54 protein-coding genes and 3 tRNA genes (2 of these 57 only partly in view) are annotated in these 56,284 nt (G+C 68.3%); 29 read left to right on the plus strand and 28 right to left on the minus strand.

All coding sequences use genetic code 11. The features are described from left to right. Positions 1–433, minus strand: partial view of a pyridoxal phosphate-dependent aminotransferase gene (locus tag AB0K11_RS23835; RefSeq protein ID WP_364982811.1) — the beginning only. Its footprint begins 623 nt before the window's first position; only the first 433 of its 1,056 coding nucleotides appear in the window; it begins with the start codon at positions 431–433; its stop codon lies beyond the left edge, outside the window. A 96-nt stretch (positions 434–529) separates the two neighbouring features. On the opposite strand from AB0K11_RS23835, the gene AB0K11_RS23840 reads away from it, so the two are divergent. The 6 genes from AB0K11_RS23840 (at position 530) to zwf (ending at position 3,649) form a co-directional block, all read left to right on the plus strand. After that, a tRNA-Ser gene (locus AB0K11_RS23840) sits at positions 530–618 on the plus strand. A 42-nt stretch (positions 619–660) separates the two neighbouring features. Then, positions 661–733 (plus strand) — tRNA-Arg (locus tag AB0K11_RS23845). Positions 734–786: 53 nt separating this feature from the next. Next, complete coding sequence (locus tag AB0K11_RS23850; RefSeq protein WP_364982814.1) at positions 787–1,170, plus strand: nuclear transport factor 2 family protein; 384 nt, start codon at positions 787–789, stop codon at positions 1,168–1,170. Continuing rightward, a complete protein-coding gene (locus tag AB0K11_RS23855; protein WP_364982817.1) occupies positions 1,167–1,673 on the plus strand; it encodes a metallophosphoesterase in 507 nt (168 codons plus the stop codon). The genes AB0K11_RS23850 and AB0K11_RS23855 overlap by 4 nt, the downstream gene beginning before the upstream one ends. Beyond that, the gene (locus AB0K11_RS23860) at positions 1,666–2,079 is read left to right on the plus strand and encodes a hypothetical protein (RefSeq protein ID WP_364982820.1); all 414 of its coding nucleotides are present in this window, start codon (positions 1,666–1,668) and stop codon (positions 2,077–2,079) included. The genes AB0K11_RS23855 and AB0K11_RS23860 overlap by 8 nt, the downstream gene beginning before the upstream one ends. 46 nt (positions 2,080–2,125) lie before the next feature. Beyond that, on the plus strand, positions 2,126–3,649 hold the full coding sequence (zwf, locus tag AB0K11_RS23865) for a glucose-6-phosphate dehydrogenase (protein ID WP_364982823.1): 1,524 nt from the start codon (positions 2,126–2,128) through the stop codon (positions 3,647–3,649). Here the strand turns inward: zwf and AB0K11_RS23870 are convergent. Then, positions 3,646–3,984 carry a helix-turn-helix domain-containing protein gene (locus AB0K11_RS23870; RefSeq protein WP_364982826.1) on the minus strand — a complete coding sequence of 113 codons (339 nt, stop codon included), beginning with the start codon at positions 3,982–3,984 and terminating at the stop codon, positions 3,646–3,648. The genes zwf and AB0K11_RS23870 overlap by 4 nt on opposite strands. 125 nt (positions 3,985–4,109) lie before the next feature. Here AB0K11_RS23870 and AB0K11_RS23875 point away from each other — a divergent pair, with 125 nt between their 5' ends. Genes AB0K11_RS23875 through AB0K11_RS23885 form a run of 3 tightly spaced genes read left to right on the plus strand, consistent with a single transcriptional unit; the run spans position 4,110 to position 7,713 of the window. After that, positions 4,110–4,940, plus strand: coding sequence for an NAD(P)-binding domain-containing protein (locus AB0K11_RS23875; protein WP_364983164.1), 831 nt, complete (start codon positions 4,110–4,112; stop codon positions 4,938–4,940). Further along, entirely contained in the window at positions 4,937–5,794 is an 858-nt protein-coding gene (locus AB0K11_RS23880) for an NAD(P)-binding domain-containing protein (protein ID WP_364982829.1), read from the plus strand. The genes AB0K11_RS23875 and AB0K11_RS23880 overlap by 4 nt, the downstream gene beginning before the upstream one ends. A gap of 41 nt (positions 5,795–5,835) precedes the next feature. Continuing rightward, complete coding sequence (locus tag AB0K11_RS23885) at positions 5,836–7,713, plus strand: alkyl sulfatase dimerization domain-containing protein (protein ID WP_364982832.1); 1,878 nt, start codon at positions 5,836–5,838, stop codon at positions 7,711–7,713. Here the strand turns inward: AB0K11_RS23885 and AB0K11_RS23890 are convergent, their stop codons facing one another. Then, on the minus strand, positions 7,714–8,484 hold the full coding sequence (locus tag AB0K11_RS23890; RefSeq protein ID WP_364982835.1) for a glucose 1-dehydrogenase: 771 nt from the start codon (positions 8,482–8,484) through the stop codon (positions 7,714–7,716). It lies immediately after the preceding gene. Positions 8,485–8,503: 19 nt separating this feature from the next. Between AB0K11_RS23890 and AB0K11_RS23895 the strand changes: the two genes are divergently transcribed. Together AB0K11_RS23895 and AB0K11_RS23900 are read left to right on the plus strand one after the other, a co-directional pair. After that, positions 8,504–9,103: a histidine phosphatase family protein gene (locus tag AB0K11_RS23895; protein WP_364982838.1), complete on the plus strand. Its 600-nt coding sequence runs from the start codon at positions 8,504–8,506 to the stop codon at positions 9,101–9,103. A gap of 9 nt (positions 9,104–9,112) precedes the next feature. After that, positions 9,113–10,165 carry a phosphotransferase family protein gene (locus tag AB0K11_RS23900; RefSeq protein ID WP_364982841.1) on the plus strand — a complete coding sequence of 351 codons (1,053 nt, stop codon included), beginning with the start codon at positions 9,113–9,115 and terminating at the stop codon, positions 10,163–10,165. Here AB0K11_RS23900 and AB0K11_RS23905 read toward each other — a convergent pair whose 3' ends face one another. Further along, positions 10,166–10,561 carry a lipopolysaccharide assembly protein LapA domain-containing protein gene (locus AB0K11_RS23905; protein WP_364982844.1) on the minus strand — a complete coding sequence of 132 codons (396 nt, stop codon included), beginning with the start codon at positions 10,559–10,561 and terminating at the stop codon, positions 10,166–10,168. Positions 10,562–10,760: 199 nt separating this feature from the next. Here AB0K11_RS23905 and AB0K11_RS23910 point away from each other — a divergent pair, with 199 nt between their 5' ends. The 5 genes from AB0K11_RS23910 to AB0K11_RS23930 are packed head-to-tail and all read left to right on the plus strand — an operon-like array spanning position 10,761 to position 14,875. Then, positions 10,761–11,714, plus strand: coding sequence for an ABC transporter substrate-binding protein (locus AB0K11_RS23910; RefSeq protein ID WP_364982846.1), 954 nt, complete (start codon positions 10,761–10,763; stop codon positions 11,712–11,714). A 4-nt stretch (positions 11,715–11,718) separates the two neighbouring features. Next, on the plus strand, positions 11,719–12,828 hold the full coding sequence (locus AB0K11_RS23915) for an ATP-binding cassette domain-containing protein (RefSeq protein WP_364982849.1): 1,110 nt from the start codon (positions 11,719–11,721) through the stop codon (positions 12,826–12,828). A 3-nt stretch (positions 12,829–12,831) separates the two neighbouring features. Next, positions 12,832–13,509, plus strand: coding sequence for an ABC transporter permease (locus AB0K11_RS23920; protein WP_364982851.1), 678 nt, complete (start codon positions 12,832–12,834; stop codon positions 13,507–13,509). Beyond that, positions 13,506–14,276, plus strand: a complete 771-nt coding sequence (locus AB0K11_RS23925) for an ABC transporter permease (RefSeq protein ID WP_364982855.1) — start codon at positions 13,506–13,508, stop codon at positions 14,274–14,276. The genes AB0K11_RS23920 and AB0K11_RS23925 overlap by 4 nt, the downstream gene beginning before the upstream one ends. Next, positions 14,273–14,875 carry a putative glycolipid-binding domain-containing protein gene (locus AB0K11_RS23930; RefSeq protein ID WP_364982858.1) on the plus strand — a complete coding sequence of 201 codons (603 nt, stop codon included), beginning with the start codon at positions 14,273–14,275 and terminating at the stop codon, positions 14,873–14,875. Before AB0K11_RS23925 ends, AB0K11_RS23930 begins: the two co-directional genes overlap by 4 nt. Here the strand turns inward: AB0K11_RS23930 and AB0K11_RS23935 are convergent. Continuing rightward, positions 14,838–15,782, minus strand: coding sequence for a prephenate dehydrogenase (locus tag AB0K11_RS23935; RefSeq protein WP_364983167.1), 945 nt, complete (start codon positions 15,780–15,782; stop codon positions 14,838–14,840). The genes AB0K11_RS23930 and AB0K11_RS23935 overlap by 38 nt on opposite strands. 110 nt (positions 15,783–15,892) lie before the next feature. Here AB0K11_RS23935 and AB0K11_RS23940 point away from each other — a divergent pair, with 110 nt between their 5' ends. The 3 genes from AB0K11_RS23940 (at position 15,893) to AB0K11_RS23950 (ending at position 16,996) form a co-directional block, all read left to right on the plus strand. Beyond that, entirely contained in the window at positions 15,893–16,414 is a 522-nt protein-coding gene (locus AB0K11_RS23940) for a tRNA adenosine deaminase-associated protein (RefSeq protein WP_364982861.1), read from the plus strand. Then, positions 16,411–16,863 carry a nucleoside deaminase gene (locus AB0K11_RS23945; RefSeq protein ID WP_364982864.1) on the plus strand — a complete coding sequence of 151 codons (453 nt, stop codon included), beginning with the start codon at positions 16,411–16,413 and terminating at the stop codon, positions 16,861–16,863. Before AB0K11_RS23940 ends, AB0K11_RS23945 begins: the two co-directional genes overlap by 4 nt. Before the next feature lie 42 nt (positions 16,864–16,905). Continuing rightward, positions 16,906–16,996 (plus strand) — tRNA-Ser (locus AB0K11_RS23950). 358 nt (positions 16,997–17,354) lie between these two features. Here AB0K11_RS23950 and AB0K11_RS23955 read toward each other — a convergent pair. From AB0K11_RS23955 to AB0K11_RS23990, 8 genes are all read right to left on the minus strand, one after another. After that, entirely contained in the window at positions 17,355–17,867 is a 513-nt protein-coding gene (locus tag AB0K11_RS23955; RefSeq protein WP_302913425.1) for a hypothetical protein, read from the minus strand. Positions 17,868–17,914: 47 nt separating this feature from the next. Further along, positions 17,915–19,495, minus strand: coding sequence for an MlaD family protein (locus tag AB0K11_RS23960; protein WP_364982868.1), 1,581 nt, complete (start codon positions 19,493–19,495; stop codon positions 17,915–17,917). Then, positions 19,495–20,745, minus strand: a complete 1,251-nt coding sequence (locus AB0K11_RS23965) for an MCE family protein (RefSeq protein ID WP_364982871.1) — start codon at positions 20,743–20,745, stop codon at positions 19,495–19,497. The genes AB0K11_RS23960 and AB0K11_RS23965 overlap by 1 nt, the downstream gene beginning before the upstream one ends. Beyond that, positions 20,742–22,103 (minus strand): MCE family protein, encoded by a 1,362-nt coding sequence (locus AB0K11_RS23970; RefSeq protein WP_364982874.1) that lies wholly within the window; start codon positions 22,101–22,103, stop codon positions 20,742–20,744. Before AB0K11_RS23970 ends, AB0K11_RS23965 begins: the two co-directional genes overlap by 4 nt. Then, positions 22,100–23,194 carry an MCE family protein gene (locus AB0K11_RS23975; protein ID WP_364982877.1) on the minus strand — a complete coding sequence of 365 codons (1,095 nt, stop codon included), beginning with the start codon at positions 23,192–23,194 and terminating at the stop codon, positions 22,100–22,102. The genes AB0K11_RS23970 and AB0K11_RS23975 overlap by 4 nt, the downstream gene beginning before the upstream one ends. Further along, positions 23,194–24,219 (minus strand): MCE family protein, encoded by a 1,026-nt coding sequence (locus AB0K11_RS23980; RefSeq protein ID WP_364982880.1) that lies wholly within the window; start codon positions 24,217–24,219, stop codon positions 23,194–23,196. The genes AB0K11_RS23975 and AB0K11_RS23980 overlap by 1 nt, the downstream gene beginning before the upstream one ends. Further along, complete coding sequence (locus AB0K11_RS23985; RefSeq protein WP_364982883.1) at positions 24,216–25,376, minus strand: MCE family protein; 1,161 nt, start codon at positions 25,374–25,376, stop codon at positions 24,216–24,218. The genes AB0K11_RS23980 and AB0K11_RS23985 overlap by 4 nt, the downstream gene beginning before the upstream one ends. A 343-nt stretch (positions 25,377–25,719) precedes the next feature. Then, positions 25,720–26,271 carry a helix-turn-helix domain-containing protein gene (locus AB0K11_RS23990; protein WP_264011579.1) on the minus strand — a complete coding sequence of 184 codons (552 nt, stop codon included), beginning with the start codon at positions 26,269–26,271 and terminating at the stop codon, positions 25,720–25,722. A 533-nt stretch (positions 26,272–26,804) separates the two neighbouring features. On the opposite strand from AB0K11_RS23990, the gene AB0K11_RS23995 reads away from it, so the two are divergent. From AB0K11_RS23995 to AB0K11_RS24005, 3 genes are all read left to right on the plus strand, one after another. Then, positions 26,805–28,103: a cytochrome P450 gene (locus AB0K11_RS23995; protein WP_302913431.1), complete on the plus strand. Its 1,299-nt coding sequence runs from the start codon at positions 26,805–26,807 to the stop codon at positions 28,101–28,103. Positions 28,104–28,190: 87 nt separating this feature from the next. Beyond that, a complete protein-coding gene (locus AB0K11_RS24000) occupies positions 28,191–29,114 on the plus strand; it encodes an SDR family NAD(P)-dependent oxidoreductase (RefSeq protein ID WP_364982888.1) in 924 nt (307 codons plus the stop codon). Positions 29,115–29,161: 47 nt separating this feature from the next. After that, entirely contained in the window at positions 29,162–30,010 is an 849-nt protein-coding gene (locus tag AB0K11_RS24005; RefSeq protein WP_364982891.1) for an alpha/beta hydrolase, read from the plus strand. Between the two features lie 315 nt (positions 30,011–30,325). Here AB0K11_RS24005 and AB0K11_RS24010 read toward each other — a convergent pair whose 3' ends face one another. The 5 genes from AB0K11_RS24010 to AB0K11_RS24030 form a co-directional block, all read right to left on the minus strand. Beyond that, positions 30,326–32,692: an MMPL family transporter gene (locus AB0K11_RS24010; protein ID WP_364982894.1), complete on the minus strand. Its 2,367-nt coding sequence runs from the start codon at positions 32,690–32,692 to the stop codon at positions 30,326–30,328. Next, positions 32,686–33,390 carry a thioesterase domain-containing protein gene (locus AB0K11_RS24015; RefSeq protein WP_364982896.1) on the minus strand — a complete coding sequence of 235 codons (705 nt, stop codon included), beginning with the start codon at positions 33,388–33,390 and terminating at the stop codon, positions 32,686–32,688. Before AB0K11_RS24015 ends, AB0K11_RS24010 begins: the two co-directional genes overlap by 7 nt. Then, positions 33,387–37,553, minus strand: coding sequence for an aminotransferase class I/II-fold pyridoxal phosphate-dependent enzyme (locus AB0K11_RS24020; protein WP_364982899.1), 4,167 nt, complete (start codon positions 37,551–37,553; stop codon positions 33,387–33,389). Before AB0K11_RS24020 ends, AB0K11_RS24015 begins: the two co-directional genes overlap by 4 nt. Beyond that, on the minus strand, positions 37,550–39,268 hold the full coding sequence (locus AB0K11_RS24025) for a fatty acyl-AMP ligase (protein WP_364982902.1): 1,719 nt from the start codon (positions 39,266–39,268) through the stop codon (positions 37,550–37,552). Before AB0K11_RS24025 ends, AB0K11_RS24020 begins: the two co-directional genes overlap by 4 nt. Positions 39,269–39,441: 173 nt before the next feature. Next, entirely contained in the window at positions 39,442–39,708 is a 267-nt protein-coding gene (locus AB0K11_RS24030) for an acyl carrier protein (protein WP_364982905.1), read from the minus strand. A 217-nt stretch (positions 39,709–39,925) separates the two neighbouring features. On the opposite strand from AB0K11_RS24030, the gene AB0K11_RS24035 reads away from it, so the two are divergent. Continuing rightward, positions 39,926–41,215, plus strand: a complete 1,290-nt coding sequence (locus tag AB0K11_RS24035) for a DUF5933 domain-containing protein (RefSeq protein WP_364983170.1) — start codon at positions 39,926–39,928, stop codon at positions 41,213–41,215. A 19-nt stretch (positions 41,216–41,234) separates the two neighbouring features. Here AB0K11_RS24035 and AB0K11_RS24040 read toward each other — a convergent pair whose 3' ends face one another. The 5 genes from AB0K11_RS24040 to AB0K11_RS24060 all read right to left on the minus strand — a co-directional run bounded on the left by AB0K11_RS24040 (position 41,235) and on the right by AB0K11_RS24060 (position 46,378). Beyond that, on the minus strand, positions 41,235–41,501 hold the full coding sequence (locus tag AB0K11_RS24040) for a hypothetical protein (RefSeq protein ID WP_364982908.1): 267 nt from the start codon (positions 41,499–41,501) through the stop codon (positions 41,235–41,237). A 113-nt stretch (positions 41,502–41,614) separates the two neighbouring features. Then, positions 41,615–42,790, minus strand: coding sequence for a cytochrome P450 (locus tag AB0K11_RS24045; protein WP_364982911.1), 1,176 nt, complete (start codon positions 42,788–42,790; stop codon positions 41,615–41,617). Beyond that, positions 42,787–44,307 carry a bifunctional 3-(3-hydroxy-phenyl)propionate/3-hydroxycinnamic acid hydroxylase gene (locus tag AB0K11_RS24050; RefSeq protein WP_364982914.1) on the minus strand — a complete coding sequence of 507 codons (1,521 nt, stop codon included), beginning with the start codon at positions 44,305–44,307 and terminating at the stop codon, positions 42,787–42,789. The genes AB0K11_RS24045 and AB0K11_RS24050 overlap by 4 nt, the downstream gene beginning before the upstream one ends. Next, entirely contained in the window at positions 44,304–45,239 is a 936-nt protein-coding gene (locus AB0K11_RS24055) for a fumarylacetoacetate hydrolase family protein (RefSeq protein ID WP_364982917.1), read from the minus strand. The genes AB0K11_RS24050 and AB0K11_RS24055 overlap by 4 nt, the downstream gene beginning before the upstream one ends. Beyond that, complete coding sequence (locus AB0K11_RS24060; protein ID WP_364982920.1) at positions 45,236–46,378, minus strand: VOC family protein; 1,143 nt, start codon at positions 46,376–46,378, stop codon at positions 45,236–45,238. Before AB0K11_RS24060 ends, AB0K11_RS24055 begins: the two co-directional genes overlap by 4 nt. Positions 46,379–46,504: 126 nt before the next feature. Here AB0K11_RS24060 and AB0K11_RS24065 point away from each other — a divergent pair, with 126 nt between their 5' ends. Continuing rightward, positions 46,505–47,167: a TetR/AcrR family transcriptional regulator gene (locus AB0K11_RS24065; protein WP_364982923.1), complete on the plus strand. Its 663-nt coding sequence runs from the start codon at positions 46,505–46,507 to the stop codon at positions 47,165–47,167. Between the two features lies 1 nt (position 47,168). On the opposite strand, the gene AB0K11_RS24070 is transcribed toward AB0K11_RS24065, so the two are convergent. Together AB0K11_RS24070 and AB0K11_RS24075 are read right to left on the minus strand one after the other, a co-directional pair. Then, positions 47,169–47,534: a hypothetical protein gene (locus tag AB0K11_RS24070; protein ID WP_364982926.1), complete on the minus strand. Its 366-nt coding sequence runs from the start codon at positions 47,532–47,534 to the stop codon at positions 47,169–47,171. Between the two features lie 112 nt (positions 47,535–47,646). Next, positions 47,647–48,111 carry a lipoprotein LpqH gene (locus AB0K11_RS24075; protein WP_364982929.1) on the minus strand — a complete coding sequence of 155 codons (465 nt, stop codon included), beginning with the start codon at positions 48,109–48,111 and terminating at the stop codon, positions 47,647–47,649. A gap of 131 nt (positions 48,112–48,242) precedes the next feature. Here AB0K11_RS24075 and AB0K11_RS24080 point away from each other — a divergent pair, with 131 nt between their 5' ends. Next, positions 48,243–49,151 (plus strand): haloalkane dehalogenase, encoded by a 909-nt coding sequence (locus tag AB0K11_RS24080; protein ID WP_364982932.1) that lies wholly within the window; start codon positions 48,243–48,245, stop codon positions 49,149–49,151. Here AB0K11_RS24080 and AB0K11_RS24085 read toward each other — a convergent pair. Continuing rightward, on the minus strand, positions 49,148–49,564 hold the full coding sequence (locus tag AB0K11_RS24085; RefSeq protein WP_364982935.1) for a lipoprotein LpqH: 417 nt from the start codon (positions 49,562–49,564) through the stop codon (positions 49,148–49,150). The two genes, AB0K11_RS24080 and AB0K11_RS24085, sit on opposite strands and share 4 nt — an antisense overlap. Before the next feature lie 72 nt (positions 49,565–49,636). Here AB0K11_RS24085 and tgt point away from each other — a divergent pair, with 72 nt between their 5' ends. From tgt to hpnE, 4 genes are all read left to right on the plus strand, one after another. Continuing rightward, positions 49,637–50,872 (plus strand): tRNA guanosine(34) transglycosylase Tgt, encoded by a 1,236-nt coding sequence (gene tgt, locus AB0K11_RS24090; protein ID WP_364982938.1) that lies wholly within the window; start codon positions 49,637–49,639, stop codon positions 50,870–50,872. A 107-nt stretch (positions 50,873–50,979) separates the two neighbouring features. Beyond that, on the plus strand, positions 50,980–52,197 hold the full coding sequence (locus AB0K11_RS24095) for a saccharopine dehydrogenase C-terminal domain-containing protein (protein WP_364982941.1): 1,218 nt from the start codon (positions 50,980–50,982) through the stop codon (positions 52,195–52,197). 9 nt (positions 52,198–52,206) lie between these two features. Continuing rightward, the gene (locus AB0K11_RS24100) at positions 52,207–53,511 is read left to right on the plus strand and encodes an acetyl-CoA hydrolase/transferase C-terminal domain-containing protein (protein WP_364982944.1); all 1,305 of its coding nucleotides are present in this window, start codon (positions 52,207–52,209) and stop codon (positions 53,509–53,511) included. Then, on the plus strand, positions 53,504–54,862 hold the full coding sequence (hpnE, locus tag AB0K11_RS24105; protein WP_364982947.1) for a hydroxysqualene dehydroxylase HpnE: 1,359 nt from the start codon (positions 53,504–53,506) through the stop codon (positions 54,860–54,862). Before AB0K11_RS24100 ends, hpnE begins: the two co-directional genes overlap by 8 nt. On the opposite strand, the gene AB0K11_RS24110 is transcribed toward hpnE, so the two are convergent. Continuing rightward, positions 54,849–55,616 carry an amino acid ABC transporter ATP-binding protein gene (locus tag AB0K11_RS24110; RefSeq protein ID WP_364982950.1) on the minus strand — a complete coding sequence of 256 codons (768 nt, stop codon included), beginning with the start codon at positions 55,614–55,616 and terminating at the stop codon, positions 54,849–54,851. The genes hpnE and AB0K11_RS24110 overlap by 14 nt on opposite strands. Continuing rightward, positions 55,613–56,284 carry the end of an ABC transporter permease subunit gene (locus AB0K11_RS24115; protein ID WP_364982953.1) on the minus strand. It continues 783 nt past the right edge of the window, so only the last 672 of its 1,455 coding nucleotides appear in the window; its start codon lies off the right edge, out of view; it ends in the stop codon at positions 55,613–55,615. The genes AB0K11_RS24110 and AB0K11_RS24115 overlap by 4 nt, the downstream gene beginning before the upstream one ends.

Below are 56,284 nucleotides of genomic sequence, written 5' to 3' on the forward strand. Positions count from 1 at the left end.
TGCGGTCGGTGATCGCGGCCAGCATCGCGTCGAGGTCGTGGGTGTGGTCGCGCAGCGGCACCTGCACGGGGGTGGCGCCTGCCGTGCGGACCTGCAGCGGGTAGATCTCGAAGCTGCGCCAGCCGAACATCACCTCGTCACCGACCGAGGAGGTGATCTGCACCAGCTGCTGGCACAGGCTGACCGAGCCGCAGCCCACCGAGATGTTCTCGGGCGCGAAGCCGGTGTATTTGGCGAGGTGTTCACGGAGCTCGACGTTGCCGTTGTCGGGGTAGCGGTTGACGTGGCCGGCGGCCTGCTCGATCGCGGCGCGCACGCTGGGCAGCGGCCCGTGCACGGTCTCGTTGCTGGCGATCTTGATGGCTCCGGGCACCGTCTTGCCCGCTGTGTAGGCCGGGATGTCGGCCAGCACGGGACGGAGGCGGGCGGTCACCTGACCAGCATAGGGGCGGCGGGTTTCGGCCCGGGAAGTGACTTTGCTTCGACCGGTGGGCGGTGTGTACTCTGTGCCCTCGGCGGTTATTCGTCGGGAGGCGTGCCAGAGCGGCCGAATGGGACTCACTGCTAATGAGTTGTCCCCCTTAAAGGGGACCGGAGGTTCAAATCCTCTCGCCTCCGCCGCGGTTGACCACCCGTCAGCCACACATAACTGAACAGCAGGCGCCCGTAGCTCAACGGATAGAGCATCTGACTACGGATCAGAAGGTTGGGGGTTCGAATCCCTTCGGGCGCACACATCTCCCCGCACGGCGCTCGACGCCTGAAGGCCCGCGCTAACCTCGCTGCATGACACCCCCGGTGATCCAGCGCTGGATCGACACCGTCGAAGGCGACGGCGACGCCAGGATCGACGATCTGCTCGCCGACGACGCCGTGTTCTACTCGCCCGCCGTGTTCACCGCGCAGGAGGGCCGCGACAAGACCGCCATGTATCTGCGGGCTGCGGCGAAGTTGTTCGGCGGTAAGGACTTCCGCTACGTCGGCCAGTGGTTCGGCGAAAGCTCCGCGGTGCTGGAGTTCGTCGCCGACATCGACGGCACCCACGTCAACGGCATCGACATGATCACCTGGAACGACGCCGGGCTGATCACCGAGTTCAAGGTCATGCTGCGGCCGTTCAAAGCGCTGCAGGCGGTGATCCCGAAGATGGCCGAATTGCTCGGCCAGTGACCAGGCTGCTGCTGATCGCTGACACGCACGTCCCGAAGCGGGCGCGCGACCTGCCGCAGCAGGTGTGGGACGAGGTCGAGCGCGCCGACGTGGTGATCCACGCAGGGGACTGGGTGCAGGTGGCACTGCTCGACGCACTGGAGGAGCGCTCGAAACGGCTCGTCGCCTGCTGGGGCAACAACGACGGCGACGACCTGCGGGCCCGGCTGCCCGAACGCGCGGACGTCACGCTCGGCGGCGTCAGGTTCACCGTCGTGCACGAGACGGGCGCGTCGGGCGGCCGCGACGCGCGAATGGCGCGCGAGTACCCCGACACCGACGTGCTGGTGTTCGGCCACAGTCACATTCCGTGGGACACGACGGCCGAAACCGGACTGCGACTGCTCAATCCGGGCTCGCCGACCGACCGCCGCCGCCAGCCGCACTGCACGTACATGACCGCGACCGTCGCCGACGGAACGCTGTCCGATGTCACGCTGCACCGTCTCGAGCGCCGTGCGTGACCGCCCGGCCCGGGTGAGCGACGTCCACGACATCGCCTCGGGCATGCCGCACACCACGAGGGTCGACGGGCCGAAGGGCAACGCCGTCTACCAGGTGGGCGGAAAGTCCTTCGTGTTCTTCCGTACGCCGCAGCCGGACGCCGCCGACCCGGACACCGGTCAGCGCTACCCCGACGTCATCATGATCTGGGTGGAGTCGGAGATGGACAAGTTGTCGCTGATCCAGGATCCCGACTCGCCGTTCTTCACCACCGAGCGCTTCGACGGCCACCTCTCGGTGCTGGTGCGCGGCAGCGAGATCGGCCGGATCGGGCGGGCCGAACTGACCGAGCTCATCCAGGACGCCTGGCTGTCGCGGGCCTCCAAACGCCGTGGTGAACGCTGGTTGGCCGAACGGGGCGACTGACGCAACGCCCTGCGTCGACGCCCGCAGGGTGACATCATCGGCAGGCGTGGCCACCGAGACGACGAATCCGCAGTCCAAGCCCCAGTCGATCGCTTACCCGGCGCCCGGCTCGCGCCCGCACCGTCGTGACGGCGAGAAGATCGATCCGCACGTCATCGTGCTGTTCGGCGCCACCGGCGACCTCGCGAAGCGCAAGCTGCTGCCCGGCATGGCCTACCTGGTGCTGTCGAAGCTCGCGCCGAAGATCCGGGTGGTCGGCACCTCGCTCGAGGACCTGTCCGAGGACGAGTTCCGTCAGCTGACCAGGGAGGCCGTCGACGACTTCGGCGACCACGCGATGACCGACGAGCAGTGGGAGGGCTTCGCGAGCCGCATCACCTACGTGCCCCAGGGCGCGGGTCCGGACGCGTTGGCGGCCGCGGTCGGCGAGGCCGAGGCCGAACTGGGCGAGGACACCCGTCGGCTGCACTACCTTTCGGTGCCGCCCAAGGCCGCCAAGGCCGTCATCACCATGCTCAAGGACGCCGACCTCGTCGAGCGGTCCCGGGTGGTGATGGAGAAGCCGTTCGGCACCGACCTGGAAAGCGCGATCGAGCTCAACGACTTCGTCCACCAGACGTTCGCCGAGATGCAGATCTTTCGCATCGACCACTTCCTCGGCAAGGAGGCGGCGCAGAACATCCTGGCCTTCCGGTTCGCCAACGGGCTGTTCGAGCCGATCTGGAACCGCAACTTCATCGACCACATCCAGATCGACATCCCCGAGAAACTCGGCCTGGACCAGCGGGCCAACTTCTACGAGAGCACCGGCGCCTTCAAGGACATGGTGGTCACCCACCTGTTCCAGGTGATGGCGTTCGTGGTGATGGAACCGCCGACCGCGCTGGAGCCGCGGGCGATCAGCGAGGAGAAGAACAAGGTCTTCCGGTCGATGCTGCCCATCGACCCCTCGCAGGTGGTGCGCGGCCAGTACGCCGGCTACCGCAACGAGGACGGCGTGGCCAGGGATTCGGAGACCGAGACGTTCATCGCGCTCGAGGTCGGCATCGACAACTGGCGGTGGGCCGGGGTGCCGATCTACCTGCGCACCGGAAAGAAGATGGCCGAGGGGCAGCGCATCATCTCGATCGCGTTCAAGGAGGCGCCGCGCACCATGTTCCCGACGGGTTCGGGCGTCGGCTCGCAGGGGCCGGACCACCTGACGTTCGACCTCGCCGACAACTCGAAGGTTTCGCTGTCGTTCTACGGCAAGCGTCCGGGACCCGGCATGAAACTCGAGAAGCTGTCGATGCAGTTCTCCACGCAGGAAACCGAATACGAGGCCGACGTGCTCGAGGCCTACGAGCGGCTGATCCTCGACGCGATGCGCGGCGACCACACGTTGTTCACCACCGCCGAGGGCATCGAGTCGCTGTGGGACCGCTCGACGCCACTGCTGGAGGACCCGCCCGCGGTGAAGCTGTACCAGCCGGGCACCTGGGGTCCCAATGCGATTCACCAGTTGGTCGCGCCGAACGCGTGGCGGTTGCCGTTCGAGCGGGCCTGGCGCGAGAAGAAGAACGGCACCTAACCCGTTTCGGGGCAACTGATCAGGTCGATGTGCCGCTCGGCCCAACTGCCGAGCGGTTCGAGCGCGGCGAGGAGTTCCACCCCCGCCGGGGTCATCGAGTACTCCACCCGCGGGGGCACCTCGTGGTAGCTCTCGCGGTGCACCACGCCGTGCCGCTGCAGTTCCTTGAGGTGCTGCGTCAGCATATTCTGCGAGATCCCGACCAGGCTGCGGTGCAGCACGTTGAACCGCTTGGGCCCGTCCTGCAGCTCCCACAGGATCAGCGGCTTCCACTTGCCGTCCACCACCGCCATCGCCGCGTCCAGCCCGCAGGTGAACTGTCCCATCCGGGCCATCGTCGCTCCTCAGCGCCATTACTTACTTTTTGGTGAGTATCGCACTTTTTTGTGGGTACTTGTCGAAAAGTATGTGGCTCTTCGACGATGGTGCCATGGCAATCACAGTTCTGGGCACCGGCGCGATGGGTTCCGCGCTGGTCCGCGCGGCACTCGGCGCGGGTCACCGCGTCACCGTGTGGAACCGCACTCCCGACCGTGCCGAGGCACTCGCCGGCGACGGGGCACAGGTGGCGGCGACAGTGGCGGAGGCGGTCGACGGCACCGAGGTGATCGTGGCGTGCCTGTTCGACGTGGCGTCGGTGCGTACGGTGCTGGATCCGGTGGCCGACCGGCTGACCGGCCTGCGCCTGGTGAACCTGACCACGACGTCACCGCAGGGCGCACGCGAACTCGCGGACTGGGCGGCCGGGCACCACGTCGACTACCTCGACGGCGGCATCATGGCCGTGCCCGAGATGATCGGCGCGCCCGGCTCGCTGATCTACTACAGCGGATCGCGCGCACTGTTCGACGACGTCCGTCCGTTGCTGCAGACCTGGGGCGCGGCAGAGTATTTCGGTGACGACGCAGGGTCGGCGTCCCTGCACGACCTCGCGCTGCTGTCCACCATGTACGTGATGTTCGCGGGCTTCTTCCACGGCGCCGCGATGGCGGGCACCGCAGGCATGCCCGCCAAGGAGTTCGCCGGGCGGGCGATCGGGTGGCTGCAGACCGTGCTGCCCGCGCTCGGTGAGTTCGCCGAGGTCATCGACGGCGGTGACTACTCCGTGCCGGGCCAGCAGAGCCTGGACTTCTCCGACATCACCGAGATCATCGACGCCAGCCGCGGCGCAGGCATCAGCACCGAGGTGGTGGACGTGGTGCAGCGACTCATCCACCGGCAGATCGACGCCGGCCACGGCACCGAGGGTTTCGCCCGCGTCATCGAGAGCATCCGGCGGCCCGCCGCATGAGCAGCGTCACCGTTCTCGGGCTCGGGCCGATGGGGCAGGCGCTGACCGGCGCCCTGCTCGACGCCGGTCACCGCGTCACCGTGTGGAACCGCACCGCCTCGAAGGCCGACGGCGTGCTGGCCCGCGGTGCGATGTGGGCGGGCACCCCCGCACTCGCGGTCGCCGCGAGCGATCTCACGCTGGTCAACGTCGTCGACCACGGCGCCACCGATGCGGTGCTCGACATCGCCGGGGACGCCGTCGCCGGCCACACCGTCGTCGGGTTGAGCTCCGACACCCCCGCGGCGGCCCGCGCCACCGCGACGGTGGTGGACAAGCTGGGCGGCCGCTATCTCGACGGCTCGATCATGACGCCGACCGACACCATCGGCACCCGCGACGCGAGCATCCTCTTCGCCGGACCGCGGCCCGAGTACGACGCCCACCGCGACGTGTTGGAGGCGCTCGGCACCACGTCGTGGGTGGGCGCCGAGGTCGGCCGCGCCGCCGCCTACGACATGGCGCTGCTCGACTTCTTCTGGACATCGATCGGCGGTGTGCTGCATGCCTTCTCGGTGGCCGGTGCCAACGGGATCACGCCGCGGGAACTGCTGCCACATGCGAAGGGCATCGTCGCCATCCTGTCGCCGATCGTCGACGAACTCGCCGGACGCGTCGAGGACGACCGGCACGGCGACGTCACCGCCCCGGTGTCTTCACTCGTCGCGTCGCTGGCACATCTGATCTCGGCGTCGCGCGACGCGGGTGTCGACACCGCGGCGCTGGAGGCGTTGCGGCGCCACGCCGACGCGGCGGTCGCCGACGGGTACGGCGGCGACGAGATCAGCCGGGTCGGTGCCTATGTGACGGGCTGATCCGGGCCCGCGGCAGGCGTTTCGGTGGCAGGGTCGTCGCCATGGAGCAGAAGCCGCCGACAGCAGTCATCGAGTCCGCCCACGCGCAGCACCTGACGTCGCTGCCCTTCGACGACACAAGAGATTTCGAGGATGCCGACCGGGGCTTCGTCGCCGCGTTGCAACCCTGCGTGGTCACCGCAGCCGATGGCCGGGTGGTCTGGGACAACGACAGCTACTCGTTCCTCACCGGGGACGCCCCGCCGTCGGTGCATCCGAGCCTGTGGCGGCAGAGCCAACTGGTCGCCAAGCAGGGCCTCTACGAGGTCGTCGAAGGCGTTTACCAGGTGCGCGGCCTCGACCTGTCCAACATCAGCTTCATCGAGGGCGACACCGGCATCATCGTGATCGACCCACTGGTGTCCACCGAGACCGCCGCCGCGGCGCTGGCGCTGTATCGCGCGCACCGGGGAGATCGTGCGGTCAAGGCAGTGATCTATACGCACAGCCACGTCGACCACTTCGGTGGTGTGCTCGGCGTGACCACGCAGGCCGACGTCGACGCAGGCCGGGTCGCCGTGATCGCACCCGAGCACTTCACCGAACACGCTGTGCAGGAGAACGTCTACGCGGGAACGGCGATGGCGCGGCGGGCGGGGTACATGTACGGCGCGGCACTCGACCGCGGACCGCGCGGGCAGGTCGGCTGCGGCCTGGGTCAGACGCCCTCGACCGGTGAGGTGGGCATCATCGTGCCGACCATCGACATCAAGACGACGGGGGAGTCGCACACCGTCGACGGTGTCGAGATCGAGTTCCAGATGGCGCCCGGCACCGAGGCGCCCGCCGAGATGCACTTCTATTTCCCGAGATACCGGGCGCTCTGCATGGCCGAGAACGCCACCCACAACCTGCACAACCTGCTGACGCTGCGCGGTGCGCTGGTGCGCGACCCGCACGGTTGGGCCGGCTACCTGACCGAGGCCATCGACACCTTCGTCGACCGCGCCGACGTGGTGTTCGCCTCGCACCACTGGCCGACGTGGGGCCGCGAGCGCATCGTCGAATACCTCTCGCTGCAACGCGATCTGTACGCCTACCTGCACGACCAGACGCTGCGGCAGCTCAACCAGGGACACACCGGCATCGAGATCGCCGAGACCTTCGAGATGCCGCCCGCGCTGCACCGGGCCTGGCACGCGCACGGCTATTACGGTTCGGTGAGCCACAACGTCAAGGCCGTCTACCAGCGCTACATGGGCTGGTTCGGCGGGAACCCGGGTCGGCTGTGGCAGCATCCGCCCGAGGCGGCGGGGCCCCGCTATGTCGATGCGATCGGCGGTCTCGACCGGCTCGTCGAGATCGCTGCGCAGGCGTTCGACGACGGCGACTACCGTTGGGCGGCAACATTGCTCGATCACGCCATGTTCACCGACCAGACTCACGCAGGAGCGCGCGCCCTCTACGTCGACACCCTGCAGCAGTTGGCGTACGGCTCGGAGAACGGCCCATGGCGCAACTTCTTCCTGGCCGGCGCGACGGAGCTCAGCGACGGCAACTTCGGCACGCCGACCGCGACGGACGCGCCGACCCTGCTGGCCCAGCTGACACCCGAGCAGATCTTCGACAGCCTGGCCATCAACATCAACGGGCCGCGCGCCTGGGACCTCGACCTGACCCTCGACATCACGTTCGCCGACCTCGACGCCGACTACCGGTTGACGCTGCGCAACGGGGTGCTGGTGCACCGCAGGGTCGCCGCCGATCCGGCCACCGCCGCGGTCACGCTGACCGCGCAGACCAAGGGCCGGTTCCTGGCGCTCGCCTCCGGCGACTTCGCGTCGCCCGGACTCGACATCGGCGGTGATGCGGCCGTGCTGCAGCAGCTGGTGAGTGTGCTGGACCGGCCCGACCCCGGCTTTGACATCGTCACGCCGTAGTCAGGGCAGCCCGCCGTCGGCCCGCAGGATCGACCCGGTGGTGAAGCTGGACGCGTCCGACATCAGAAACAGTGCCGCGCCGACGATCTCGGCCGGCTCGCCGGCCCGCTGCAGGGCCAGGTGGCCGAACGGCTGAGCCTCCTGGTCGAGGTCGTCGAGGCCCCACGCCTTGCTGACGTCGGTCAGGAACGGCCCGGCCATCAGCGTGTTGACCCGAACGGTCGGGCCGAAGGCCTTGGCGAGTCCCTCGGTCAGGGTGTTCAGGCCGGCCTTGGCCGCCGCGTAGGGCAGCATGTGCGGGTCCGGGCGCAGCGACCCCGAGGAGCTGACGTTGACGATCACCCCGCCGCCGTCGGCGACCATCCGCTCACCGACCAGCGCCGAGAGCCGGAACGGGCCCTTGACGTTGAGGTTGAACACCGCGTCGTAGAGCTTCTCGGTGACCGACACCAACGAGTCGTAGAGGGGTGACATGCCCGCGTTGTTCACCAGCACGTCGAGCCTGCCGAACCGGCTGTAGACGGCGTCGACGAGGCCGTCGAGTTCTTCCCAGCGGCCGACGTGCACCTGATAGGCCAGCACCCCGCGACCGGTCGCCGCCGCGATCTCCTCGGCCGTCGCCGCACACGACTCCAGGTCGCGACTGGCGATCACCACGTCGGCGCCGCACCGGGCCGCGCCGAACGCGATCTCGCGGCCGAGGCCCCGGCTGCCGCCGGTGACGAGCACCACCCGGCCCGTGAGATCGAACAGTTCGTCGGCGTAACCCATGGCCCCCTATGGTGTCACGGTGCAACTGCTTGTGATCCGACATGCGCTACCGCATCGCAGCGAACCCGGCCAGGGAGCCGACCCCGAACTGTCCGAGGCGGGCGTCGAGCAGGCCGCGCGGCTGCCCGATGCGCTCGAGCGCTTCCCCATCACCCGGCTGGTGAGCAGCCCGCAGCGCCGCGCCGTGCAGACCGCCCAGCCCGTCGCCGACGCACTCGGGCTTCCCATCGACATCGACGACCGGCTGGCCGAGTACGACCGCGACCTGTCGCACTACACGCCGATCGAGGAAGCCTCGCAGGAGGACGTGCAGCGGCTCATCGACGGCCACCTGCCCGGTGGCGTGGACGAGGAGGCGTTCATCGCCCGGGTGCTCGACGGCGTCGCCGACATCGTCGCGGCGGCGAACCACGAGGACACCGTCGCGCTGTTCAGCCACGGCGGCGTCATCAACGCGTTGGTGCACAGCCTCATGGAGACCCGGCGACTGCTCTGCGTGCAGGTCGACTACGCGGGAATCACCCGGCTGTTGTCGTCGCGGGAGGGAAAGCTCGGGGTGGCGTCGGTGAACGGGACCGAACACGTATGGGATCTGCTCCCGAGGAATCTTCGGTGGTAGACAAGTGCCGTGACAACGGATGTTTCCCCTGAGGGTGCCGGCCCACTCGAAGGTCTCGACCTCGACGCGCTGGACCGCCATCTGCGAAGCGAAGGCATCGCCCGCACCGGTGAGCTGCGGGGCGAGCTCATCGCAGGCGGCCGGTCGAACCTGACCTTCCTGGTCTTCGACGACGCCTCCAAGTGGGTGCTGCGCCGCCCGCCGCTGCACGGCCTCACCCCGTCGGCGCACGACATGGCCCGCGAGTACCGGGTGGTCGCCGCGCTCGCCGACACCCCGGTGCCGGTGGCCCGCGCCGTCACCATGCGCAACGACGACTCCGTGCTGGGCGCGCCGTTCCAGATGGTCGAGCACGTCGAGGGCCGCGTGGTGCGCACCGCCGCCGAACTCGAGGCGCTCGGCGACCGGGAGATGCTGGACTGGTGTGTCACGGCGCTGATCCAGGCGCTGGCCGACCTGCACGCGGTCGACCCCGCGGCGGTCGGGCTGTCCGACTTCGGCAAGCCCGACGGCTACCTCGAACGCCAGGTCCGGCGGTGGGGTTCGCAGTGGGAGCTGGTCCGCCACGACGACGATCCCCGTGACGCCGACGTCGCCCGGCTGCATCAGGCGCTCGGCGCGGCGGTGCCGGCACAGAGCCGGGTGTCGATCGTGCACGGCGACTTCCGGATCGACAACACGATTCTCGACGCCACCGATGCCACCACCGTGTGCGCGGTGCTGGACTGGGAGATGTCCACCCTGGGCGATCCGCTCAGCGACGCCGCGCTGATGTGCGTCTACCGCCACCCGACGTTCAACTACGTGCACAACGAGGCGGCGTGGGCGTCGCCACTGCTGCCGACGGCCGACGAGATGGCCGAGCGGTACGCGACGATCTCGGGTCAGCCGCTGGCGAACTGGAGCTTCTACATGGGGCTGGCGTACTTCAAGCTGGCGATCATCGCCGCGGGCATCGACTACCGCTCCCGAATGGGCGCGGCGGGCCCCGACAACGTCGGCGAGGCGGTCGCCCCGCTGATCACCGCCGGTCTCGAGGCGCTGACCACCGAGGGCTGGTGATCAGCGCCGGGCGGCCTTGAGATTGCGTTTGGCCGCCTTGCGCAGCTGGAAGAGGCGCACCGTGCCGACGGCGACGGTCAGCAGCCCACCGCACACCGCGGCGCCGAGGATCGCGACGCCCAGTGGCAGGCTCCAGCTCCAGCCGAGGAACGCGAACTGCGCCGACTCGGTGTTCTGCGCGATGAAGATCAGCAGCACGATCAGGATCAGCAGGCCGATGATCACCGCCGACCACAGCGCGGCCGCGCGAGTGAACTTCACTTCCTTCACGTCCGCGTCCGCCGCGGGCTGGTGTGGCAGCGGTTGGAGGTCACCCGGGCTCGGGGGACCGGGGTTCGGCGGGCCGAGAGGTGCGGGTGTCGACCCCGTCGGCGCCCCGTAGGGATCGGTGCTCATAGGCTCATCATTGCCCCTTCGCTGGGTTTGCGAAACCATCGGCACCTGCCGTAATCGTCGCGTCATCGGCGCTGTTCGCCGGGCATGGCGCCGGCCGCGGGGTCCTGCTCACGGTGCACCAAAGCCCGGCAGCACCGCCCGCATGCCGCTAGGGTCCTGACGAGCGCAGGCCCCCAAGGCTCCGGAGAGGACGTTCGCCATGTCGAGAACGCGTAGCCGGCTGGCGGTGGCCGCAGGCCGCGCGGCCGTGGTGGTGCTCGCGGTCGTGCTCACCGCATGCGGCAGTTCGAACCCGCTCGGCGGCGGCGCGGTGTCGGGCGACCTGAAGACGATCGCGGTGGGCTCCGCCGACTTCACCGAGAGCAAGATCCTCGCCGAGATCTACGCGCAGGTGCTGGAGACCAACGGCTTCACGGTGCGCAAACAGATGGGCATCGGCAGCCGCGAGGTCTACATCCCTGCGGTGCAAGATCATTCGATCGACCTGATTCCCGAGTACACCGGCAATCTGCTGCAGTACTTCGACAAGGAGGCCGAGGTCACCACACCCGACGCGGTGGTGCTCGGCCTGCTGCGGGCGCTGCCCGGCGACCTGTCGATCCTCAACCCGGCGCCCGCCGAGGACAAGGACACCGTCGCGGTCTCCGAGGCCACCGCCCAGCGGTGGAATCTCAAGACGATCGCCGACCTGGCCACGCATTCACCGGAGGTGAAGATGGGCGGCCCGTCTGAGTGGCAGACCCGCAAGGAGGGGCTGCCCGGCCTCGACGCGAAGTACGGGCTGAAGATCGCGCCCGGCAACTTCTTGTCGATCAACGACGGCGGCGGCCCGGCGACCGTGCGCGCGCTGACCGACGGGACCGTCACCGCCGCCAACATCTTCAGCACCTCGCCGGCGATCGAGCAGAACAACCTCGTCGTGCTCGAGGATCCGAAGAACAACTTCCTGGCCGCCAACGTGGTGCCGCTGGTGGCCTCGCAGAAGATGTCCAACGACCTCAAGACCGTGCTGGACGCGGTCAGCGCCAAGCTCACCACGAAGGGGCTCATCGAACTCAACGGCTCGGTGGAGGGCAACCGGGGGGTCGATCCCGACGAGGCGGCCGAGAAGTGGTTGAGCGACAACGGCTTCGACCAGCCGATCGGGAAGTAGGCGAATGATCACCTTCACGAACGTCACCAAGCGCTACCCCGACGGCACGGTCGCGGTCGACGACCTGACGCTGGAGGTGCCGGCGGGCACGCTCACCGTCTTCGTCGGGCCGTCCGGCTGCGGCAAGACGACGTCGATGCGGATGATCAACCGGATGATCGATCCCACCTCGGGCACGTTGACCGTGGACGGCGAGGACGTCACCAAGGTCGACGCGGTCAAGCTGCGGCTGGGCATCGGTTACGTCATCCAGAGCGCGGGCCTGATGCCGCACCTGCGCGTCGTCGACAACATCGCCACGGTGCCGGTGCTGCGCGGCGAGTCGCGGCGCAGCGCCCGCAAGGCGGCGCTGGGCGTGATGGAACGCGTCGGGCTGGACCCCAAGCTGGCGGACCGGTACCCGGCGCAGCTCTCCGGCGGTCAGCAGCAGCGCGTCGGCGTGGCCCGCGCGCTGGCGGCCGACCCGCCGATCCTGTTGATGGACGAGCCGTTCTCGGCGGTCGATCCGGTGGTGCGCGAGGATCTGCAGGCCGAGATCCTGCGGCTGCAGAGCGAACTGCGCAAGACCATCGTGTTCGTCACCCACGACATCGACGAGGCGGTCAAGCTCGGCGACAAGGTGGCGGTGTTCGGCCGCGGCGGCGTGCTTCAGCAGTACGCCGACCCCTCCTTCGTGCTGTCCAACCCGGCCAACGAGTTGGTGTCCGGGTTCGTCGGCGCCGACCGCGGCTACCGCGGCCTGCAGTTCTTCCAGTCCAGCGGGCTGCCGCTGCACGACATAAGGCACGTCGCCGAGGCCGAGATCGACGGCCTGGACCTCGGCCGGGACGAGTGGGTGCTCGTCACCCACGCCGACGGCAAACCGTATGCCTGGATGAACGCCGAGGGCGTCGAACTGCACCGCAAGGGCAACGACCTCTACGACTGCACGATCGGCGGCGGTTCCTTCTACCGCCCGGACGGCACGCTGCGGCTCGCGCTGGACGCGGCGCTGTCGTCGCCGTCGGGGCTCGGCGTGGCGGTCGACGCGGACGGCCAGCTGCTGGGCGGCGTCCGCGCCGACGACGTGCTGGCGGCGCTGAGGGAACAGCGGCGCGTCCCGGAGCTGGGCTGACGCGTGCGCTACCTGATCACCCACCTCGACGACCTGTGGGCCCTGACGATCATTCACCTGCGGCTCTCGCTGATCCCGATCGTGCTGGGCCTGGTGATCGCGGTGCCGCTGGGGGCGGTGGTGCAGCGCACGACGGCGCTGCGCCGGCTGACGACCGTCACGGCCAGCATCATCTTCACCATCCCGTCGCTGGCGCTGTTCGTGGTGCTGCCGCTGCTCATCCCGACGCGGATCCTCGACGAGGCCAACGTGATCGTGGCGCTGACGCTGTACACCGTCGCGCTGCTGGTGCGCGCGGTGCCCGAGGCGCTGGACGCCGTGTCGCCCGCGGTGCTCGACGCCGCCACCGCCGTCGGTTACAAGCCGCTGAGCCGGATGCTCAAGGTCGAGCTGCCGCTCGCGGTCCCGGTGCTCGTCGCGAGCCTGCGGGTGGTGGCGGTGACGAACATCTCGATGGTCTCGGTCGGATCGGTGATCGGCATCGGCGGACTCGGCACCTGGTTCACGGAGGGCTATCAGGCCAACAAGAGTGACCAGATCATCGCGGGCATCATCGCGATCTTCGTGCTGGCGCTCGTCGTCGACACCCTGATCATGCTCGCGGGCCGCGCGCTCACGCCGTGGACGAGGGCGAACCGGGCACCGCGCGTGGCGCGGCCGGCGACGGGTGCGGCGGCATGAATTTCCTGCAGGAGGCGCTCGCCTTCATCTTCACCGCCGCGAACTGGTCGGGCGCCGACGGCCTGACCGCACGGATCGTCGAGCACCTCGAGTACACCGCGGTCGCGGTGGTGTTCTCCGCACTGATCGCCGTTCCGGTGGGCATGCTGATCGGCCACACCGGCCGCGGCACCTTCCTGGTGGTCTCCGGCGTCAACGCGCTGCGCGCGCTGCCCACACTCGGTGTGCTGCTGCTCGGCGTGCTGCTGTGGGGGCTGGGCCTGGTGCCGCCGACGGTCGCGCTGATGCTGCTGGGCATCCCGCCGCTGCTGGCGGGCACCTACTCCGGCATCGCGAACGTCGATCGCACGGTGGTGGACGCGGCGCGGTCGATGGGGATGACCGAGCGGCAGGTGCTGCTGCGCGTGGAGACCCCGAATGCGCTGCCGCTGATCCTGGGCGGGCTGCGCACCGCGACGCTGCAGATCGTGGCGACCGCGACGGTGGCGGCCTATGCCAGCCTCGGCGGCCTCGGCCGCTACCTGATCGACGGCATCAAGGTGCGCGAGTTCTACCTGGCACTGGTCGGCGCGCTGATGGTGACGGCGCTGGCGCTGATCCTCGACGCCCTGCTGGCGTTCGCGGTGTGGGCGTCGGTTCCGGGCAGCGGGCGGCTCGGGAGTGGCCGGCGCCGGATGCCCCAGCCGTTCCTCGGCGACGAGATCGATCTGGAGTCGCGGCCGTCCGGTTACGCAGGGGCACGCCCTTCGCCTACGGTAGAGAGGTGAGTGAAGCAGACCGCTCTGAGCAGACGGCGAACGCCTGGCCTGCCGTGCTGACGTGGCGAGCACACGACGTCCCGCGGATGGAGTCCGTCCGCGTGCAGCTCTCGGGTAACCGCATCAAGGCCTACGGCCGGATCGTCGCTGCCGCCACGGATTCCCATCCGGCGTTCTCCGCGTCCTACGACCTGGTCACCGACGACCGGGGCGGTACCAAGCGGCTGTCGCTGACGGTCACCCTCGCCGAGCGGGATCGGCAGCTGTCGATCGCGCGCGACGAAGAGAACATGTGGCTGATCCAGGACCACCAGAACCAGACGAAGCGGGCTGCCTACGACGGCGCGCTCGACGTCGACGTGATCTTCAGCCCGTTCTTCAACGCGTTGCCGATCCGGCGCACCGGCCTGCACCAGGGCGCCGACTCGATCGTGGTGCCCGTGGTCTATGTGCGGCTGCCCGAGCTGTCGGTGGAGTCGGCGTCGATCAGCTACAGCAGCGACGGCCCGGGCGACATCAAGCTGCACTCGCCGGCCGCCGAGACGACGGTGAGCGTCGACTCCGAGGGCTTCATCCTCGACTATCCCGGACTCGCAGAGCGGATCTGATCACCCCGCCGGCACGTCCGGCGGCGGCCAACTCCTCGCGCCAGTCGTCCCCGCCGATCGTGGTGGCGACGATCTCCGGCCGGCTGAAGCTGTCGTAGCGCATCCGGGCCGCGTGCCCCGCCTCCACCAGTTCCGCCGTCGACGCGTGCGACGCCAGGGCATCGCGGGCAGCCGTGAGCTGGTCGATGGTGCGGTCCAGAGCGGGCAGCAGCTGGTCGGCGTTGGCCTCGCACATCGCCCGCACCAGGTCCGGCGCGGTGGCCGCCACCCGGGTGCCGTCCCGGAACGATCCGGCGGCCAGCGCGAAGGCCAGCGGCACCTCGCCCGCAGTGACGGCCAGCGCCTCGGCCAACAGATGCGGCAGGTGGGAGATGGCCGCCGCGGCGGCGTCGTGCTCGTCGGAGCGGGCGGGCACGATCACCGCGTGGCAGGCCAGCGCGAGGTCCATCACCAGCGCCCAGACGTCGGGGTCGACGTGGTCGTCCACGCTGATCACCCACGGGGCGCCGACGAAGAGCCGGGCGTCGCCCGCGGTCCAGCCGGAGTGCGCGGTGCCGGTCATCGGATGGCCCCCGACGAACTTCGCGGTCAACCCGAATCCGTCGACCTCCCGCAGCACCGCGCCCTTGACGCTGATGACGTCGGTCAGCGGGCAGTCCGGGGCGACGTCGCGGATGTGGCCGAGCATGATCGGCAGCGCGGGCATCGGCACCGCCAGCACGATCAGCGCGCCGCTGGCTGCTGCCCGGGCCAGCACCCCGTCGAGGTCCTCGCCGGCGTCGAAACCGTCGAACCGCGCGGCCGCGACGGACTCCACCGACCGGTTGTAGCCGAACACCTCGCCTCCGGCGGCGGCGACGGCACGCATCACCGAACCGCCGATCAGGCCGAGACCCAGCACGCACACGGGGACAGTTGTCACCGTTCCAGGTTGGCATACCGCGCGGGGCGGGCAGGGGCGGGCTCGGCCGGGCGTTTCTGGTCAAAGTCCCTGGTCGGCGACTAGCGTAGGCCGACATGGGAGCACAGCGGGCACCGGCGCAGAACCAGGCTGTCGACGCGCCCGACGGCTTCGGGGTGGCCGTCGTCCGCGAAGACGGCAAGTGGCGCTGCACGGCGATGCGGCGGGCGGCGCTGCGCAGCCTGTCGGCGGCCGAGACGGAGCTGCGCGAGTTGCGCAGCGCGGGTGCGGTGTTCGGGCTGCTCGACGTCGACGACGAGTTCTTCGTGATCGTCCGGCCTGCGCCTGCGGGTACCCGCCTGCTGTTGTCCGACGCCACGGCCGCGCTCGACTACGACATCGCGGCCGAGGTGCTCGAGGAGCTGGACGCCGACATCAGTGCCGAGGACCTCGACGACGCCGACCCGTTCTCCGAAGGCGACGTCGGGCTGCTGTCCGACGTCGGCCTGGCCGGCGCGGTGCTCGGCGTGATCCTCGACGAGACCGATCTCTATGCCGACGAGCAGCTCGGCCGCATCGCCCGGGAGATGGGGTTCGCCGACGAGCTGTCGGCCGTGCTCGACCGTCTCGATCGGTGAGCTCCGACGAGCAGCTGATCCGCGCGGCCCTCTCCGCGGCAGCCATGGCGGGGCCGCGCGACGTGCCGATCGGTGCGGTGGTGGTGGCCGCCGACGGCACCGAGCTGGCCCGCGCCGCCAACGCCCGTGAGGAGCTCGGCGATCCGACCGCGCACGCGGAGATCCTGGCCCTTCGGGCGGCGGCGGCCCGCGGCGCCGACGGCTGGCGGCTCGAGGGCGCCACGCTGGCGGTGACCGTCGAGCCGTGCACGATGTGCGCGGGCGCGCTGGTGCTGGCGCGGGTGGGGCGGCTGGTGTTCGGGGCGTGGGAGCCCAAGACCGGCGCGGTGGGGTCGCTGTGGGACGTGGTGCGCGATCGCAGGCTCAATCACCGGCCGCAGGTGCGCGGCGGCGTGCTCGCCGACGAGTGCGCGGCGCCGCTGGAGGCGTTCTTCGCGAAACAGCGGTAGCGCGATTAGGGCCGTCCGGTGAGCTTCGGTAAGCTGCCACACGGTGGCGTGTCCGAGCGGCCTAAGGAGCACGCCTCGAAAGCGTGTGACGGGTAACCCCCGTCCGAGGGTTCAAATCCCTCCGCCACCGCCACAAGCCCTCCTCCTGATCATGCAGGTGGAGCGGCTATGCCCCGGTCGGGTCGATGGTGTGCATCGCTGCTTGCCCACAGCTTGCTCACATCTTCCGGTGACTACCGGGCGTGAAAAGCAGCTCCGACAGCATCCACATCGTCGTCGTAGAGGTTCGCGTAGGTGTCCAGGGTCACCTTGGCCACAAAGCCCGTTCGCCCCTCTGGCCCTCAGCCGATTGACGATGTCCGAGTCGAAGAGCTGCTGGGAGTGGTTGATCTGGATGGGCGTTATGTACTCGACAAGCTTCGGGAGGGTCGCCTCTTCGCAACCGGCGTCGGAGAGCGCGAGGTCGAAGTCTGCGGGGGATGCATGATCAGTCAGCTGATCCGGGTCAGCTTGAACGGTAAGGAAATCAGCACGGGTCTGTTGATTCCGCACGCGCCGCTGGGGCCGGTGGTTTCGTCGAGGCCGGCGAAGAGGTCGTATTGACTGTTGTCGACCTGTCCGGTTTCGCCAGAGACAGGGTAGAAGCGGTAGTGCTGTAGCCCATCGGCGGCCGTTCCGTCGGGGCAGGGTAGCCACCGCGGCACGGTGTGCCTGATGTTCCACAGACCCGACGTCTTGTATATCACTGCGCTCCAGCCTTGATCGCTGCTGACCTGTCCGGTGCAATCGGTCGGGTTGGTGCAGGTGCTGGTGATGATCCAGGTCGCTGTCACTGTTTCTTGGGCGTAGTACATTTCGTTGCCCTTTGCCCAGTCGCCGTTGGACTGAGCGCGGAATGTGCCGTTGAGGGCCCCTTCCAGTTCCGAGGTATCGGCGGTCGCCGGCGAGCTGATGGCAACGAAGGTGGCGGCGGCCACGACGCACGTCGTGATGGCTGTCTTCATGGCGGTTCCTGGATGTGAGGGGGTGGGCTGTGGCCGCTCGGCGCGAGTCAATGCGGCAGCAGATCGGTCCACGTTGATGGGGTTGGTGTGCCACCGAGATCGGCTTGGGTGTACAAAGCGCCGTCAGCGCCCAGATAGTTGCCTGTGCGCGGGTTGTACTGCGCAACAGCGAAACCGGGTGGTTGTTGCCCTGGTTGGTAGGCGCTGGGCGCGACCGTGGGGGCTGTGCCCGGTGCTACCTCAGGGAGCGGCGGCAGCTGCGGCGGCGGCGGAACTCCCGCCGGAGTGTCGGCGGGAACGCCTCCTGGTGGCGGCGGCGTGCCGGTGGTGGGGCCGAAAATGTTGTCGTCTCTGGAGACTCGTGAGTCGGGCGGTATGCCCTGGGCGATGAGGTTGGGGTCGAACGGGTAGGGACCTAGGATGTGGGGGCGCGCGGACAGTGGTTGGAAGCCGTTGGGGTCGTTGCACAGCTGCACGGTCGGCGCGCGTTTGCCGGGGTGGGCGATGCACGGGTAGTTGCGGGCGCCGCGAACCGTGGTCGGGGAGTCCTGGGGCAGCTTGCAGTACAGCCCGTCGGGGGTGTCGATGTCGCTGAGGTCGGCCGGGGAGCGCCATTGAGAGGGCGGCAGGAAGCCGACGGTGCACGGATTGGGGTCGCCTGCGGTGATCGCGAATTCACCGCCGGTGGGTATTCCGGTGGCGTTGTTGCGGGGCATCGCGGCTTGGACAGTGGACACAAACGGCGGTAGCAGCACCAGGACCTGCTCCAGAGAGGGGTTGTAGGTGACCGCGATCTGCCCGATGGTGGTGAGGTTGGCCAGCAGGACTGGCAGGGTGGGTTTGATCTGGCTCAGCAGTGCTGAGATTTCGTCGGCGGCCGCCGGTCCCTGGCTGAGCAGGGCGCGAATGTGCGGGTCGTTGTCGACCAACTGAGTGGTGACGCCGGCCAGGCTGCGGCTCCAGGTGCGCAGTGCGTCGGAGCTGGCGTCCTGTGCGTCCAGCAGCGGAGCGCTGTCATCGATGAGCGCCTGGGTGCGGTCGGCGACTGTGTTGAGGTCGCCGGTCAGTCGCGATGTCGAGTCGGCCAGTGAACCGAGGTCGAAACCGGCGCCGTTGAGGCCGGTGAATGTCTCGTCGAGGAGGGCTTTGAGTTTTTCTTTCGGGATGCTGCTGAGTAGGGCGCTGGTTTGGTCGAGCAGGGGCCCGACTTGTTGGGGCACAGTGGTGTCGGTCATGGCGACGACCGAGCCTTCGCGAAGGTAGGGCGGCGCGTCGGTGTGGGGTACCAGGTCGACGTATTGTTCTCCGATCGCGGAGATGCTGTGCACTTCGGCGGTGAGGGCGGCGGGGATCTCGACCGAGGTGTTCAGCGTCAGTTGGGCTTTGGTGTGGGTGGGGGGTCCGGGATCAAGGAGGACGGCGCTGACCTTGCCGACTTGCACCCCGCGGTAGGTGACGTTGGCGAAGCGGTACAGTCCGCCGCTGTTGGGCAGTTCGACGGTGACGCTCATCCGGCCGATGCCCAGCATGGTCGGCAGTTGCAGATAGTTGACCAGCATCACCGAGACGCCGACGACAGAGGCGATGGTGAAGATCACGAGCTGGATGCGGACGAAGCGCGGAAGCATCAGTTCCCGCCCCCAGTCGGTAGCGGCGGCGTCGGCGCTTCGGCCGGCAGCGAGGGCGGCCCGGTCTCTGGCGCCGTCGGCGAGCCGGCCGACGGAGGTCCGGCGGGGGCCGGTGTGCCTGGCGGCGCCGTCGGCACGGTCTTGGTCAGGGGGGCGTTGAGCGGGTCGTAGGTGTATTGAAGGTAGTACGGGTCACCGGGAGCCGGAATCAAGTCGGCGTCGATATCTTCGAACCGGGTGCCGCGGAAGATGGTGCGCTTCAGCCTCGGGTAGGTCAGATCGACGACGGCGTAGAGGTTCAGGTAGTCGCCACGCACTCCTCGGTCGATCACGTTCTGGGGGAAGGGGAATGTCGGTGCCAGGGCTAGCGCGGCGTCGAGCTTGGGGCCGACGTCGGCGAGCGCCTTGAGGGTGGGTTGCAGATTGCGCAGATTCGCCAAGAGGTCGGCTTGGCTGTCGTTGATCAACCGGGTGGTGATGTCGCTGAACTTGCCGAGTTTGGTCAGCGCCTCGGTCAGTTTGGGCCGTTCGCGGTCGAGCACCTCGAGTGCGGGTGGGATGTCGCGCAACGCGTCGGTGAGGGTGTTGGTTTGTCCGGCCAGGATGCCGGCGAGGCGGTCGAGGTTGTCGATGGTGGCGGCGAGGTTGTCGCGCTGACTGTCCATGGCGCCGATGAAGGTGTCGAGTCGGGTCAGCGCGCCACGGATCTGCTCCTCGCGGCCCTGCAGGATGGCATTGGTATTACTGATGATGTCGCCGATCTGGCCGACACCGCCGGAGTTGATCAGCACTGACAGCGTAGAAAAGGTTTGTTCGGTCGAAGGGTAGGTCGACGCGCGGTTGAGTCCGAGCGTGGAGCCAGGCGCCAGCCGTCCGGTGGGTGTTTGGCCGGCGGGGGGGTCCAGTGCGAGGTGCATCGAGCCGAGAAGGCTGGTTTGACCCACCGTGGCGACGGCGTTGGCGGGGACGATGACGTCGGGTTGCAGTGAGACGTCGACGTTGGCGTGCCAGTTATCAACTGTCATCGATGCGATGCTGCCGACGATGACATCGGCGATGAGCACGGGAGCGTTGGGTTCGAGGGTTCCCACGTTCTTGATCTGAATGTGAAAGACGGCGGCGTCATGACCGCGGCCGACGGCGCCGGGCAGCGGCAGGGAATTGACTCCCTGGAAGGCGCAGCCGGAGGCGGCGAGCGTAATGGCCGCGAAAAGGCACAGGAGGCGACGTGAACTGCGGATGAGGGTCATGAGTGTGGCTCGGGGACGGCCGCCGGAGTTTGCGGGGAGGGGATTTCTGCGGGAAGCAGCGGCGGCGTGGCGCCCTGCGCGGGCTCGGGTGTTGTGCTGGGCAACAGCAAGGTTGGCAGCGGCGGCGCCGCCGGTGCGGGGTAGGCCGACAGTGCGGGTGGCTGCCTAGGTGCGGTGGGGGCGGGTCCTGATCCGCCCGGGGCGAGTTTGGGATCGGTGTAAATGATGTTGTCGCGGCTGTAGGCGGGAGCCAGGAACGGGTTGATCGGGAATGGCAGCCCGTTGAAGTTGAGCAGGTCCAGGCCGGGCCCGAGGTATTGGGCGCATAGCTTGGCGGTCTCGGGGGCGGTGATGTTCTCCACGGCACCGATGGCCCCGCAGATGAACTGGACGGGGTTGGAGAAATTGGTCAGTACGAAGGAGCCGTTGACATCTCCGGAGTCGGGGTTCCAGATGTTGTAGGCGTTGGCGACCGCGTTGGGGGCGATGTGCAGTACGTTCTCCAGATCGGTGCGGTGATCGACAAGGTTCTGGGTGACGTTCGCGAGGCGTTGGATTTGTTCGGAGGTCTGGTTGCGGCTCCCGGCGATGAACCTCTGCACATCGGTGATCGCCGAGGACAGGTGGGTCACCGCGGCGTCGAGATCGGAGCGGCTCTCGTCGAGCACACTGGTCAAGGTGGCGAATCGGTCCTGGAATTGCACGATTTGGGTGTTGCTGTCGCGCAGTGCGGTGACGAAGGTCTGCAGATTGGTGATGATGTCGACGATGTCGCCGCTACCGTCGGCCAGTACCCGCGCCACACCGGAGAGCTGGGCGATGACGTCGCGAAGCCTGCCGCCGTTACCGTCCAGTGCGGCCGCGGCACTGTCGATGAACCGCGAAATGGACGGCGGCGCATCAGCGCGGGGTCCGAGGTCGGTGGCCAGTCGCATCAATTGGTCTTTGACTTGATCCCACTCCACGGGTACGGCGGTGCGTTGCAGCGGGATCTGGGCGCCATCAGCCATGAGCGGACCATCGCCGGGCTCGTAGGCCGGGGTCAGTTCGACGTAGCGGGCCGCGACCAGGTTCTGTGACACGATGACCGCCTTGGCATCAGCGGGCACAGGAACGCCCCGGTCCAGCTTCAGCGTCATCCTGGCGCGGGTGCCTTCGGAGTCGATCGCGTCGATACGCCCGACTGTTACCCCGGCGATCTGGACGGTGTCACCGGGATAGATCGCGATGGCCTTGGTGAAGTACGCGGTGATGGTGGTGGGCCCCAAGAACGTTTGGCGAACCAACAGCGTGACCCCGCCGGCGAGAGCGACCGCCAGCGTGAGGGCTGCGATGGTGACAAGTCGGCGTCTGGTCATCGTGGCGGCAGATCTCCGGGCTGGGGAATCCCGTTATAGGGGAACGGGATTTCAGCGCGTGGTCCGGCGTTGTCGGGGGGTTGGCCGTTGTTGGTGCCGCGGCGGAAACCGAACGCGTAGTCGAGGAAGGGCTGCAGGACTTCCGGTAGCGCCAGGTTGGGGATGTAGGCGTTGTAGTAGTATCCGTTGGCGACCGTCTCTCCTTGCGTCACTTGGTATTTCGCCAGTCCGGGTAGTGCTTTGGCGATGTTGTCGCGGTTCTCTTCCAGCATGGCCGTCACTGAGTTGAGCTTTTCCAGGGCGGGTGCCAGCTGCTCTTCGTTGTCGGCGACCAGTCCGGACACTTGTTGGGCGACCACGGAGGTGTTGGCCAGCAGGTCGACAATGGCCTGACGGCGTTCGGCGAGCACCTCGATGAGATAGTTGGCGTTGAGGATCAGCGCGTTGAGTTGACCGCTGCGTTTGGCGAGCACATCGGTGACGGTGCTGGTGTGGCGCAGCAATTCGGCCAGGGTCTCATCGCGGCTGTTGATCGAGCGGGACAACCGCGACACCGCATCGAAAGCCGGCCCGATCTGGGGTGCGATCTGGTCGAGGGTGGCGCTGAGGGTGTCCAGGGACTGGTTGAGCGCGGCGGTGTCGGTGCCGGCGGCGTTGGTGGTGAGCTCACCCACGGCGTCGGTCAACGAGTACGGCGATCCGGTGCGTGACAACGGGATCACCGCGTTGGGCCGCATCGTGGTGGAGCCGGAGGACTCCAGTGTCAGGACGCGTTGCCCCAGTAGGGAGCCGGTGCGGATGTGGGCGGTGGTTGCCGATCCCAGTGCAACTGTGCTGTCCACGGTGAACGTCACCATCGCTTTGCCTGCCTGCAGCACAACGTCGGATACCGTTCCGACCTTGACTCCCGATACTTTGACGTCGTTGCCGATGACCAGTCCGCCGACGTGTGCGAACATCGCCTGATAGCGCACGCTGGTAGCCCAGGTGATGATGCGTTCGGGGTTGAGCCCGACCGCGATCACCATGATGATCAACGTGACGCCGATGAATCCTGCACGGATGAGACGTGTGCCCCGGTATTTCAACATCAGGGTTCTGCGCACCTTCCCGTGTCCTGCTTGATCCACGGGAACACCACAGTGCGTCCTTGAAGATCACTGGCGCGGAAGCTGACTGCGCAGATGTAGTAGTTGATGAAGCTGCCGTAGGCACCCAGCCGCACCAATTTGCGGTAGTTGTTGGGCGCCTTCTGCAGAGCGGTGTCGAGGAGTTCTTTGTCCTCATCAAGCAGCGGCGCGAGCCGGTTGAGCTCATCAACGGTGCCCTTGAGCGGAGGACGGGCCTGGGTGAGCAGATCAGCCACCGACGCCGTACCGGTTTCGAGGGCCTCGATGGCGGTACCGATCGGATCGCGGTCAGCGGACAGACTTTCGACGAGCTTGTGCAGTCGGTCGATGCTCTCCGAGAAGCGAGGACCGTCATCGGCTAGCGTCGCGGCGACGGTGTTGAGGTTGTCGATGAGCCGCTCGACGGCTTCGTGGCGATCGGCGATCGCGGTGGAGAACGACGAGGTCTTCGACAAAATGGACTCCAAGGTGCCGCCTTGGCCCTGAAAGATCTGGATGAGCGACGAAGTCAATGCATTGACGTCTTGGGGGTTCAGTCCGCGGATGACCGGCTTGAGCCCACCCAGCAGCACATCGAGATCCAGAGCAGGCTCGGTCCGCTCGCGCGGAATCTGCGCCCCGGCAGCCAGCAGCTGGCTGGCCCCTGGAGCGTCGACCAATTCGAGGTAGCGGTCACCGACGAGGTTGAGGTAGCGCACGGCCACCTTGGTGCCGCTAGTCAGCACCACCTTACGATCGGCGTCAAAGTTGACAACCACGGTCTTGTCTGACTGCAACGCAATTTTCGACACGGTGCCCATACGGATGCCCGAAACACGCACGCTGTCACCTGTTTTCAAACTCGATACGTCGGTGAACACCGCCGAATAGCTGTTGGTGGAGCCGCTGCGGAACTGGCTGAACGTGAGAAACAGCGCGGCAGTGAGCACCACCATCACCACGGCGAACGCGCCGACCTTGACCATGGTCCATCCGGATCGGTTCATCCGGGTTGCCCGATCTGGGCGGTGTTACGGGGTGGACCGTCAATGGGGCCGAAGAGCAGCTGTTTGAGCCCGTCGGAATTGAGCACGATACCTTCGTTGCCGTATTGCGTAGGGTCGGCACCGATATCGGCCAAAACGAACTTGGGCTTGAACCCCGATGGCATATCCGGTAGGCCGATGTCGCCGCAGTGAGGACCGCCGGTCGCAGCGACCTTGGGCAGGTTCGACGGATACCGGTAACGGTCCATGCCGAACGAGAAGCCCAAGCTGGCCACCACACCGGGAGCCGGGGAGGGCGGGCTTTCGGTAATTGGAATGAAACCTGCTAACGCACAATAGATCCCCTCGTGGTAGCGGCTGGTCAGATCGGTTGTCGGCACCAACAGATCGAGCACGTCGGTCAGCGGCTGACGATTAGCACCCAGCACGTCGGTTCCCACATCCGCCAATCCGATCGTCGACATCAGCACCGCGTCCAGGTCCTGTTGGCGCTCGACGAGAGTGGAACTCAATCGGGTGGTATTGGCGACTGTGGTCAGTAGATCCGGGGCGGCGTCGGCGAGTGCGCCGAATACGGGAGCAGCTGTGGCGATGTCGTGTTCGAGGGTGGGTAGGCTTGGTTCCAGTCGGGCCAGGAAGGCGTCGAGGTCGGCGAACGCCTGACCGATTTTCTGTCCTCGCCCGGAAAGAGCCGTGGAGATCGCCTCGAGGGTCGCGTTGAGTTCGCCCGGCTCGATCGAGGACAGCAACAAGGTCAACTTTTCGAACAGCGTGTTGATTTCGACGGTCACTTGCTGAGCCGCTAGCACCTGCCCGCTGCGCAGCGAACGAGTCGACGGGTCAGGCGGCAACACCAGCTGGACGTACTTGGCGCCGAACACCGTCGTGGAGGCGATGTCGACGACCACGTTCTCCGGGATCAGCTTCAACTGCCCGGGGTCTATAGCCAGGTGCAGCGCCGCTTGGCCGTCGGGGCGCGATTCGATCGAGGTGACCCGACCCACCTCGACGCCGAGCAGCTTGACCTTGGCATCGGGATCCATCACCAATCCTGCGCGCGAGGACAGCACCGTGACGGGCTCGGAGGCGATGAAGTCCCCACGGAACATCGCCACACACAGCGTGACGATCGCGGCCAGACACACCGTGGTGATCAACCCTGCCAGAGGTTTCACCGCCGCCGGCGAAACCAGCGCTGACCTGCGAGACGACTTATGCGCGGACACAGTTCAGGCCGAGCCTTGAGCACCGGTTTGTCGCACCGTGGTCACCACCGGCCCAGCTTGAATTTCTCGAGCCGAGGGAGTCAACGCGCCGCGAGGAAGATGACAACCGGTTGCCGGAACACGCAGCCGTTTGAAGTGGACGGCGCCGTTCCGACCAGCGAAGAAGAGTGAGAATTTGTCCGCCATTTCTCTCACTCCGCGAAAACGGGTTTCGCCGATCACCGACTTGGTCGCAGCAGGCGAATTCCTTGCGGTCGGGCGTCGCGAGGGAAGGTCAGCGGCGGTCGTCGAAGCATGGGCCGATGAATCGTGCGGCGATCTCGCGCTCGGTGGCCCGGTCTTTGACCGGCCAGTACCACAACGCCAGCGTCGCGCGGATGAGCCACTGGGCGGCCAACGGGTCGCTGCGGCCGATCATCTGTCCCGCGAGGCCTGTCACCACCGGAGAGGCGGTAAGCCATCCGCTGTCGTGGTCTGGGCGGATCGTGCCCATCATCAACGGCCCCAGCGGCTCGGCGCGGATGTGGTCCAAAGCGACGAGGATGGCCGTCACGACGCGTTCGGCGCCGTCGAGGTCAGCGATCGCGTCTCTGACCTGGGCAACGATGCGCATCGACATTTGGTGCACAACGCCTTCCAGGATCGCCGCCTTGCCGCCGACGTTGCGATAGATGGTGGCCTGCGAGCAGTGCACCTTCTCGGCCAGCGCGCCGATCGTGAACGCTTCGAATCCTTGTTGGGAGACCAGCTCCGCGGCGGCGGAATAGATGCGTTCGACCGCCTCGGTGCGGCGGTCGGCTCCCACCAGCCAGTCCGTTCGCGCCATCGCACCTCCCTCATTTACGACGATGTCTCGACAATCAGCATTATCACGATGAGAAGTTTCTGCGGCCGGTTTGCACGATAGTGCGAGTTCCGCAGGCCACGACGCGACACAGATGGGTATGCCCCCACCCTCGCCCGTTCTCACATTCGGCGATGGATATTGACGGCTCAGACGCTGGCTCGCAGCCTGAACCCATGACGCCGAACCTCCGCCCGCCCCGATCGGGCGCGCCACGACCGTGGTGGCCCGGCAGTCTGAGACGTGGCGGGACCAGGTCGCGTTGAACTCCACGATGTCGTCCGACGACTATCACCCTGACTTGCGCGCGAGGGCCCGTATCGGCATCGGCGGCCTTAGTTCCGGCGCGGGCGCCTTTCGCGGGTTCGGCACTGTCGTACCAAAAATTGCAGTCGCACAGACAATTGTTTCGCCGAATACTCTCCCAGCATTCACAACACCCGCGCGACGCGTGACGCTCCCACCTCTCGCCCTCCAACCCGACGTCTGCCACTCTTCGTGAAAGGCCACCCGAGATGACCGCGACCAACCCCGCCCAAGGCGCCGCGTCCATGCTCAAGCCGCTGACGTCGGCAGTGCGGCTGAACGTCTCGGCAGCGATCCGTATTCGCCGGCTGGGATATCGTGGATGGACCGGCGCCGTCAACACCGCCTATGATCCGCTGGATCCCAACACGGCCGCGCACCCGTTTGCTGCCTACGAGGCGCTGCATCGAGGCGGACGGGTGCACTACAACCCTCGACGGCAAACCTGGATATTGCATCGGCTCGACGATGTGCGCGCCGCCCTGCGTGACACCGATCGAGTAACCAGTAGCCAGGGAGTCACCAGGATCCGGATGGCCGCAGATCTCGTCGTGGTTACCGACGGTGCTGAACACAGCCGTCTCCGCAAGCAAGTCCAGCCGGCTTTTACCAAGCGAGCGTTGGACAGTTGGAATGCCACCGTCGATGACCTCGCTGTGGAGCTCGTCGACGCCATGATCGCCGATCCTGGCGGCGACGCGGTGCAGACGATGGCTGTCCCGATGCCGCTGCGCGCGATCGCCGCCATCCTGGGCGTCCCGGGTACCGACATCGCCGACTTCAGGCGTTGGTCGGAGGAAAGCGTGCGCCTCATCGACTTCTCGCCCACCCTCAAAGGTGTCGTCAACACCACTCGCGCGTTACGCGCCGCCATGGCACTGCGCCGATACTTCCTCGATCACCTTGCTGCCGGCGAGATGAAGGGATCCACCACGGTTCTGGGCCGGCTGCTCGAGCACAGCGACGACGGCAGTCTGACCGACGACCAGCTTTTCTACATCGCGATCCTGCTATTGATCGCTGGAAACGAAACCACCACCAACCTCCTCGGTAGCATGATCGACACCCTGGCGCGGGACCCCGAGCAATACGACGCGATCCGCGCCAATCCCGACCTGATCCCCATGGCCATAGAAGAACAACTCCGCTACAGCAGCCCAATCCAGAACCTGTATCGCTACACCCGGGCTCCCTACGAAGTCGGTGATGTGACGATCCCCTCGGGTTCTCGAATCCTGATGTCGTTCGGTGCCGCGAACAGGGATCCGCTCGTTTTCGACGACCCGCACATATACCGGGTGGACCGTAACCCCCGCATGCATATCGCGTTCGGCTACGGCGCGCACATGTGCGTCGGCGCCCCGTTGGCGCGAATGGAAGCCCATGCTGTCCTGCGCGAGCTCGTCGCTCGCGTCACCCGCATCTCGGCCGACGGACCCACGACGTGGTCGACCAACAGCTCCCTGCGGGGACCTACCCTGTTGCCAGTTACCCTCCACACCCGCTGAGAGGCATCGATCCACTGCTGCATACGAGCGGAGGGCCCGAAGTGCGCAGAAACCCAAGTTCAAGCGTTCACGAAGCGGGGCATGTCTATGTCGAGGAAGAAGAAGTGGGTCGAGGCGGACGTACCCGACCAAACCGGTCGAGTAGCCGTTGTCACTGGGGCCAACACCGGTCTGGGCTATGACACGGCGCGCGTTTTGGCCGAGCGCGGCGCCAAAGTGGTGCTCGCAGTGCGCAATACCGACAAGGGCGCTGCCGCCCGGGATCGGATTTTGACCACCGCGCCCGGCGCCGAGGTCATGGTCGCGGCTCTCGACCTGGGCTCGTTGCAGTCGGTCCGGGACGCGGCGGCGACCCTCTTGGCGGCCTGTCCACGTATCGACCTGATGGTCAACAATGCCGGCGTGATGATCCCGCCCAAGGAGGTCACCGTCGATGGCTTCGAGTTGCAGTTCGGCACAAACTATCTCGGTCACTTCGCGTTGACCGGGCTGCTGCTCGACCGCCTGATGTCGGTCGACGGGTCGCGGGTCGTGGTCGTCAGCAGTAACGCCCACAAGATGGGCGGTGCGATTCATTTCGACGACCTGCAGTGGGAGCGCAGCTACAAGCGTGGCGCCGCTTACGCGCAGTCGAAGCTTGCGAACTTGATGTTCTGCTATGAGCTACAGGCACGCCTGGCCGCCGCCGGTTCGGCCACGATCGCTGTTGCCGCGCACCCTGGGTTCACCGATTCGGAGTTGATACGTCACGTGTGGAAGCCGGTCGCTCCGTTGATGAGGTGGGCCGGGCCGTGGGTGGGCCAGAGTCCTGCGATGGGAGCGTTACCGCAGCTGCTCGCGGCGACCGGCCCGCAGGTGCGCGGTGGCCAGTACTGGGGGCCGGATGGACCGTTCGAGCTCAGGGGGTACCCGACGTTGGTGAAATCCAGTGCGAGATCGCATGATTTGACTGTACACAAGCGACTATGGGCTGTTGCAGAGCAACTCACTGGCGTCACGTTCCCGGTCTGATACCGGTGAGTGAACCATTCCACCCCGACCTGCGTGCGCGTGCGCGTGTGCTGCCGCGGGGTGCCTTCAACCGTTACACGTTGCCGATTATTCGACCGCTCAGTCGACTGCAGGCGCGGCTGGCTCCACGGGATGCCGCTGCGGCGGTCCTGTCGAGCGGAGCGACCATTCGGCTGCACCGTCCCTCCCATGGCGGGGAAGGGAGTGGTGCGCTGTTGTGGGTTCATGGTGGTGGTTACGTCATCGGGTCGGCGGCCCAGGATGACCGGCTGTGTCAACGTTTTGCCGACCGGCTCGGAGTGCCCGTCGCCGCGGTGGACTACCGCTTGGCGCCAAAACACCCGCATCCCGCGGCGCTGAAGGACTGCTACGACGCGTTGGTGTGGTTGACGCAGCTTCCCGGCGTCGACCCCACGCGGATCGCGATCGGCGGGGCGAGCGCCGGCGGAGGCCTGGCCGCGGCGCTGGCACTGTGGGCACGCGACCTCGGTGAGCTTGCGCCACTCTTCCAGCTGCTGGTGTACCCCATGCTCGACGACCGCTCCAGCGATCGGCCCGGTATCGACTCTCGGCACCATCGGATGTGGAATGCCAAGACCAACCGGTTGGGATGGGCCGCCTACTTGCGCGACGCCGACGTAAAGGCCGCGGTGCCCGCGCGCCATGACGATCTTTCTGGTCTACCGCCGGCCTGGATCGGAGTCGGTACCCTCGACCCACTCCACGACGAAGACGTCGAGTACGGCCGTCGTCTCGAAGAGGCCGGCGTTGCCTGTACCACCTATGTCGTCACCGGCGCGTTTCACGGGTTCGACATCGTGGCCCGCACCGCCGAGGTGTCGCGTACGTTCTTCGACCGGCAGTGCGAGGCGCTGCTCGCGGCGTTCGCTTCCTGAGGGCGCCGCACGCAGTCAGTGCTTGGTGGCGATTGCGACCATCTCGGCGCGCTCGGTGAACTTGACGCGTGGCCGGCCGCAGGAGCGGCCACGTGAATTGCGGTCTGCACGTGATGCGCTGCCGGGAGCACTGCCCACTTTCTGCCCCCAGTTGGCCATGATCGGCTGTAATCACACGTGATCAGCCAGGGCCTATTTCCGCATTTCAGGGAAGAAAAGCGACGCCACGAGGGATTGAGGAAAGGGTTCAAATCCCTCCGCCACCGCCACAGCCCCGAACCTGATTATTCAGGCGAGGGGCTGTTTCATGTCCGCTCATCGAGGCGGCCGGGGCACCCTCGGCGCTCGGTGCCGCACCGTGTCGGATTCCGGCCCACCCGCCGGCGGGAGTCGCACGGTGTCCTCGTCGCGCCGGATCACCGGCGCCCGCTGCCGGACGGTGTCGGGTTCCGGTGCGCGCTTCGGCGGTAGCCGCACGGTGTCCTCGTCGCGTGGCGGCGCCGGAAGCCGCACCGTCTCGGGCTCGGGTGCGCGCACCGGTGGAAGTCGCTGCGTGTCGTCCTCCCGCACAGGTGCCGGGGCCTCGCTGAAGCCGATGCGGGCATGCAACCGCTTCAGCGGTCCCGGCGCCCACCAGTTCAGGTCGCCCGCGACGCGCAGGAACGCGGGCACCACCACACCGCGGATCACGGTGGCGTCGATGACGATCGCCAGTGCGGTGCCGATGCCGAACATCTTCATGAACGACAGCCCGTTGGCGAACGACAACAGCGTGATGGTGAGCAGAAGTGCTGCGCTGCTGATGATCCGGCCCACCCGTGCCAGGCCGACGACGATGGCGTCGTTGTTCGACAGCCCCGCGTCGCGAGCCTCCTTGATCCGGCTGAGCAGGAAGATCTCGTAGTCGACGGACAGGCTGAACGCGATGCAGCACAGCAGCACGACCATCGACAGGTTCAGCGGCGCGGGCGTGACCCCGAGCAGCGAGGTCAGATGCCCGTCCTGGAAGATCCAGACCATCGTGCCGAGCACCGCGCTCAACATCAGCAAGTTCAGGACGAGCGCCTTCAGCGGCACGACGATGCTGCCGGTGAACAGGAACAGCAGCACGAACGTGGCCAACGCGATCAGCAGGATCGCCGTCGGAAGACGGTCCCCGACCGCCGCGCTGGTGTCGATCAGCGTGGCGGTCGGTCCGCCCACCTGTACCTGGCGCTCGGCGGCGTCCGACCGGATCGCGTGCACGACCTGCTGAGCCGCGTCGGACTGGGCGTCCACCGACAGATAGACCAGTCCGTATGCGGCGCCGTCGTTTTCGAAGCCCGGCGTCGGACCGGCGATGCGCTCGCCCCTCTCGTACGTGCCGCCGGGCGCGACCACCCGAACCACGTCGTCCATCCCCGACGCCGAGACGGCCACCCCGTCGAGGGCACGAACATCGTTGCGGGCCAGCAGTGTCACCGCCTGTGAGCTGTCCGCGGCGAAGTCCTCCTGCAGCGATTCGGCCACCAGCCGGGCATCGGAATCGGCAGGCAGCGCTCGTTCGTCTGGCATCGCGAGTTGTACGCCGAGGAAGGGGATGCCGAACACCAGCAGAACCGCGATCACCGGGAGTGCGCACTGCAGCGGTCTTTTCGTCACCGCCTCGGCGCATCGTCGCCAGAACGCCGACTCCGCCGAGAGCGGGGCTCTCCGCCGGATGACCGCGAGCGAATCGATGCGCCTCCCGAACAGGGCCAGCAGCGCGGGCAACACGACGATCGCGCTGAGCGCCGACAGGATCACGACCGCACTCGCGGTGAGTGCGGTGGACCGCAGGAAGTAGAGCGGGAACACCAACAGTCCCGACATCGCCAGGGTGACGGTCGCGGCGCTGAAGATGATCGTCCGGCCCGCCGTCGTGACCGTGGCGACGATGGCCGCCTCGTGGTCCCTGCCCAGTGCGCGCTCCTCACGGAACCGCGACACCATCAGCAGGCCGAAGTCAATGGACAACCCGAGCCCGAATGCCGTTGCGACGGTGAGCGCGTGCACCGACACGTCGGTGACGGCCACCATGATCGCCAACACCAGCAGCGTCATCACGATCGATGTGATGCCGATGGCCAGCGGGAGGAAAGCGGCGACGAGCCCGCCGAAGACGATCACCAGCACGGCGAGCAGGACGGGCAGCGCGATGCTCTCGCTGACCACGAGGTCCTTGCTGACCCGGTCCTCGATCTCCACCGACACACCGAGCGGGCCGCCCGCACGCACGTCGCCCGCTGCGTCGTCTGTGGCCAGCTCGTCGATGATCCGGATCGCCGTCTTGGTGGCCTCGTCGGTGGTGCCGCCGACGTGGACCAGGACGGCGGACGGCCGGCTCAGCGAGCCGACCACCTTCGCCGCCGGTTCGGCCTCGACGACCTGGCGCACCCGGTCGGTGGCCGTCACGACGTCTGGACCGTCCACGGCGCCGTCACGGGCGACCACCTCGAGCACCAGATTCGGCGTCGTGGGGAAGTTCTGGTCGAGGAACTCGGCGACCTGTGACGACTCCGCGGCCGGGTCGACGAATCCGCCGACGCCGAGCTTTTGGGACACCGTGGCGCCGAAGACGAGGCTGACGCCGAGCAGCGCGAGCACGGCGAGCAGGATGAGCTTCGGCCGTCGCACCGTGAGAACAGCCAGCCGGGTCAGCATGTCCCGCTCACGGCCGGGAGCCTGGCCAGCACGGGCAGCAGGGCGGTGAACAGCGGCGGTCCGTCATCGAGATAGAAGTGGCCGCCGCGGAGCATGTGCACGGAGCAGGCACCCGTGGTGTGCGAACTCCACTCGTGCAGATCGGATTCCGTGACCAGCGGGTCGTCGCTGCCGCCGAAGGCGTGGATGGGACACGTGAGCACCACGGGCCGGGTCCCGTCGTCGGTGCTGCACAGCCGCAGGTCGTTTCGGGCCGCCCGCACGGCGCCGTCGCGCAGCGCGGGCCACTCGGCGACCTCGGGCGGGATGCCGCCCAGATCGGAGAGCAGCGCCGTCATCTGGTGGTCGTCGAGATGGTGGGGGATCGGTGCCGGCAGGTGCGGCGGAGGAAAGGCGGACACCACGAGCGCGCGCGGCGCCGGTGCACCCGATCCGGTGCGCATGCAGGCCAACCGGTACGCCACCAACGCGCCGAAACTGTGGCCGAAGAACGCGTGGGGACCGTCGAGTGCCGGCCGCAACTGCTGGTCGATGTGGTCGACCAGTTGATTCAGGGTGGCGAATCGCTCTCGGTTGTGGACCTCCACCGCGACGACGTCGACCGCCGGGCCGAGCGCCTTGTTCCAGCCGTCGAACATCGCGCCGGCGCCACCGGCGTGATGAAAACAGAACAGCCGCATGGTGTCACCCGCCCTCATGGAGCTTCCGTCAGGAACGCGAGTTCCTCGGCGAGTGCCTTGACCGTGTAGCGGATCTGCTCGTCGGAATGGCAGCTGGTGACGAAGAAGCGCAGTCGCGCTTTGTCTTCCGGCACCGCCGGATAGATGATCGGGTTGGCGTTGATGCCGCGGCCCAGCAGCGCGTTGGACAGCTTCAGCGCCGTGGCCGAGCTGCCGACGATGCACGGGATGACGGGTGTGCCCGCGCTGTCACCGGTGTCGAGGCCGGCCTCCCGGGCGAGCGTGAGGAACAGCGTGGACAGTTCACGCAGCCGCCGCAGATGCTCGGGTTCGCTACGGATCGTGCGGATCGCGGCCAGGGAGGCCGCCGCGGTCGGCGGGGGCATGCCGACGCTGTAGACGAAGCCCGGCGTCGTGTACTTGAGGAATTCGACCAGTTCGCGGCTGCCGCCGACGTAGCCGCCGCAGCCGGCCAGCGACTTCGACATGGTGCCGGACCACAGTTCGACGTCGGTGCGGTCGACGCCGAAGTGTTCGCCGATGCCGCCACCGGTCTCACCGAGCACGCCGATGCTGTGCGCCTCGTCGATCATCAGCAGCGCCTGGTGTCTGCGCTTGACGTCGATGAAGGCGGGCAGGTCGGGGATGTCGCCGTCCTGGCTGTAGACGCCCTCGATGATGACGAGCACCCGGCGGTACTGGTGACGAATGCCGGCGAGGAGCTCGTCGAGCGCGGCGTGGTCGTTGTGTGGGAACGGCCGGCGCGTGGCTCCCGAGAGGATGCAGCCCTGCATGATGCTGTCGTGCGCGAGGCTGTCGTGGATCACCAGGTCGCCCTGCCCGAGCAGGTGCCCGATCACGGTGACGTTGGTGGCGTGGCCGCTGACGAGAGCGATCGCGTCCTCGGTGCCGAGCAGCTCCGCCAGCTCGAGTTCCAGTTCGCGGTGGACGGGCTTCTCACCCGAGATCGGCCGGGACGCCGAGCACGAGCTGCCCCACCGGCGCACCGCGTCCGACACCGCCTCGGCCACCGCGGGGTGGCCGGACATCCCCAGATAGTTGTAGCTGGAGAAGTTGATCACCTCCGCGCCGCCGATGATCGAGGTGTCGCGGGTGACGCCGTCATTGACCCTGAAGTAGGGGTTGTCGACGCCGATGGCCGCGCCGAACGCGAACCGCTCGGCCAGCGCCTTCACCTCGTCGAACTCGGCGATCCGGAACTGCGGGCGGACGGCCGGCGCTACCGGGCCGGTCGCAGCCTGCGAGTGGGCCTCCTGCCCGCCGGCCATGCCGATCACGTCGGCGAGGGTGGTGGCCGGGCTGAACCCGGCCGGGTCGATCGCCACGCCGGGAAGCTTTCGGGCCAGCCCACTGAAGACGTCGGCCACCATGATCGAGTCGAAGCCGAGGTCCCCGACGATGGTCTGGGTGCTGCGCAGATTCTGCTCAGGGAATCCGCTGACGCGCGCGATCTCCGATCGGACTATTGCCGTCGTGTCGGCAGTCGGATCGACCTGCGAGACAGCCATTGCCGCAGGTGGACCAGGCGTCGCGCCCTGTCCGTATGCGGCGAGCACGGCGGCCTGCTCGCGGAACAGTGCGATGAGATCGTCCATCGTCGAACCCTTCGTCGTCGCGTGCGCCGATTCGACGTCTCCGGCGGTCCGTTCCCTGATCCAGAACCGATGGGCGGTGCTGAACGAGTAGCCGCTGAGCCGGTGAGTCACCTGCGCGTCGCTGGGGTACAACAGCTTCCAGTCGGGATCCAGGCCGTCCCGGTAGAGCGCGGCGACGGCCCCGGTGAGGTCGGTCCCGACGGCCAGGGCGGGCGGAGACCCCTCGTGTGATCGGGTGATCATCGGGCCGAGCGTTCGCCTGGCGCCGAACTCGACGAGGTGTGTGGGTTCGGCTTGCATCGCCTCGGCGGCCGCGTCGGCGAACCGGACGGTGGCCCGGATGTGGGCGGTCCAGTAGGCCGCATCCATCGGTTGGTCGTCGCCGAGCAGCCGGCCGTGCAGCGTGGAGAAGACCGGGATGGCGGGCAGATCGTAGGAGCACGCTGCGGCGACCTTGGCGAACTCGGCGGTCATCGGGTCCATCAGCCGCGAGTGGAACGCGTGCGACACGTTGAGCCGGCGCACCGTGATCCCCGCGTGGTCCAGGGTGGTCGCGGCGTCGTCGATCGCCTCCGTCGCACCGGAGAGCACGACCTCGGCGGTCCCGTTCACCGCGGCAAGGTCGAGGGGGAAGTGGGACACGTCAGCCGTGCCGGCACGGACCGCCAGCATGCCGCCACCCGCAGGCAGCTGCTGCATCAGACGGCCGCGTGCGACGATCAGGCGGCACGCGTCGTCGAGGCTGAACACCCCGGCGACCGCGGCGGCGGTGTACTCGCCGATGCTGTGCCCGAGGAGCCAGGCGGGTTCGGCGCCGAGCCGCAGCAGCACATGCGCCTGCGCATACTGCAGCGCGAAGATCGCGGGCTGGGCGTACTCGGTGCGATCGACGCCCGCGTCGGTCATGACGTCGCGCAGGGGTGTTCCGAGGTGCGGGGTCATCGCGGCATCGACCTCGTCGAACGCGTCGCGGAATACCGAGCTGGTGTCGTAGAGGGCGGTCGCCATGCCGGGGTACTGGGTGCCCTGGCCGCTGAACAGCCAGCCCGCCGACACGGCGGTCGCGGTGCCCGTCGCGTAATCCCCGCGCAGTGCCGCGACGGCCTCCTCGCGATCGGCGGCGACGATCGCCAGTCGCGTCCTGCCAGAGGCCTTGATGCGGTTGGTCGACCAGCACAGCTGCACCAGCGGAGCGGCGCTGTTCTCGATGTCGCGGGCGAGCAGAGATGCGTTGCGGCGCAGATCCTCTGGTGACCCCGCCGAGAGGGTGAGGACTCCCGTCCCGGTGGCGGTCGGCGTGGGCTCGGCCCGCGGCGCGGTGGCGAGCACCATGTGACAGTTCGTGCCGCCGATACCGAAGCTGGAGACACCGGCGATCGTGGTCTCCGACGGCAGCTCCATCGGCTCGGTGAGCATCCGCAGCCCGCCGTCGCCGAGCCGCAGCTGTGCGTTCTCGGAATCCGCGAAGCGGGACGGCGGCACCACCCGGTGGTGCAGGCTGAGCACGACCTTGAGCAGGCCCGCGATGCCGGCTGCGCCCTCGGTGTGGCCGAGGTTGCCCTTGATCGACCCGATGGCGACCGGCCTGTCACGGCGCGAACGGTGCGCGTGCGCAAGCGCTTTCGCCTCGATCATGTCGCCGAGCAGGGTCCCGGTGCCGTGCGCCTCGATGAAGTCGATCTGCGCGGGTTCGATGCCCGCGGCGCGGTAGGCCGTGGCGGCGACCTGCTGCTGCGCCCAGCGGTTCGGCGCGGTGATCCCGTTGCTGCGGCCGTCGCTGTTGACCGCGCTGCCCTTGATGACGGCGTAGACCGGCAACCCCGCGGCGAGCGCATCGGACAACCGCCGCAGGACCACGACGGCGACGCCCTCGCCCCGGCCGATCCCGTCGGCCTTGCCGCTGAACGGTTTACAGCGGCCGTCAGGCGCGGCGAGGCCGGCCTTGGTGTAGAAGACGTTCAGGGCGGGGGTGAGCGTGAGGTTCACACCGCCGGCGACCGCCTGGTCGCATTCGCCGCTGCGCAGTGCCTGTACGGCCAGGTGTGCGGCGACCAGCGACGACGAACACGCCGTGTCCACGGCGAGGCTCGGGCCCCTGAGGTCGAGCTGATAGGAGAGCCGGTTCGCGGTCATGAAGTAGCCGTTGCCCGAGCCGTCCTGCGCACTGATGGTGCGATAGTCGCTCATGTGCAGGTGGGCCCATTCGTTGGCCATCACGCCGACGAAGACACCGGTGTCGGATCCGGCCTGCGCCCGGGGGTCGAGGGTGGCGGATTCCAGGGCGCGCCACGCCGTCTGCAGGAGCAGCCGTTGTTGCGGGTCCATCGCCTCGGCCTCGCGCGGCGCGATGCCGAAGAAGTCGTTGTCGAAGGCGTCGGCATCGTCGATCAGGCCGCCGGCACGGTGGTTGACGGCGCCGTCGTCGAGCAGCCCGGCCGCGTCCCACCGTTCGGCCGGGATCTCGTCGATGCCGTCCGCGCCGTCGAGCAGCAGCCGCCACAGTGCAGCAGGGTCCTCCGCCCCGGGGAAGCGGCAGTCGAGGCCGACGACGGCGATGTCGGTCATCGCGGATGCTCTTCGTGGAGGACGTCGGTGAGTTCGCCCTTCATGAACGCCGCCCGCATGGACGCGCGCTGCACCTTCCCGCTGGTGGTGAGGTGGATGCCGGCGCGTTCGACGAACACCACGCTGGGCGCGGGGATATCGAAGCCGCGGGCCACGGCGGTGCGGACGGCGGCGGCGAGTTCGCCGCACGTGGTGTCACCGAGCAGCTCGGTCTTGACGGCCTGGATCAGCACCAGGCGTTCGGCGTCGTCGGCGTCGATCGACACCGCGCAACCGCGGGACCCGGCGACCGCCGGGTGGACGTCCTGGACGAATTCCTCGATGTCCTGCGGGTACAGGTTGCGGCCGTTGGCGATCAGCAGGTCCTTGAGGCGCCCGGTGACGAAGAGCTCGCCGTCGTGCAGCAGCCCGAGGTCGCCGGTACGCAGATACGGCCCCTCGCCGTCGGCGGTCTCCGCGCGGAACTGCTCGGCGGTCTGCACCGGACGGCCGTGGTAACCGCTGGCCACGCTCGGGCTGCGCAGCCAGATCTCACCGACGGCGTCCTCGGGCAGCGGCGTCGCGGTCTCGGGATCGACGATCCGCACCTCGACGCCCGGCGCAGGCGGGCCGGAGCTCACCAGGGCGACCGCACGGCCCGTCGCGGGCACGTACCGGTGCTGTTCGAGGGCATCGACGTCCGCGTCGAGGTGACGCGGACCGTCGCTGCTGAACGTCGCCATCAACGTCACCTCCGCCATCCCGTACGCGGGGCACATCGCCGCATGCGCGAACCCGGCCGGGGCGAGCAGGTCGGTGACGCGCTCGATGGTGCGGCGGCGAACGGGCTCGGCACCGTTGAGCGCGACCTCCCAGCACGACAGATCGAGGCCGATGAGCTGCTCTGGTGTCACCCGGCGCGCGATCAGGTCGTAGGCGAAATTGGGTGCGGCGGTCATCGTTCCGCGGTGATCGCTGATCGCCGTGAGCAGCCGGACGGGTTGCTTGAGGAACGCCAGCGGCGACATCGTCACCAGGTCCGCGCCGTTGAAGAACGCCAGCATCTGACCCATCAGGCCCATGTCGTGCCAGTGCGGGATCCAGCCGACCATCACCGACGCCGCGTGCGCTCGCACGGCCTCGGACATCGCGGTCTCGTTGTGCACCACGTTGCCGTGGGTGACGGCGACGCCCTTCGGGTCCCCGGTCGAACCGGACGTGTACTGGAGGAACACCACGGTGTCGGCGGTGAGGTCCGGCATCGTCCACGCGTCCGCACTGGCGAGTCGCAGGTCATCGGTGGCCACGCAGCGCAGTGGTCCGGCCAGGCCGAGTCCTTCGATCCCGGCGGCGAGCAGCCCACGCAGCTTTTCCGTCGTCAACGCCAGGCCGCTGTCCGCATCGCGGAGGATCCCCGCGACCCGCTTCATGCTGCGCTGATCGACGGGCAGCGGCGTGGGTACCGCGATCACCCCCGCATAGAGGCAGCCGAGGAACGCCCGCCAGAAATCGATGCCCGGCTCGAACAGCAGCAGCACCGGCCGCTCGGCCTCCGGTTGTGAACCCAGCCAGGCGGCGAGTCCGCGCGCATCACGGTCCAGGCCGGCGAAGGTCGTCACCTGGGGGACGAGGTGACGACCGGATTCGTCGAGGAAGGTGAAGCAGCGGTCGTCGGCGTGGGCCTCGAACTGCGAGCGCAGGTGCGAGACGAGATCCGTGGTGTGCGACGTCCTCATGAGGCTCCTGCGGGGTGAGCCAAAATCAGCAAACCAGTGCAGTGACGATGATCGTCCTCGGCGCACCGTTCCACAACCCTCGATTGCTGGGCTGATACGGGCGAAGGCGCTTGCGGGCGGGTCAATTTCGGCAAATGTCTTGCCGTTGTCAACGACCGCGCGGTGCGGCGTGTCTACGCCACTGCCTGCTGCTGCTCGGCGACGGCGCTGCCGATGAAGTCGGCGATGTGGGACAGGGTGGGGTAGTCGAAGATCATCGTCGGGTCCACGTCGATGTCGAAATGCAGCTCGACGTCCCCGACCAGGCTGATCGCATGCACCGAGTCGACGCCCATCTCGGCGAGCGGAACCATCGGGCTGATGGTGGTTGCCGGCACCTCCAGATAGGACGCGAGGCGAGCGGTGAGCCAGTGCAGGATCGGGCGGCGGTTCGTGGTCATCTCGGACTCCTCAGGTCGTCTGCGTGGGCGTGAGGTCAATGGTCTTCGCGCGGCGCCGCGTGCGTAATCGCGCGAAAGCCAGAGTTCCGTCCTCGACGGGAAGGCTTTCCTAGCCGTCGGGTAAGGCATCCGATCCGGAGGTTTCTTCGGGTCCGCGCACCGTGCCGCCGACCTGACACTTAATATTCATCGGGTGTTCATCGGCGACGCGCGACGACTGCGGTTGCCGGTGCAGTCGGCGCGCACCTGGGCGTTCATCGCCGTCGCGGCGGTCGCGCTGTTGCTGATCGGGTTGCAGGTCGCCGCGGTGGCCGTCGGATTCCAGGGTCCGCTGCACAGCTTGATCAGCGACTATGTCGCCACCCCGAAGTCCGTCACGGTGGGCTGGGTCGCCATCGGTGTGGCGATCGTCGGGTTGTCAAACCGCAACCGGATCCTGGTGCTGTCGCTGGCCGCGGCGCTCGACGTGGTGTTCGCGCTGGAACGGGTGCTGCGCGGCGGTGTGCTCACGGTGGGCAACGGACCGATCATCGTGCTCACCGGGCTGGCCGTGGTGGCGCTGCGGAGTTTCCGCGGCGTCGAACGCGACAACGCTTTGCGCGGTATCGCCTTCGGCGCCCTGCTCGTTCTGGCCACGAAAGCCGGCGACGCCTGGTTGAGCATCACGGCGGCGCTCCGGCCGGCGGTGCTCGACGAGTACGCCCTGATGGCCGATCACGCACTCGGTCAACCGTCGTGGCTGATGGGCCAGGTCGTCGAGGCGGGCGGCCCGGTCCTCACCGCGGTACTGCACTGGGTGTACATCGAGTTGCCCTTCGCGGCGATGATCGTCGCGCTCTATCAGCTGCGCAACGTCCGCACCGGCGTGTGGCCGCGGCACTTCATGATCCGGACCTTCCTGGTGCTCGGCCTGATCGGGCCGGCCATCTACGTGCTGTTCCCCATCGTGGGACCGGAGTTCGCGTTCGGCAGCTCGGGTAACGGCTTCCAGCTCGGCGACTACTGGCCGCACGCGCTGCCGCCAGTCCTCACGCCGGAGGCGTTCGCGTTCGACGGCTCCACTCCGCGCAACTGCATGCCGTCGATGCACACGGCATGGGCGCTGGCGGTCTTCATCCACTCCCGTGGCGGACCGCGGTGGCTGCGGTGGGGCGGCACGTTCTGGCTGGTGTGCACCGTCTCGGCGACGCTCGGCTTCGGCTACCACTACGGCGTCGACCTCGTCGCGGGCGCGGTGTTGTGCCTGACCGTCGAGTCGGCGTTGCGCGAACCGGTTCCGGACCGGCCACGGATGCGTGTGCAGTTGGTCGCGTCCGGGGCGGCGTTCCTGGCGGTGCTGTTGGTGTGCTGCCGCTACTTCGCCGAGGAGATGGCGCGCTATCCGATGCTGTTCGGACCACTCGTCATCGGGGCCCTCGTGGGATTCGGCATCGCGTTCTACGCGACCTTCTTCGCCCGGCGGGCCGGCGCCGATGCCACGGTCCTGCAGGCGTCGGCGACCCTCTGACGGGACCGGTTCTCGCCGCCTATTTCGGCGGTGGCGGTGGCGGTGGCGGGGGAGGTGGCGGCTGGTTGGTGGGCATGAAGCCGTACTCGTACTCGTATTCGGCCGCGCGGCGCCTGACGGTCATCCGTGCGCTGCTCGTGCCATCGGAGTGGTGTGCCGCGTCGTCCTCGGCGCCCGCGGCCGGTGCGGCCGTGGCCGGTGTCGTCGGTCCCAGTGCGGCAACGGCCACGAGGGTCGCGGCGACGATCGTGCCTGCCCGTATGGATGTCGTGAGGTGGAGGATCATCCGACAAATGATCCTGTTCCCGCAGTGGGCGCGTAATCGCCGGCAGGGTGGGTTTCTCCGACGGAACGACAGGTTCTCCTGTCTCCCCGGTAAGCACCGGTGACGCGTGCCGACTACACCGGGATCAGCCTGATCGGTAGCCGCTCGTGGCGCCGGATGATGTTGTTCACCGCCCACACGGGTTCGCCGGTGACCTGGATGCGGTCCACCCGCTGCAGCAGCGCGCGCAGCATGGCGGTGGTCTCCAGTCGGGCCAGGCCCTGGCCCGCGCAGGCGTGGGCGCCGTTGCCGAAGCCGACGTGCCGACCGGCGTCGCGGCGGATGTCGAATGCGTCCGGAGCGTCCCACTCCTGCTCGTCGCGGTTGGCCGACGCGTACATCACCAGCACCCGCGCACCCGCGGGGATCGCGGTCCCCGCGATCTCGGTGTCGACCTGCACCCGCCGGGCGAACGCGCGCAGCGGCGACTCGTAGCGCACCACCTCGTTGACGGCCCCGGGGATCAGCGACGGGTCCGCCTTGAGCAGCCGCCACTGTTCGGGGTGGGTGGCCAGCAGGTACAGCGCGTTGGAGATCGCGCTGATCGTGGTGTCCAGCGACGGCGCGATGTAGTCGACCAGCAGCGCCGGGCACTCGGCGTGGGACAGCAGGCCCTCGTCGGCGGCGCGCAGCAGCTCGTCGGCCATGCTGCCGTCGAGAACCGTGCGGTGGCGCACCACCCGCCGGGCGAACCGCAGCATCTGCACCGTGCGCGGAACCGCCCTGCACGCCTGCCAATTGACGGGACCCAGCACGTCGAAGGTCGCGCCGCCCCAGGCGATGAGGTGCGCCCGCTGATCACGCGGCCAGCCCACGAGGTCGGGGACCACCGCCAACGGCAGCGTCGACGCCAGCTCGACGGCGTCTACCGAGCCGCGGGCCACCGCGCGGTCCACCACAGCCTCGGCCTGCCGGTCCACCTGGTCGCCGATGTCGCGCAGCGCCCGAGGCATCAACCGGTGTGCGACCAATTTTCGCCGCCGAGCGTGCTCCTCGCCGTCGCTGGCCAGCGTGGTGCCCTTCGACAGCCGATTGCTCAGCGGGTTGAGCGCCACCGCGCGGTCGGATACGAACAGGCCGTCGTCGCGCAGCGTCGCCTTGCACTCCGCGTACCGGGGCAGCGCGTACACCCGGTGGCGGGCCGACCAGACCACAGGGCCCAGCGCGCGCATCCGCCGGTAGTGCGGGTACGGGTCGACGATCGCGCTCCTGGTGTAGAGGCTGGGCCGGTAGACGGCAGTTCGGCTCATCGGGGTCGTCCCGCCGTGGCGCGAAGGGCGGGCAGTGTTCGGCACAGCGCCGCGGCGTCGCGCCCGGCGCGCATCACGGTGCGGTCCGGTCGGACGAGGGCGACCGTGGCGTGGCCGCGGCGCAGCCACTCGGCGAGCTCGCCGCGCGGTTCGGCGACGTGCACGACGGCACCGGACCGTTCGGCGAGGGTGACGGTGGCCCCGTCCAGCGGTGTCGCGCAGACGACGGCGAAGCCGGTCCCGAGCACAGTGTCGAGCCGGTGAGCGCCCGCGACAACGGGATTCGGGCACAGCCGGCCCGCGAGACCGCCGACGTTGCGGCGCACCAGCGGCGACCGGCGCAGCCGCGGGGTCCGCGAGTCGAGCAGCCTGGCTCCGAACGCCGGAATGAGATGCAACCGTGGCACCACGGCCCGGCGCACCAGGCTGCCCAGTTCGCCGCCCGCGGTCATCGCGCGGCCGACGTTGAGCGCCAAACCGATCATGTGCCGGGCGTGGGGTTTACGCTCCTTCTCGTAGGTGTCGAGCACGCCCGGCGGCAACCCGTCGGACAGCACGCCGGCCAGCTTCCACGCCAGGTTCATCGCATCACGCAGGCCCGCTCCGAGACCCTGGCCGACGAAGGGCGGCGTCAGGTGGGCGGCGTCGCCGAGCAGGAACGCGTTGCCGCGACGCCACCGGTCGGCGATCTGGGCCCGGAACGTGTACTCGGTGACGCGCAGGACGTCGAGTTCGTGGTCGGGCACGCCCGCGGTCCAGGGCTCGATCAGCGGGCGCAGCGCGGTGAGTGACTGGTAGTCGGCCGCGGATTCGCCTGTGCGCAAGCGGAACTCCCAGCGGTAGCGGGTGTCGCCGATCCGCATGTAGGTGGCGGCGCGATGTGGGTCGCACACCTGGTGCACGCCCTCCCACTGCCGCAGGTCCGCCGCAGTGGCGACGTCGACCACCAGCCAGCGTTGCTCGAACTTCAGGTCCCGCATCGCGGAGCCGATCGCCGTGCGCACCAGGCTGTTCGCGCCGTCGCAGCCCAGCACGTAGTCGGCGGTGATCACGTGCCTGCGTCCGTCGGCGCAGTCGACCGCGGTGATGCGGGCGGGTCCGACCGTCCCGGCGACGACCTCGACGACCTCGACGCCGCCCAGCAGCCGCGCGCGGGGTTGGCGCGCCAGGTTGGCCCGCAATAGTGCCTCCAGCTCGGGCTGGTCGAACATGTTCGCCTGCGGAAAGCCGTTGGGGCTGTGGCCCGGGTCGCGCCGGAACTCGGCGAGCACGGTGAGATCGCGGTCGAGCAGCCGCAGCCCGAGACCGGGCCGGGAGACGGACATGAATTCGTCGGCGACACCGAGCCGGGCGATGATCCGGCACACCTCGTCGTCGAGGTGGACGGCGCGGGGCTGCGGGTAGACGCCGGCCCACCTGTCCAGCACCAGCACCTCGATGCCGTACTGCGCCAGCAGCGTGGCCGCGGCGACGCCGGTGGGGCCGGCGCCGACCACCGCGACCGGGACGTGCGTCACGCGAATCTCACCCGCATCCGCTGCGTGGAGAGGTCGACGGCGCCGTCATCGGTGGCGACCGAGGCCTCGACGACGTCGCCGTCGCGCAGGTACTTCGGGTTGGCGGCCTGGCGTTTGAAGAAGGCCTTCCACTTGACCGCGGGCGGCAGCAGGTTGCCGATGATCTCGATCGGCTTCGGCGGAGCGCTCAACGCGGTGCCTGCCGGAGTGCCGGTCAGGACGAGGTCACCGGCGGCCAGGTCCTGGAAGCGGGTGAGTGACTGCAGCGCCTGCAGCGGGCGGAAGAGCATGTCCCCCTCGACGAGCGCGTTCTGCCGCTCCTCGCCGTTGACCGACAGCCGTAGCCGCAGATCGCCGAAGCGCTTCAGTTCGTCGGCGTCGACGAGGACGAGTTCGGGGCCGACGGGGGTGAACGTCGGGTAGGACTTGGCCTCGTAGAACTGGGTCTGTGGCAGCTGGATGTCGCGGGCGGAGACGTCGTTGGTGATCACCAGTCCGGCGATGGCGCCGGGCAGGTCGGCCTCGGTCAGCCGGGTGCCGACGGGGATGTCGCGTCCGATCACGAGGCCGATCTCCACCTCGTAGTCCAGGAAGCGGACATGCGACGGCCTCACGATGTCGGCGAAGGGGCCGCTGATCGAGGCCGACGATTTGCGGAAGAAGGTGAGCGGCACCGTCTTCGGATCCATGCCCGAGTCCTTGACGTGGGATTCGAAGTTGGTCATCTGTGCCACCACCCGGCACGGCGCGGTGACAGGGGAGACCAGCTCGAGGTCGGTGAGCGGGACGGAATCACCCGCGGCAGCGGCGTCGACGGCGGCCCGGTCGGCGAGCAGTTCGGCCGTCGACCCGGCGGTGGTGTCGATGCGCGCGGCGCCGGATGCGGTCTTCACCCACCAGGCGTCAGCGGTGCGCAGCACGGAAGTGGTCATGAGGTGGCAACTTTCAGTAGGCCGATCAGGCGGTGGATGTCGAACTCGTTGCGGTCGCGCAGGGCGGTGATCATCGACGTGGCTTCGTGCCGCGCGGATCTCGGGGTGGTGCCGAGGAAGTCGCGACTCACCGGCGGGCCCCACTGGGACAGCCCGGATGCGGTGAACGGGGCCCAGCCGGGTTCGAGGGTGTCGTCGAACATGTCGCCGTCGGCGAAGTGCTCGACGAGGAAGCCGTCGGGATCGCGCCAGTAGTCGAACAATTGACTGCCCTGGATGTGGCGGCCGATGCCCCAGGACCGGACATAGCCGCGCTCGCTGAGGTATTCGCCGCCCGCGGCGAGCGCGTCGAGGTCACTGACCTGGAAGGCGGAGTGCACGTACCGGTTCGCCGGTCCCAGCGCGAGCGCCAGGGTGTGGTGGTCGGCCGGTGTCGCGCCGCGGTCACAGCGGATGAAGCTCATCGTCGGCCCGCGGTCACGCTGGCCGGGGAAGAACAGGAAGTCGCTGACGATCATCCCGAGGTTGTCGAGGTACCAGTTCAGCGTCTGCAGGTAGCGCGTCGACTGCAGCACCACATGCCCCAGTCTCTGAACCCGGGCGGGCACCCGCGGCGGGCGTTGCGTCGCGTTCACCCGGTGCACGTCCCGGCCGACGTTGAGGGCCAGTGGCGGCTGCGTCGGCAGGGTGGGCAGCTCGTGCATGCCTGCGACGACCTTGACCGGCATGCCGCTGGGGTCGACGAGCTCGACGGCGATGCCGCCGACCGACTCGGGGAGCGGCCGGACGGGGCTCCCGGCCGCGTCGGCGAGCCGGAGCACGTCGACCTCGTCGGCGGCCCGCAGCGCGAGGCCGGCGAACCGGGTGCGTTCGCCGTGGCGGATCAGCACACACGGTGCACCGGGGTCGGTGCCACGCAGCTCTAACCGGTCGGGGTCGCGCAGAGCCGTCTGGAATCCGAACACGCGGGCGAACGCCTCGGCCCGGGTGAGGTCGGGCTTCTCGAACTCGAGCCACGCGATGTCGGCCACCTTGATGACCGGATTGCGGGCGCGGCCGGAGTGCTCGCCGCGTCGTGCGCCGTCCTCGCTGTGCAGCTCTTTGTGCACGTCAGCCGGGCGATTGAGCTTCAGCGCCATGCGACCTCCTCATCTAGTGACGAAATCGTCACATACGACGTAACACTCAGTCAAGGCTGATTGACGAAATCATCAAGTCTGACTGAGGCTGCTATGGTGAGGCGGTCGCAGGAGGGCGGAGGGTTCATGTCGAGTCAGTCCGAGACCCCGGTGAGCCGTTCAGAGCGCCGCAAACAGCGCACCCGCGCCGCACTCGTTGCCGCCGCACAGGCCTTCATCGCCGCCGGCAGGCTGAACGCGCCGGTACTGGAGATCACCCAGGCCGCCGACGTCGGGATGGGCTCGTTCTACAACCACTTCGACAGCAAGGAACAGCTGTTCGAGGCCGCCGTCACCGAGGTGCTCGACGCGCACGGCGCCCTGCTCGACGAGTACACCGCGTCGATCGACGATCCCGCGGAGACGTTCGCGGCGTGTTTCCGGCTGACGGGCCGGCTGTTCCGGGCGTCGCCGCAGGAGAGTCAGGTCCTGCTCGCCAACGGGATGTCGTTGCTCAGTTCGGAGCGCGGACTGGCCCCGCGGGCGTTGCGCGACATCCGTGCCGGGGTCGCGGCAGGCCGGTTCCGGGTCGAGGATCCCGAATTGGCGCTGGCCGTCGCCGGTGGTGCATTGCTGGGGCTCGGGAATCTACTGCGGGCTCAACCCGACCGCGACGACGCCGCGGCCACCGACATCGTCACCCGCGACGTGCTGCGGCTGTTCGGGATGACGGACGAGCAGGCGCGAGAGGTGTGCGAGCGCCCCCTACCGGGGATTCCGGCGCTGCAGCGCTCCGACTCGGTCGCCTAGCTCAGTAGAACGAGGGGTTGAAGTCGTGGCGCCAGCGGCCGTCGATGCAGCTCAGCGGGAGGCCGTCGGGGGACTGCGCGACGCCGTTCTCGCCCTCGCACGACGAGCTGTTGGTGCGGACGCCGACCAGCGGCCCGGACGCCCGCCAGGTGTTCGGGGTGCCGCACCTCAGCGTGTTGCCCGAGGCGTCGAGGCCGTAGACCCAGCGGGTGCCGCCGTTGCACGGGCCGCCGAGTTCGACGCCGCGGTTGACGTAGGAGACGCAGCCGGCGCCGTCACAGGTGGTGCTCGGCGGCGCCGCGACGGCGGTCGCAGCGGGCACGGCGATCAGTCCGCCGGCCAATGCCAGCGCGGCCAGAATCTTCATGCGCATCAGACTAGGCCCTCGGGTCGTGCCATTCGACGGGTTCTGCCGGTCTCGACGGACGCAAACGGCGGCGCCCCGATCGGGGACGCCGCCGCTTCGCCGTGGCTGGGATCTACGGGCAGGTGACGCTCAACTCGAACGGCTTGGTGATCTGGCCCGCCATCGGGTTGGCCATGTCGACGCCGGTCGCGTTGCCCTTGATCGTGTAGGTCTTGTCGTCCTTCTCGACCTCGGCATTGCCCTGGCCGGTGCCCTCCTGATAGGCCAGCGTCACGCCGTTGACGTTGCCGAGGCCGACCGACTTGACGACGGGGTCGTCGCCCTCGCTGATCACCGCGCCGATGCCGCCGGTGGCCTGGCCGAAGCCGATGTTCAGGTTGCCGCCCATCGAGGTGCAGGCGACCGTGCCCTGCAGTTGCTGCTCCTGGCCGTCGACCGTCAGCTTCGTCTCACCGGTGCCCGACGAGCTCGATGCCGACTGCGTGGCGGAGCTGTCCTTGGAATCCGACGAACAGCCCGACAGGCCGGCGATGACCAACGCCGCGCCTCCCACAGCGATCACAAAACCGCGATTCACAACGATCTCCTTTTGTTGTGCGGCCCGTCGACGCCGGACCATCCACAGCAGTATTGCCCTGACCCACCGCTGTGGTGCGTGTTTGTTCCAAATTCGCCGTGCCCGCGACGGTTGCCGGTAACTTCGCCGTCATGCAGACCTTGCGTACGCCCGACGAGCGGTTCACCGAGCTGCCGGAATTCGGTTATCCGCCACGGTATTGCGAGGTCGACGACGCCGAGGGCGGACGGCTGCGGGTGGCCTGGATCGAAGACGGTCCGGCACAGGCCGATCCGGTGCTCCTGCTGCACGGCGAACCGTCGTGGTCCTTTCTGTACCGGCGGATGATCCCGATCCTGGTGGCGGCCGGGCATCGGGTCGTCTGCCCGGATCTGGTCGGATTCGGCCGCTCCGACAAGCCCACCCGCATCGAGGACCACAGCTACGCCCGCCACGTCGAGTGGATGCGTGCGGTCGCCTTCGACGAGCTCGACCTGCGGCGCGTGACGCTCGTCGGCCAGGACTGGGGCGGGCTCATCGGCCTGCGGCTGGCCGCCGAACACCCGGATCGCTTCGGGCACATCGTCGTCGCCAACACCGGGTTGCCCACCGGCGATGTCCCGATGCCCGACATCTGGTGGCGCTTCCGCGAGGCGATCCAGGGCCTGGACACCATCGACGTCGGGCGATTCGTCCAGTCCGGATGTGTGCGGCCGATGGACGACGCCGTACGGCTCGCCTACGACGCACCGTTCCCGGACGACTCCTATTGCGCGGGACCGCGTGCCATGCCCGCACTGGTGCCGACCACCCCCGACGATCCCGCGTCGGAGGCCAACCGGGCGGCGTGGAACACCCTGCGCGACAGCGAGACCCCGATGCTGGTGGCGTTCAGTGACAGCGACCCGATCACCGGCGCGATGGGCCCGATCCTGCGGGAGCAGATGCGCGGCGCCCAGGGGGTCGACCACCCCACCATCCGCGACGCAGGCCACTTCCTGCAGGAGGACGCCGGTGAGGAACTGGCCGAGGCGATCGTCCGGTTCCTCGGGACCGGCTAGGGGCAGGTCGCCGTGACCTCGAACGGCATGTCCACCGGGACGTCCGGATTCGCCGGATCGGTGCCCATGCCGGTGCCCGTCACGGTGTAGCCGGTGCCGTCGTCGCGGGTGACCTCGGCGGGCGTCGCCGCCACGCCCTGCAGGTACGCCAGGGCCGCGCCGCCGGATCCCACCTCGCCGATGTTCACCGACTCCACCACGCCTCCGTCCACCACGACGGTCGTCTTCTTCTCGCCGTCGAGGGTGATCGTCGCGCGCGCGCCGTCGACCGTGCACTGCACGCCGGTGACCGCGCCGACGTCGTTCCCGCCCATCACCACCGTGCCCTGACCGGTCGGGTCCTGGGACGAGCAGCCGGCCAGTCCGGCGGCCAGGGCCGCGCAGCAGGCGATGAGAGCGAGTCGGGTGTTCACGAGCACCGAGTATGGGGGCCGGTGGGGTCCCGCCGTAAATCTGCAGGCCGCCGCCGGTGTTGAATACCTGACGTGGACGAGCGGCTCTTCACGGTCGAGGCGGAACTGCCGGGGCAGTTCGGCCGTGCCGGTGTCATCCACACCCCGCACGGCGAGATCCGGACGCCGGCCTTCATCGCGGTGGGCACCCAGGCCACCGTCAAGTCGGTGCTGCCGGAGTCGATGAAACAGCTTGGCGCACAAGCCGTGCTCGCCAACGCCTACCACCTGTACCTGCAGCCCGGGCCCGACGTCGTCGATGCGGCGGGCGGGCTCGGCGCGTTCATGAACTGGCCGGGACCGACCTTCACCGACAGTGGCGGGTTTCAGGTGATGTCGCTGGGCGTCGGATTCAAGAAGGTGCTGGCGATGGACGCCAGCCGGGTGCAGGCCGACGACGTCATCGCCGATGGCAAGCAGCGGTTGGCGCACGTGGACGACGACGGTGTGACGTTCCGGTCGCACCTCAACGGGTCCATCCACCGGTTCACCCCGGAGGTGTCCATCGGCATCCAGCAGAAGCTGGGCGCCGACATCATCTTCGCCTTCGACGAGCTGACGACCCTGGTGAACACCCGGGCCTATCAGGAACAGTCCGTGGAGCGCACACACGCGTGGGCGGTGCGCTGCCTCGCCGAGCACCACCGGCTCGCCGCGGCCGATCCGCAGCGCCCTCGCCAGGCGCTGTTCGGCGTGGTGCAGGGCGCACAGTACGAGGACCTGCGGCGGCGGGCGGCGCGCGGGCTGGCCGAGATCGGCAGGGGCTCCGGCCCCGCCGAAGGCCTGAGCTTCGACGGCTACGGGATCGGTGGCGCGCTGGAGAAGCAGAACCTCGCGACCATCGTCGGCTGGGTCAGCAGTGAGCTGCCCGCCGACAAGCCGCGGCACCTGCTCGGCATCAGCGAGCCCGACGACCTGTTCGCCGCGGTCGCCGCCGGCGCCGACACGTTCGACTGCGTGTCGCCGTCACGGGTGGCCCGCAACGCCGCGGTGTACTCGGAGGGCGGCCGGTACAACGTCACGGGGTCGCGCTACCGCCGCGACTTCACGCCACTGGACGACGAGTGCGACTGCTACACCTGCGCGCACTACACCCGGGCGTACGTGCATCACCTGTTCAAGGCCAAGGAGATGCTGTCGGCGACGCTGTGCACGATCCACAACGAACGCTTCATCGTCCGCCTGGTCGACCGGATCCGCGCGGCGATCATCGCCGGTGAGTACGACGAACTGCGCGAGCACGTGCTCGGGAGGTACTACTCGCGCTGAGACGACCCGCGACGTAATCCGTCGCCGTTCTGCGATAGGGCGACGGATCCATCGTCGGAAGACGCTAAGCTCGCCGAAATCCGCACCCGTTGGGTACGGTCGTGCCCATGCGGATTCTTCTTGTCGGTGCCGGCGGTGTCGGTGCGGCGTTCTGTTCGATCGCCGTGCGGCGGGACTTCTTCGAGCAGATCGTCGTCTGCGACTACAACGAGGCCAGTGCGCAGCGCGCCGTCGCGGCCGTCGGCGATCCTCGGTTCACCGCCGCCCGGGTCGACGCCACCTCGGCCGACGCGGTCGCCGAACTGGTTCGCGAGCACCGCATCACCCACGTGATGAATGCGGTCGACCCGCGGTTCGTGATGCCGATCTTCACCGGCGCCCTCGCCGGCGGCGCCGACTACCTCGACATGGCGATGAGCCTGTCCCAGCGGCACCCCGATCAGCCCTACCAGCTCACCGGCGTCAAGCTGGGCGACGAGCAGTTCGCCGTGGAGCAGGACTGGGCGGCGGCAGGCCGGCTGGCGCTGGTGGGCATCGGTGTCGAGCCCGGGCTCTCCGACGTCTTCGCGCGCTACGCCTCCGACCACCTGTTCTCCGAGATCGACGAACTCGGCACCCGCGACGGCGCCAACCTGACCGTCGAGGGCTACGAGTTCGCCCCGTCGTTCTCCATCTGGACCACGATCGAGGAGTGCCTCAACCCGCCGGTGATCTGGGAGGCCGATCGCGGCTGGTTCGTCACCGAACCGTTCAGCGAGCCCGAGGTGTTCGACTTCCCGGACGGCATCGGACCCGTCGAGTGCGTCAACGTCGAGCACGAAGAGGTGCTGCTGATGCCGCGCTGGGTCAAGTGCAAGCGCGCCACGTTCAAGTACGGCCTCGGCACCGAGTTCATCGACATGCTCAAGGCGCTGCACAAGCTGGGCCTCGACCGCACCGAGACGGTGTCGGTGGGCAGTGCGAACGGCCCCGTCGAGGTCAGCCCGCGCGACGTCGTCGCCGCCTGCCTGCCCAACCCGGCGACCCTCGGCCCGAAGATGAAGGGCAAGACCTGCGCGGGGCTGTGGGTGACGGGCACCGGTAAGGACGGCAAACCGCGCTCGACGTACCTGTACCACGTGGTGGACAACGAGTGGACGATGGCCGAGTATGGCCATCAGTGCGTGGTGTGGCAGACCGCCATCAATCCCGTTGTCGCACTGGAACTCCTGGCCAGCGGCGCCTGGAGCGGGCGCGGCGTGCTCGGGCCGGAGGCGTTCGACGCGCAGCCGTTCCTCGATCTGCTCAACGATTACGGCTCACCCTGGGGTGTCAAGGAGCTGTAGTTTCGGCGCATGCCCCAAGAGCTCACCGCCGAGCAGGCCGCCGCCCGACTGACTCCCGCCGACACCTTGGGGATCCCGCTCGGTCCCGGCCAGCCGCCGGCGTTCCTGCGCGCGCTGGGAGAGCGCGAGGACTGGACGGATCTGCGCGTGTTCGGCGCGTTGCTCGCTGTGATGACCGACCTCTTCTCTCGGCCGGGCGTGGTGTACCGGTCGGGGTTCTACGGTCCGCTGGAACGGGCCCTGCTCGGCATGGGCGCCCGCGTGGAGTTCGCGCCCGCGGACTTCCGCCGCTTCGGGCCGCTGCTCGAGCGTCAGTGCCCGAGGGTGATGACGACGGTCGCGGCGCCACCGGACGGCGACGGCTGGTGCTCGCTCTCGCTGCACGCGGGCGGGACGATCGACGAGCTGCGGCGCGCGGGCGCCGATCCCGACCGGCTGCTCGTCGTCGAGGCATCGGAGGCGTACCCCCGGACTTTCGGGCTGGGTGAGAAGTACCGCCACGCACTGCACGTCGATGAGATCGACATCCTGGTGACCTCGACCGATGCACCGCTCGCGCTGCCCGGAGGCGACGCGCCGCCGTCCGAGGCGGACAAGGAGATCGCGCGCCACGCGGTCGCCTACATCGAGGCGGGGGCGACCCTGCAGGTGGGGATCGGCTCCATCCCCAATCAGATCGCGACGGTCCTCGCCGAAGGCGACGGCGAGGACTACGGACTGCACAGCGAGATGTTCACCGACGGCTGTATGCGGCTGCACCAGGCGGGCAAGATCAGCAACGCGCGCAAGGGGCAGTACGACGGCGTGAGTGTCACGACGTTCGCGTTCGGCTCGCCCGACCTCTACGAGTGGCTCGACGGCAACACCGACGTCGCATTCCTGCCGGTCGAGATCGTCAACTCACCGGAGGTGATCGCCGGCAACCAGCGCATGATCTCCATCAACGGCGCATTGGCCATCGACCTGCACGGCCAGGTGGTCGCCGACACCATCAACGGTGGCCAGTTCAGCGGCATCGGCGGCGCCGAGGACTTCGTCGCGGGCGCAGGCCTCGAAGTCTCGGACCGCTCGCTGATCTGCCTGCCCGCGACATACGAGAAGGACGGCGAGATCCAGTCGCGCATCGTGCCGAGCTTCGACGCCGGAGCGGTCATCACCACACCGCGCCACCAGGTCGACGTGATCATCACCGAGTACGGCGCCGCGGAACTGGAGGGCTTGACCGTCAAGGAGCGCGGCCAGGCCCTGGCGGCGATCGCCCACCCGCGGTTCCGCGACGAGCTGCTGGCGGCGACGGAGGGTACGAGTGCCTGACGACGCGCGCCGCTTCGTCGTCATCGGGGGCGGCCTCGCCGGCCTGGCCTCCGCGGTGTGGCTGGCCGAGGCGGGCAGGGACGTCACCCTGCTCGAACGCCGCGGCCAACTCGGTGGGCGCACGCACGCCATGCGCGCCGACCTGGTCGACGACGTGCCGGACAACGGTCAGCACGTCGTCGCGAGCGGGTACCAGAATCTGTGGCGCTACCTCACCAGCGTCGGCACCCGTCAGTACATCGAGTTCCCGAAGCGCTCGACCCTGCGTTGGCCCGACGGCCGCAAGACCACGGTGCAGACCAGCGGAATCGGCGCGCTGCGAACACTGTTCGGTGTGCACCCCGACGCCGGTGTGCTCGACCGGCTGCGTGCCGCCCGTGCCACCGTCCGCCTCGGCATCCAGGCGCTGCGCCAACCCGCGGACCTCGCCGACCTCACCACCGAGCAGTGGTTCGAGCGGGTCGGCATGCCTGCCACTGCACGAGAAGCGCTGTGGGACTGGCTCGCTCTCGGCATCGCGGCCGAACCGGTGTCGCGGGAGTCGGCCCGGGTGTTCGCCAACGTCCTGGCCACCGGCATCCGCCTCGGCATCCGGCACCGCGTGCCGGTCACCATCGGCTATCCCACAGTCGACCTGGGCACCCTCTACATCTCGGGCGCCGTCAAGCTGTTCGAGGAGCGTGGCGTCGCGGTGCGCTACCGCACCGTCGCCAGGCGCGTCGTCATCGAGGACGGCGCCGTCACCGGCGTGCTGCTGGCGGACGGCACCACCGTCGCGGCCGACGCGGTGATCTGCGCGGTGCCCAACTCGGCGATCGGCGGCCTGCTCGACGACCTGCCCGAGCACCCCGAGATCTACGCGGCCGCAGACAAACTGGGGTACACCCCGATCGTCAGCACCAATCTCTACCTCGACCGCCCGCTGGGCACCGAATCCGCGTTCGAGGGGCTGATCGGCGGCACCGGGGTCGTCGACGAGGTGTTCGACCGGCAGATCATGCACGGCAGGCGCACCGACCGGGCGTGGCTGTACTGCCTGACCACCAGCGGCGCCTACGAGCAGATCCACAAGAGCAACGACGAGATCGTCGAGGAGCAACTGGCACTGCTGCGTCGCTACTACCCTGCGGCCACGGATGCGAAAGTCGTTCAGGCGCAGGTGGTCAAGATGCCGAAGGCGACGTTCTCACAGGTGGTCGGCACCGACGCGCTCCGCCCGCCGCAGCGCACCTCGGTGCCCTCGCTCGCGCTCGCCGGTGACTGGACCGCCACCGACTGGTCGGCGACCATGGAGAGTGCGGTGCAGAGCGCGGCGCGCGCCGTCGACCTGGTGCTCTCTACAGAGGGTTGAGGATCCGGTCCAGGAACTGGCGGGTGCGCTCCTCTTTCGGATTGCCGATCACCTCGTCGGGCGTGCCCTGCTCGAGGATGATGCCCTGGTCGGTGAAGAGCACCTGCTGGGAAACCTGCCGGGCGAACTGGATCTCGTGCGTGACGATCACCAGAGTCCAGCCCTCGACGGCCAAATCCTTGATCACCGAAAGCACCTCACCGACGAGCTCCGGATCGAGCGCGGAGGTCGGTTCGTCGAACAGCACCAGTTTCGGCTTGAGCGCCAGCGCCCTGGCGATGCCGACGCGCTGCTGCTGGCCACCCGAGAGCTGGAAGGGGTACTGATCGCGTTTGTCGGCGAGACCCACCTGGCCGAGCAGCTCGACCGCCTCGGCCTCGACCTCGTCCCGCGGCCGCTTCTGGACGATCAGCGGACCCTCGGTGACGTTCTGCAACACCGTCTTGTGCGGAAACAGGTTGTGACTCTGGAACACGAAGCCGCTGCGCGACTGGAACCGGCGCACCTCGGGTTTGGGCACCGGGGTGGAGAAGTCGATCTCGACGTCGTCGACCCGGATCACCCCGGCATCGGCTCGATCGAGCGCGTTGAGCGTGCGCAACAGCGTGGTCTTGCCCGACCCCGACGGGCCGATGATCGCGGTCGCCGTGCCCCGCTCGACGGTGAACGAGACACCGTTGAGGACATTGTTCTCGCCGAAGGCCTTGTACACACCCTTGGCGACGACGCGGTAGTCAATCTCGGATTCGGTCATCGTGCGATGAACCTTTCCAGTCGGCGTTCGTAGCGGTTCTGGGCGAACGACAGCGCCAGGCAGATCACCCAGTAGTACAGCGCCGCGGTGCCGTACAGGGCGAAGAACTCGAAGGTCGGCGCCGCAACGTTCTGCGCGGTCCGGAAGAGTTCGGTCACCGTGATCACCGACGCCAGCGACGTGTCCTTCACCAGCGAGATCAGGGTGTTGGACAGCGGCGGAACGGCGACTCGGGTGGCCTGCGGAAGGATGATCCGCCGAAGCGCGCCGGTGTAGTTGAAGCCGATGGTCTCGGCGGCCTCCCACTGGCCCTTGGGGATGCTCTGGATGGCCGCGCGGATGATCTCCGCCGCGTAGCCGCCGACGTTGAGGCTGAAGGCGATCACCGCCGCGGGGAACGGGTCGATCTTCACGCCGATCTGCGGCAGCGCGAAGAACACGATGAACAGCTGCACCAGCAGCGGCGTGCCGCGGATGATCGAGATGTAGAACCGCGACACCCCTGCCAGCAGCCAGTTCGACGACAGCCGGCCCAGCGCCACGACAAGGGCGATGACGAGACCGATGGCGAAGCTGATGATCGTCAACGGGATCGTCATGGTGAGCGCGGCCTTGGCCAGCGGCCAGAGGTTGTCGGCGATCAACCGCCACGTGCTCTGTGGCGGCGG

The sequence above is a fragment of the Mycobacterium sp. NPDC050551 genome, from assembly GCF_040674075.1.
In the GTDB taxonomy this organism is placed as follows: Bacteria; Actinomycetota; Actinomycetes; order Mycobacteriales; family Mycobacteriaceae; genus Mycobacterium.

Coding starts and splice junctions, on each gene's coding strand:
- AB0K11_RS24095 (WP_364982941.1), top strand. CDS start 50,980: ATGCGGATTCTTCTTGTCGGTGCCGGCGGTGTCGGTGCGGCGTTCTGT.
- AB0K11_RS23990 (WP_264011579.1), bottom strand. CDS start 26,271: ATGGCGCGAACGGACTGGCTGGTGGGAGCCGACCGCCGCACCGAGGCG.
- AB0K11_RS23975 (WP_364982877.1), bottom strand. CDS start 23,194: ATGTTGAAATACCGGGGCACACGTCTCATCCGTGCAGGATTCATCGGC.
- AB0K11_RS24040 (WP_364982908.1), bottom strand. CDS start 41,501: ATGATCCTCCACCTCACGACATCCATACGGGCAGGCACGATCGTCGCC.
- AB0K11_RS23995 (WP_302913431.1), top strand. CDS start 26,805: ATGACCGCGACCAACCCCGCCCAAGGCGCCGCGTCCATGCTCAAGCCG.
- AB0K11_RS23915 (WP_364982849.1), top strand. CDS start 11,719: ATGATCACCTTCACGAACGTCACCAAGCGCTACCCCGACGGCACGGTC.
- AB0K11_RS23925 (WP_364982855.1), top strand. CDS start 13,506: ATGAATTTCCTGCAGGAGGCGCTCGCCTTCATCTTCACCGCCGCGAAC.
- AB0K11_RS24045 (WP_364982911.1), bottom strand. CDS start 42,790: ATGAGCCGAACTGCCGTCTACCGGCCCAGCCTCTACACCAGGAGCGCG.
- AB0K11_RS23940 (WP_364982861.1), top strand. CDS start 15,893: ATGGGAGCACAGCGGGCACCGGCGCAGAACCAGGCTGTCGACGCGCCC.
- AB0K11_RS24000 (WP_364982888.1), top strand. CDS start 28,191: ATGTCGAGGAAGAAGAAGTGGGTCGAGGCGGACGTACCCGACCAAACC.
- AB0K11_RS23905 (WP_364982844.1), bottom strand. CDS start 10,561: ATGAGCACCGATCCCTACGGGGCGCCGACGGGGTCGACACCCGCACCT.
- AB0K11_RS24065 (WP_364982923.1), top strand. CDS start 46,505: ATGTCGAGTCAGTCCGAGACCCCGGTGAGCCGTTCAGAGCGCCGCAAA.
- AB0K11_RS23965 (WP_364982871.1), bottom strand. CDS start 20,745: ATGACCCTCATCCGCAGTTCACGTCGCCTCCTGTGCCTTTTCGCGGCC.
- AB0K11_RS24080 (WP_364982932.1), top strand. CDS start 48,243: ATGCAGACCTTGCGTACGCCCGACGAGCGGTTCACCGAGCTGCCGGAA.
- AB0K11_RS23870 (WP_364982826.1), bottom strand. CDS start 3,984: ATGGCCCGGATGGGACAGTTCACCTGCGGGCTGGACGCGGCGATGGCG.
- AB0K11_RS24110 (WP_364982950.1), bottom strand. CDS start 55,616: ATGACCGAATCCGAGATTGACTACCGCGTCGTCGCCAAGGGTGTGTAC.
- AB0K11_RS23955 (WP_302913425.1), bottom strand. CDS start 17,867: ATGAAGACAGCCATCACGACGTGCGTCGTGGCCGCCGCCACCTTCGTT.
- AB0K11_RS23890 (WP_364982835.1), bottom strand. CDS start 8,484: ATGGGTTACGCCGACGAACTGTTCGATCTCACGGGCCGGGTGGTGCTC.
- AB0K11_RS24015 (WP_364982896.1), bottom strand. CDS start 33,390: ATGAGGGCGGGTGACACCATGCGGCTGTTCTGTTTTCATCACGCCGGT.
- AB0K11_RS24020 (WP_364982899.1), bottom strand. CDS start 37,553: ATGACCGACATCGCCGTCGTCGGCCTCGACTGCCGCTTCCCCGGGGCG.
- AB0K11_RS23875 (WP_364983164.1), top strand. CDS start 4,110: ATGGGTTCCGCGCTGGTCCGCGCGGCACTCGGCGCGGGTCACCGCGTC.
- AB0K11_RS24060 (WP_364982920.1), bottom strand. CDS start 46,378: ATGGCGCTGAAGCTCAATCGCCCGGCTGACGTGCACAAAGAGCTGCAC.
- AB0K11_RS23885 (WP_364982832.1), top strand. CDS start 5,836: ATGGAGCAGAAGCCGCCGACAGCAGTCATCGAGTCCGCCCACGCGCAG.
- AB0K11_RS23880 (WP_364982829.1), top strand. CDS start 4,937: ATGAGCAGCGTCACCGTTCTCGGGCTCGGGCCGATGGGGCAGGCGCTG.
- AB0K11_RS24055 (WP_364982917.1), bottom strand. CDS start 45,239: ATGACCACTTCCGTGCTGCGCACCGCTGACGCCTGGTGGGTGAAGACC.
- AB0K11_RS24025 (WP_364982902.1), bottom strand. CDS start 39,268: ATGAGGACGTCGCACACCACGGATCTCGTCTCGCACCTGCGCTCGCAG.
- AB0K11_RS23960 (WP_364982868.1), bottom strand. CDS start 19,495: ATGCTTCCGCGCTTCGTCCGCATCCAGCTCGTGATCTTCACCATCGCC.
- AB0K11_RS24030 (WP_364982905.1), bottom strand. CDS start 39,708: ATGACCACGAACCGCCGCCCGATCCTGCACTGGCTCACCGCTCGCCTC.
- AB0K11_RS23980 (WP_364982880.1), bottom strand. CDS start 24,219: ATGAACCGATCCGGATGGACCATGGTCAAGGTCGGCGCGTTCGCCGTG.
- AB0K11_RS24010 (WP_364982894.1), bottom strand. CDS start 32,692: ATGCTGACCCGGCTGGCTGTTCTCACGGTGCGACGGCCGAAGCTCATC.
- AB0K11_RS23850 (WP_364982814.1), top strand. CDS start 787: ATGACACCCCCGGTGATCCAGCGCTGGATCGACACCGTCGAAGGCGAC.
- AB0K11_RS24070 (WP_364982926.1), bottom strand. CDS start 47,534: ATGAAGATTCTGGCCGCGCTGGCATTGGCCGGCGGACTGATCGCCGTG.
- AB0K11_RS23970 (WP_364982874.1), bottom strand. CDS start 22,103: ATGACCAGACGCCGACTTGTCACCATCGCAGCCCTCACGCTGGCGGTC.
- AB0K11_RS24100 (WP_364982944.1), top strand. CDS start 52,207: ATGCCCCAAGAGCTCACCGCCGAGCAGGCCGCCGCCCGACTGACTCCC.
- AB0K11_RS23910 (WP_364982846.1), top strand. CDS start 10,761: ATGTCGAGAACGCGTAGCCGGCTGGCGGTGGCCGCAGGCCGCGCGGCC.